This is a genomic window from Agrobacterium sp. 22-221-1 (genome assembly GCF_053522445.1).
In genome coordinates this window covers 605,535-655,898 of sequence record NZ_JBNWCL010000001.1, presented here as the reverse complement: position 1 = coordinate 655,898, position 50,364 = coordinate 605,535, and the positions used below count along the sequence as shown (strand labels likewise).

67 protein-coding genes, 1 tRNA gene and 2 pseudogenes (2 of these 70 running past the window's edge) are annotated in these 50,364 nt (G+C 57.8%); 57 read left to right on the top strand and 13 right to left on the bottom strand.

The genetic code is table 11. The annotated features are described in order from the left end of the window. The 14 genes and pseudogenes from ACQZ5N_RS03320 to ACQZ5N_RS03255 form a co-directional block, all read left to right on the top strand. Positions 1-311 carry the end of a hypothetical protein gene (locus ACQZ5N_RS03320; protein WP_448732062.1) on the top strand. The gene continues 358 nt to the left of window position 1, outside the view, so 311 of the gene's 669 nt are visible here — the last part of the coding sequence; the start codon falls outside the window, past its left edge; it ends in the stop codon at positions 309-311. After that, entirely contained in the window at positions 308-1,780 is a 1,473-nt protein-coding gene (locus ACQZ5N_RS03315; RefSeq protein WP_448732061.1) for a replicative DNA helicase, read from the top strand. Before ACQZ5N_RS03320 ends, ACQZ5N_RS03315 begins: the two co-directional genes overlap by 4 nt. A gap of 86 nt (positions 1,781-1,866) precedes the next feature. Next, positions 1,867-2,268 (top strand): LAGLIDADG family homing endonuclease, encoded by a 402-nt coding sequence (locus ACQZ5N_RS03310; protein ID WP_448732060.1) that lies wholly within the window; start codon positions 1,867-1,869, stop codon positions 2,266-2,268. After that, positions 2,240-2,755, top strand: a pseudogene (locus tag ACQZ5N_RS03305) (DNA cytosine methyltransferase); the annotation flags it as partial. The gene ACQZ5N_RS03310 and the pseudogene ACQZ5N_RS03305, both read left to right, overlap by 29 nt. 1 nt (position 2,756) lies before the next feature. Next, positions 2,757-3,635, top strand: coding sequence for a hypothetical protein (locus ACQZ5N_RS03300; protein WP_448732107.1), 879 nt, complete (start codon positions 2,757-2,759; stop codon positions 3,633-3,635). Between the two features lie 16 nt (positions 3,636-3,651). After that, a complete protein-coding gene (locus tag ACQZ5N_RS03295; protein ID WP_448732059.1) occupies positions 3,652-3,993 on the top strand; it encodes a hypothetical protein in 342 nt (113 codons plus the stop codon). After that, on the top strand, positions 3,990-4,478 hold the full coding sequence (locus ACQZ5N_RS03290) for a 5' nucleotidase, NT5C type (RefSeq protein WP_448732058.1): 489 nt from the start codon (positions 3,990-3,992) through the stop codon (positions 4,476-4,478). The genes ACQZ5N_RS03295 and ACQZ5N_RS03290 overlap by 4 nt, the downstream gene beginning before the upstream one ends. Next, entirely contained in the window at positions 4,475-4,732 is a 258-nt protein-coding gene (locus ACQZ5N_RS03285) for a hypothetical protein (RefSeq protein ID WP_448732057.1), read from the top strand. Before ACQZ5N_RS03290 ends, ACQZ5N_RS03285 begins: the two co-directional genes overlap by 4 nt. Then, positions 4,729-4,935 carry a hypothetical protein gene (locus ACQZ5N_RS03280; protein ID WP_448732056.1) on the top strand — a complete coding sequence of 69 codons (207 nt, stop codon included), beginning with the start codon at positions 4,729-4,731 and terminating at the stop codon, positions 4,933-4,935. The genes ACQZ5N_RS03285 and ACQZ5N_RS03280 overlap by 4 nt, the downstream gene beginning before the upstream one ends. After that, positions 4,932-5,504 carry a helix-turn-helix domain-containing protein gene (locus ACQZ5N_RS03275; protein WP_448732055.1) on the top strand — a complete coding sequence of 191 codons (573 nt, stop codon included), beginning with the start codon at positions 4,932-4,934 and terminating at the stop codon, positions 5,502-5,504. Before ACQZ5N_RS03280 ends, ACQZ5N_RS03275 begins: the two co-directional genes overlap by 4 nt. Continuing rightward, positions 5,501-5,935 (top strand): hypothetical protein, encoded by a 435-nt coding sequence (locus ACQZ5N_RS03270; protein ID WP_174005550.1) that lies wholly within the window; start codon positions 5,501-5,503, stop codon positions 5,933-5,935. The genes ACQZ5N_RS03275 and ACQZ5N_RS03270 overlap by 4 nt, the downstream gene beginning before the upstream one ends. Next, the gene (locus ACQZ5N_RS03265) at positions 5,932-6,696 is read left to right on the top strand and encodes a hypothetical protein (RefSeq protein WP_448732054.1); all 765 of its coding nucleotides are present in this window, start codon (positions 5,932-5,934) and stop codon (positions 6,694-6,696) included. Before ACQZ5N_RS03270 ends, ACQZ5N_RS03265 begins: the two co-directional genes overlap by 4 nt. A 504-nt stretch (positions 6,697-7,200) precedes the next feature. After that, positions 7,201-7,542, top strand: a complete 342-nt coding sequence (locus ACQZ5N_RS03260) for a DUF2493 domain-containing protein (protein ID WP_448732053.1) — start codon at positions 7,201-7,203, stop codon at positions 7,540-7,542. A gap of 30 nt (positions 7,543-7,572) precedes the next feature. Then, entirely contained in the window at positions 7,573-7,872 is a 300-nt protein-coding gene (locus ACQZ5N_RS03255; protein ID WP_448732052.1) for a hypothetical protein, read from the top strand. Between the two features lie 27 nt (positions 7,873-7,899). Here ACQZ5N_RS03255 and ACQZ5N_RS03250 read toward each other — a convergent pair whose 3' ends face one another. Next, on the bottom strand, positions 7,900-8,109 hold the full coding sequence (locus tag ACQZ5N_RS03250; protein WP_448732051.1) for a hypothetical protein: 210 nt from the start codon (positions 8,107-8,109) through the stop codon (positions 7,900-7,902). A gap of 95 nt (positions 8,110-8,204) precedes the next feature. Continuing rightward, positions 8,205-8,414 carry a hypothetical protein gene (locus tag ACQZ5N_RS03245; protein WP_448732050.1) on the bottom strand — a complete coding sequence of 70 codons (210 nt, stop codon included), beginning with the start codon at positions 8,412-8,414 and terminating at the stop codon, positions 8,205-8,207. A gap of 67 nt (positions 8,415-8,481) precedes the next feature. Here ACQZ5N_RS03245 and ACQZ5N_RS03240 point away from each other — a divergent pair, with 67 nt between their 5' ends. The 7 genes from ACQZ5N_RS03240 to ACQZ5N_RS03210 all read left to right on the top strand — a co-directional run bounded on the left by ACQZ5N_RS03240 (position 8,482) and on the right by ACQZ5N_RS03210 (position 13,146). Further along, positions 8,482-8,685: a hypothetical protein gene (locus ACQZ5N_RS03240; protein WP_448732049.1), complete on the top strand. Its 204-nt coding sequence runs from the start codon at positions 8,482-8,484 to the stop codon at positions 8,683-8,685. 26 nt (positions 8,686-8,711) lie between these two features. Further along, positions 8,712-8,963, top strand: a complete 252-nt coding sequence (locus ACQZ5N_RS03235; RefSeq protein WP_448732048.1) for a hypothetical protein — start codon at positions 8,712-8,714, stop codon at positions 8,961-8,963. A 95-nt stretch (positions 8,964-9,058) separates the two neighbouring features. Then, a complete protein-coding gene (locus ACQZ5N_RS03230) occupies positions 9,059-9,376 on the top strand; it encodes a hypothetical protein (RefSeq protein ID WP_223566923.1) in 318 nt (105 codons plus the stop codon). Next, positions 9,294-10,823 (top strand): phage terminase large subunit, encoded by a 1,530-nt coding sequence (terL, locus tag ACQZ5N_RS03225; protein WP_448732047.1) that lies wholly within the window; start codon positions 9,294-9,296, stop codon positions 10,821-10,823. Before ACQZ5N_RS03230 ends, terL begins: the two co-directional genes overlap by 83 nt. A 3-nt stretch (positions 10,824-10,826) precedes the next feature. After that, the gene (locus tag ACQZ5N_RS03220) at positions 10,827-10,979 is read left to right on the top strand and encodes a hypothetical protein (protein ID WP_448732046.1); all 153 of its coding nucleotides are present in this window, start codon (positions 10,827-10,829) and stop codon (positions 10,977-10,979) included. After that, positions 10,967-12,334, top strand: coding sequence for a DUF1073 domain-containing protein (locus ACQZ5N_RS03215; RefSeq protein ID WP_448732045.1), 1,368 nt, complete (start codon positions 10,967-10,969; stop codon positions 12,332-12,334). Before ACQZ5N_RS03220 ends, ACQZ5N_RS03215 begins: the two co-directional genes overlap by 13 nt. Next, positions 12,334-13,146 (top strand): phage head morphogenesis protein, encoded by an 813-nt coding sequence (locus ACQZ5N_RS03210; protein ID WP_448732044.1) that lies wholly within the window; start codon positions 12,334-12,336, stop codon positions 13,144-13,146. Before ACQZ5N_RS03215 ends, ACQZ5N_RS03210 begins: the two co-directional genes overlap by 1 nt. Here the strand turns inward: ACQZ5N_RS03210 and ACQZ5N_RS03205 are convergent. Then, the gene (locus tag ACQZ5N_RS03205) at positions 13,103-13,312 is read right to left on the bottom strand and encodes a hypothetical protein (RefSeq protein ID WP_448732043.1); all 210 of its coding nucleotides are present in this window, start codon (positions 13,310-13,312) and stop codon (positions 13,103-13,105) included. The genes ACQZ5N_RS03210 and ACQZ5N_RS03205 overlap by 44 nt on opposite strands. Positions 13,313-13,346: 34 nt before the next feature. Between ACQZ5N_RS03205 and ACQZ5N_RS03200 the strand changes: the two genes are divergently transcribed. From ACQZ5N_RS03200 to ACQZ5N_RS03145, 12 genes are read left to right on the top strand one after another with little or no spacing between them, the layout of a single operon-like run. After that, a complete protein-coding gene (locus ACQZ5N_RS03200; protein WP_448732042.1) occupies positions 13,347-14,492 on the top strand; it encodes a DUF2213 domain-containing protein in 1,146 nt (381 codons plus the stop codon). Further along, on the top strand, positions 14,492-14,929 hold the full coding sequence (locus tag ACQZ5N_RS03195; protein ID WP_153315470.1) for a DUF2190 family protein: 438 nt from the start codon (positions 14,492-14,494) through the stop codon (positions 14,927-14,929). Before ACQZ5N_RS03200 ends, ACQZ5N_RS03195 begins: the two co-directional genes overlap by 1 nt. A 14-nt stretch (positions 14,930-14,943) precedes the next feature. Beyond that, on the top strand, positions 14,944-15,894 hold the full coding sequence (locus ACQZ5N_RS03190; protein ID WP_448732041.1) for a DUF2184 domain-containing protein: 951 nt from the start codon (positions 14,944-14,946) through the stop codon (positions 15,892-15,894). Between the two features lie 12 nt (positions 15,895-15,906). After that, positions 15,907-16,191, top strand: a complete 285-nt coding sequence (locus tag ACQZ5N_RS03185) for a hypothetical protein (RefSeq protein ID WP_448732040.1) — start codon at positions 15,907-15,909, stop codon at positions 16,189-16,191. 52 nt (positions 16,192-16,243) lie between these two features. Beyond that, entirely contained in the window at positions 16,244-16,504 is a 261-nt protein-coding gene (locus ACQZ5N_RS03180; protein ID WP_448732039.1) for a spike base protein, RCAP_Rcc01079 family, read from the top strand. A gap of 29 nt (positions 16,505-16,533) precedes the next feature. Further along, the gene (locus ACQZ5N_RS03175) at positions 16,534-16,725 is read left to right on the top strand and encodes a hypothetical protein (protein ID WP_448732038.1); all 192 of its coding nucleotides are present in this window, start codon (positions 16,534-16,536) and stop codon (positions 16,723-16,725) included. Beyond that, entirely contained in the window at positions 16,725-17,114 is a 390-nt protein-coding gene (locus ACQZ5N_RS03170) for a DUF4054 domain-containing protein (RefSeq protein WP_448732104.1), read from the top strand. The genes ACQZ5N_RS03175 and ACQZ5N_RS03170 overlap by 1 nt, the downstream gene beginning before the upstream one ends. Beyond that, entirely contained in the window at positions 17,114-17,578 is a 465-nt protein-coding gene (locus ACQZ5N_RS03165; RefSeq protein WP_153315464.1) for a hypothetical protein, read from the top strand. The genes ACQZ5N_RS03170 and ACQZ5N_RS03165 overlap by 1 nt, the downstream gene beginning before the upstream one ends. After that, complete coding sequence (locus ACQZ5N_RS03160; RefSeq protein WP_448732037.1) at positions 17,575-17,907, top strand: hypothetical protein; 333 nt, start codon at positions 17,575-17,577, stop codon at positions 17,905-17,907. Before ACQZ5N_RS03165 ends, ACQZ5N_RS03160 begins: the two co-directional genes overlap by 4 nt. Further along, complete coding sequence (locus ACQZ5N_RS03155) at positions 17,904-18,386, top strand: phage neck terminator protein (protein ID WP_448732036.1); 483 nt, start codon at positions 17,904-17,906, stop codon at positions 18,384-18,386. The genes ACQZ5N_RS03160 and ACQZ5N_RS03155 overlap by 4 nt, the downstream gene beginning before the upstream one ends. A 26-nt stretch (positions 18,387-18,412) precedes the next feature. Continuing rightward, the gene (locus ACQZ5N_RS03150) at positions 18,413-19,555 is read left to right on the top strand and encodes a DUF3383 family protein (RefSeq protein WP_448732035.1); all 1,143 of its coding nucleotides are present in this window, start codon (positions 18,413-18,415) and stop codon (positions 19,553-19,555) included. 11 nt (positions 19,556-19,566) lie between these two features. After that, the gene (locus tag ACQZ5N_RS03145; RefSeq protein ID WP_448732034.1) at positions 19,567-20,001 is read left to right on the top strand and encodes a phage structural protein; all 435 of its coding nucleotides are present in this window, start codon (positions 19,567-19,569) and stop codon (positions 19,999-20,001) included. Between the two features lie 13 nt (positions 20,002-20,014). Here ACQZ5N_RS03145 and ACQZ5N_RS03140 read toward each other — a convergent pair whose 3' ends face one another. Both ACQZ5N_RS03140 and ACQZ5N_RS03135 read right to left on the bottom strand, forming a co-directional pair. Further along, positions 20,015-20,494 carry a thermonuclease family protein gene (locus ACQZ5N_RS03140; protein ID WP_448732033.1) on the bottom strand — a complete coding sequence of 160 codons (480 nt, stop codon included), beginning with the start codon at positions 20,492-20,494 and terminating at the stop codon, positions 20,015-20,017. Next, positions 20,491-20,874: a hypothetical protein gene (locus ACQZ5N_RS03135; protein WP_448732032.1), complete on the bottom strand. Its 384-nt coding sequence runs from the start codon at positions 20,872-20,874 to the stop codon at positions 20,491-20,493. The genes ACQZ5N_RS03140 and ACQZ5N_RS03135 overlap by 4 nt, the downstream gene beginning before the upstream one ends. On the opposite strand from ACQZ5N_RS03135, the gene ACQZ5N_RS03130 reads away from it, so the two are divergent. The 17 genes and pseudogenes from ACQZ5N_RS03130 (at position 20,839) to ACQZ5N_RS03050 (ending at position 36,078) form a co-directional block, all read left to right on the top strand. Next, positions 20,839-21,297 (top strand): phage tail assembly chaperone, encoded by a 459-nt coding sequence (locus ACQZ5N_RS03130; RefSeq protein ID WP_035198415.1) that lies wholly within the window; start codon positions 20,839-20,841, stop codon positions 21,295-21,297. The genes ACQZ5N_RS03135 and ACQZ5N_RS03130 overlap by 36 nt on opposite strands. 166 nt (positions 21,298-21,463) lie before the next feature. Beyond that, positions 21,464-23,101, top strand: coding sequence for a phage tail tape measure protein (locus ACQZ5N_RS03125; RefSeq protein WP_448732031.1), 1,638 nt, complete (start codon positions 21,464-21,466; stop codon positions 23,099-23,101). Beyond that, on the top strand, positions 23,101-23,673 hold the full coding sequence (locus tag ACQZ5N_RS03120; RefSeq protein WP_448732030.1) for a phage baseplate protein: 573 nt from the start codon (positions 23,101-23,103) through the stop codon (positions 23,671-23,673). Before ACQZ5N_RS03125 ends, ACQZ5N_RS03120 begins: the two co-directional genes overlap by 1 nt. Then, entirely contained in the window at positions 23,670-23,993 is a 324-nt protein-coding gene (locus ACQZ5N_RS03115; RefSeq protein WP_448732029.1) for a phage baseplate plug family protein, read from the top strand. Before ACQZ5N_RS03120 ends, ACQZ5N_RS03115 begins: the two co-directional genes overlap by 4 nt. A gap of 678 nt (positions 23,994-24,671) precedes the next feature. Further along, positions 24,672-25,532, top strand: a complete 861-nt coding sequence (locus tag ACQZ5N_RS03110) for a phage protein (RefSeq protein WP_448732028.1) — start codon at positions 24,672-24,674, stop codon at positions 25,530-25,532. Then, the gene (locus ACQZ5N_RS03105) at positions 25,532-26,185 is read left to right on the top strand and encodes a Gp138 family membrane-puncturing spike protein (RefSeq protein ID WP_153315452.1); all 654 of its coding nucleotides are present in this window, start codon (positions 25,532-25,534) and stop codon (positions 26,183-26,185) included. Before ACQZ5N_RS03110 ends, ACQZ5N_RS03105 begins: the two co-directional genes overlap by 1 nt. Continuing rightward, the gene (locus ACQZ5N_RS03100) at positions 26,182-26,547 is read left to right on the top strand and encodes a hypothetical protein (RefSeq protein ID WP_153315451.1); all 366 of its coding nucleotides are present in this window, start codon (positions 26,182-26,184) and stop codon (positions 26,545-26,547) included. Before ACQZ5N_RS03105 ends, ACQZ5N_RS03100 begins: the two co-directional genes overlap by 4 nt. Further along, the gene (locus ACQZ5N_RS03095; RefSeq protein ID WP_448732027.1) at positions 26,544-27,443 is read left to right on the top strand and encodes a hypothetical protein; all 900 of its coding nucleotides are present in this window, start codon (positions 26,544-26,546) and stop codon (positions 27,441-27,443) included. Before ACQZ5N_RS03100 ends, ACQZ5N_RS03095 begins: the two co-directional genes overlap by 4 nt. 1 nt (position 27,444) lies before the next feature. Further along, positions 27,445-28,275 carry a DUF2612 domain-containing protein gene (locus ACQZ5N_RS03090; RefSeq protein WP_448732026.1) on the top strand — a complete coding sequence of 277 codons (831 nt, stop codon included), beginning with the start codon at positions 27,445-27,447 and terminating at the stop codon, positions 28,273-28,275. Positions 28,276-28,287: 12 nt separating this feature from the next. Then, on the top strand, positions 28,288-29,199 hold the full coding sequence (locus ACQZ5N_RS03085; protein ID WP_448732025.1) for a hypothetical protein: 912 nt from the start codon (positions 28,288-28,290) through the stop codon (positions 29,197-29,199). Positions 29,200-29,209: 10 nt separating this feature from the next. Further along, positions 29,210-29,383 (top strand): hypothetical protein, encoded by a 174-nt coding sequence (locus ACQZ5N_RS03080; RefSeq protein WP_448732024.1) that lies wholly within the window; start codon positions 29,210-29,212, stop codon positions 29,381-29,383. A 94-nt stretch (positions 29,384-29,477) separates the two neighbouring features. Further along, positions 29,478-31,283 carry a hypothetical protein gene (locus tag ACQZ5N_RS03075; protein ID WP_448732023.1) on the top strand — a complete coding sequence of 602 codons (1,806 nt, stop codon included), beginning with the start codon at positions 29,478-29,480 and terminating at the stop codon, positions 31,281-31,283. A 51-nt stretch (positions 31,284-31,334) separates the two neighbouring features. Then, positions 31,335-32,471: an acyltransferase family protein gene (locus ACQZ5N_RS03070; protein WP_448732022.1), complete on the top strand. Its 1,137-nt coding sequence runs from the start codon at positions 31,335-31,337 to the stop codon at positions 32,469-32,471. Between the two features lie 87 nt (positions 32,472-32,558). After that, positions 32,559-33,296 (top strand): annotated as a pseudogene (locus tag ACQZ5N_RS03065) (N-acetylmuramidase domain-containing protein); the annotation flags it as partial. Between the two features lie 338 nt (positions 33,297-33,634). Further along, positions 33,635-33,898 (top strand): hypothetical protein, encoded by a 264-nt coding sequence (locus ACQZ5N_RS03060; protein WP_448732021.1) that lies wholly within the window; start codon positions 33,635-33,637, stop codon positions 33,896-33,898. Between the two features lie 174 nt (positions 33,899-34,072). Continuing rightward, positions 34,073-35,446, top strand: a complete 1,374-nt coding sequence (locus tag ACQZ5N_RS03055) for an SGNH/GDSL hydrolase family protein (protein ID WP_448732020.1) — start codon at positions 34,073-34,075, stop codon at positions 35,444-35,446. A 74-nt stretch (positions 35,447-35,520) separates the two neighbouring features. Continuing rightward, positions 35,521-36,078 carry a hypothetical protein gene (locus tag ACQZ5N_RS03050; protein ID WP_448732019.1) on the top strand — a complete coding sequence of 186 codons (558 nt, stop codon included), beginning with the start codon at positions 35,521-35,523 and terminating at the stop codon, positions 36,076-36,078. Between the two features lie 161 nt (positions 36,079-36,239). On the opposite strand, the gene ACQZ5N_RS03045 is transcribed toward ACQZ5N_RS03050, so the two are convergent. The 3 genes from ACQZ5N_RS03045 to ACQZ5N_RS03035 form a co-directional block, all read right to left on the bottom strand. Continuing rightward, positions 36,240-36,539 carry a hypothetical protein gene (locus tag ACQZ5N_RS03045; RefSeq protein WP_112637053.1) on the bottom strand — a complete coding sequence of 100 codons (300 nt, stop codon included), beginning with the start codon at positions 36,537-36,539 and terminating at the stop codon, positions 36,240-36,242. Positions 36,540-36,696: 157 nt separating this feature from the next. Beyond that, a tRNA-Lys gene (locus ACQZ5N_RS03040) sits at positions 36,697-36,772 on the bottom strand. 155 nt (positions 36,773-36,927) lie between these two features. Then, on the bottom strand, positions 36,928-37,182 hold the full coding sequence (locus ACQZ5N_RS03035; protein ID WP_003524764.1) for a GlsB/YeaQ/YmgE family stress response membrane protein: 255 nt from the start codon (positions 37,180-37,182) through the stop codon (positions 36,928-36,930). Positions 37,183-37,304: 122 nt separating this feature from the next. Here ACQZ5N_RS03035 and ACQZ5N_RS03030 point away from each other — a divergent pair, with 122 nt between their 5' ends. The 3 genes from ACQZ5N_RS03030 to ACQZ5N_RS03020 all read left to right on the top strand — a co-directional run bounded on the left by ACQZ5N_RS03030 (position 37,305) and on the right by ACQZ5N_RS03020 (position 43,753). Then, entirely contained in the window at positions 37,305-39,941 is a 2,637-nt protein-coding gene (locus ACQZ5N_RS03030) for a mechanosensitive ion channel domain-containing protein (protein ID WP_448732018.1), read from the top strand. Between the two features lie 301 nt (positions 39,942-40,242). Next, the gene (locus tag ACQZ5N_RS03025; protein WP_174056839.1) at positions 40,243-42,756 is read left to right on the top strand and encodes a GcvT family protein; all 2,514 of its coding nucleotides are present in this window, start codon (positions 40,243-40,245) and stop codon (positions 42,754-42,756) included. A 163-nt stretch (positions 42,757-42,919) separates the two neighbouring features. Then, complete coding sequence (locus ACQZ5N_RS03020; protein ID WP_003524770.1) at positions 42,920-43,753, top strand: response regulator; 834 nt, start codon at positions 42,920-42,922, stop codon at positions 43,751-43,753. Positions 43,754-43,768: 15 nt separating this feature from the next. On the opposite strand, the gene ACQZ5N_RS03015 is transcribed toward ACQZ5N_RS03020, so the two are convergent. Then, complete coding sequence (locus ACQZ5N_RS03015) at positions 43,769-45,325, bottom strand: phospholipase D family protein (RefSeq protein ID WP_448732017.1); 1,557 nt, start codon at positions 45,323-45,325, stop codon at positions 43,769-43,771. A gap of 159 nt (positions 45,326-45,484) precedes the next feature. Here ACQZ5N_RS03015 and ACQZ5N_RS03010 point away from each other — a divergent pair, with 159 nt between their 5' ends. Genes ACQZ5N_RS03010 through ACQZ5N_RS03000 form a run of 3 tightly spaced genes read left to right on the top strand, consistent with a single transcriptional unit; the run spans position 45,485 to position 46,802 of the window. Further along, complete coding sequence (locus ACQZ5N_RS03010) at positions 45,485-45,799, top strand: ArsR/SmtB family transcription factor (protein WP_003524773.1); 315 nt, start codon at positions 45,485-45,487, stop codon at positions 45,797-45,799. Continuing rightward, a complete protein-coding gene (locus tag ACQZ5N_RS03005; RefSeq protein ID WP_003524775.1) occupies positions 45,796-46,152 on the top strand; it encodes an SRPBCC family protein in 357 nt (118 codons plus the stop codon). The genes ACQZ5N_RS03010 and ACQZ5N_RS03005 overlap by 4 nt, the downstream gene beginning before the upstream one ends. 41 nt (positions 46,153-46,193) lie before the next feature. Continuing rightward, a complete protein-coding gene (locus ACQZ5N_RS03000) occupies positions 46,194-46,802 on the top strand; it encodes an ATP-dependent Clp protease proteolytic subunit (RefSeq protein ID WP_448732016.1) in 609 nt (202 codons plus the stop codon). A 10-nt stretch (positions 46,803-46,812) separates the two neighbouring features. On the opposite strand, the gene ACQZ5N_RS02995 is transcribed toward ACQZ5N_RS03000, so the two are convergent. Further along, on the bottom strand, positions 46,813-47,529 hold the full coding sequence (locus tag ACQZ5N_RS02995) for an NAD-dependent epimerase/dehydratase family protein (protein WP_448732015.1): 717 nt from the start codon (positions 47,527-47,529) through the stop codon (positions 46,813-46,815). Between ACQZ5N_RS02995 and ACQZ5N_RS02990 the strand changes: the two genes are divergently transcribed. Next, positions 47,521-47,793, top strand: coding sequence for a hypothetical protein (locus tag ACQZ5N_RS02990; protein WP_448732014.1), 273 nt, complete (start codon positions 47,521-47,523; stop codon positions 47,791-47,793). The genes ACQZ5N_RS02995 and ACQZ5N_RS02990 overlap by 9 nt on opposite strands. A gap of 46 nt (positions 47,794-47,839) precedes the next feature. On the opposite strand, the gene ACQZ5N_RS02985 is transcribed toward ACQZ5N_RS02990, so the two are convergent. The 3 genes from ACQZ5N_RS02985 to ACQZ5N_RS02975 form a co-directional block, all read right to left on the bottom strand. Continuing rightward, complete coding sequence (locus ACQZ5N_RS02985) at positions 47,840-48,094, bottom strand: hypothetical protein (RefSeq protein WP_448732013.1); 255 nt, start codon at positions 48,092-48,094, stop codon at positions 47,840-47,842. Between the two features lie 358 nt (positions 48,095-48,452). Beyond that, a complete protein-coding gene (locus tag ACQZ5N_RS02980) occupies positions 48,453-48,767 on the bottom strand; it encodes a hypothetical protein (RefSeq protein WP_448732012.1) in 315 nt (104 codons plus the stop codon). Between the two features lie 589 nt (positions 48,768-49,356). Further along, positions 49,357-50,364: the final stretch of a two-partner secretion domain-containing protein gene (locus tag ACQZ5N_RS02975; protein WP_448732011.1), read on the bottom strand. 7,602 nt of this gene lie beyond the right edge of the window; the window shows 1,008 of its 8,610 coding nt (coding positions 7,603-8,610); the start codon falls outside the window, past its right edge; the stop codon is at positions 49,357-49,359.

The window sequence follows — 50,364 nt, the reverse complement described above, 5'->3', positions numbered from 1 at the left end:
CACCGTTCGCTGAGTGCGGATGGGGCAACGGCAAGGCCCGATGGCTCTATCACGCTCTGGATACGCTCGGTGTCGAATACATGGGCTTGCTCATGAATTGGGGATTCCCAGGAGCCGGAGGCCTTGCGCCTTTCTGGGCGAAATACCCGCCAGCCCGCGTCTACCTCATGCGCTGGAAGATTGATTTCACGGGGCAAGGAGCGCCGCCGATGCTCAACGGCTGGTTCATCTGGGACAAGAAGCAAGAAGGCGAAACGGTCCTGCGAATGCTTGATCGTAAAGACGCAAGGCAGGGGGAGATGTTTCCATGAGCGGCCCCGTTGATCGCAAACAGTTTGACCGCATCACCGAGCAAGACGCATTCGAGGCGGAGCAGGTTTTTCTTGCCTGCATGTTCGCCAATAATGCCTTGATCGCTGAAAGCGGGATAGAGCCGGAAGACTTCTCCGAAGAGTATCACCAGATGCTTTTCAGGGAGGCGCAGGAACTGGCCAGCACCGGGCAGCCGGTCAACGCCATTTCCATCAAGCCGCACATCCCGAAGGTCATGAGGACCGAGAAGAAGGACGAAAACGGCTTCGGCATCGATATCATCACCGCCGAATACAACACCGGCCTGATGAGCATGGGCTTCGATGTCTCCACCTTGGGACGGCTGGAATCGTCCATCCACATCATCAAGGGCGCATCGCTTTCCCGGCTGCTGGCGCGTGAAGCTGATATAGCCGCAGAAATCGCCAAGGAAGGCCATACGCTCCTCACACTGGACGAGGAGATCGAGCAGCTTGAAAAGAGGCTCAAGGAGCGCCGTCAGCGTCTTTCCGCACTCAAGGCCAGCGCAGCCCCCGGATCGTCGTATCTGGCCAAATTTGAGGCCTCTGCACGCCGCGATGGCGTGGTGGGTGTCCCGATAGCGCTGAGAGAAATCCAGAGCGTGCTTTCTGAGCCAGCTTTCGAGGCAGGAAACCTCTACGGCCTCCTTTCTTCCTCTGGCGAGGGTAAGTCGTCTCTGACGATGCAGCTCATCTATCACGCCGTCGAGTGTGGCCACCCTGTCCTGTTTCTCTCCTATGACCAGTCTGCAGACCAGTGCATCAGCCAGATGATTGCCCAGGTGCACGGCATCTCGATGAAGAAGCAGCGCGAGCCAATGCGTCTGATGAAAGAAGAAGAGCGCGACACTTGCGTTAGGTTCGCGACGGACATCAACAATCGCCCGCTGGAGATCATCCGCTGTCAGCGTGAGGGCGTGGAAAAGCTCGTAGCCTATGCCCGCCGGTTCGTTAAGCGCTATGCCAACGGCAAGACGCCGTTCATCGTGATCGACCACATCGGCAAGGTGAAGCCACGCGACCCGAAGCTTTCACCTGATCGCATCTCCGGCGAGGTTACGGTCGAGCTAAAGGCTTTGGCCTATGAGACACAGTCGGCGGTCCTGATCCTGAACCAGCGCAACGGTCTGGGCTCCAAACGCGACAATCCCCGGCCGATCGCAGCCGACCTTTATGGCGGGGAGGGCGCACGCGCTGACTACGACGCCGTGATGACCCTGTACCGGCCGGAGAAATACAAGAAGGAGCGGGAGAGGGTGGCCGCCACCCCCAGCGACTGGAAGACGATCAACGCTGTCTTCGGATCCGACGTCGATGGTGTGGCCGAATTGGCCTCCATCAAAGTTCGCTTCGGTGATCCCACTATTCAGGAAATCGTGCACTTCGAGGCCGAGTTCACCCGGTACATCTCGCCCAAGCCGAAGCGCAATCAAGGGGAGATGTTCTGATGACCCACCCCATCCAATGGAACGGCTCAAGCACCAGCTTTGGACCTGAATATGCCAGAGCGCAGAATAGCAGGAGGCTGGTGTGAATGTGGCTTTACTCGGATCAATGGGCGGCAGGCTTCTTCGACGGGGAAGGATGCATACAAATCGAGCCTCGCAAAAGTGGCCACGGCACGAGCTACTACGTCAATATCCAGGTGACGCAAAACGATCGCCGCCCTCTGGACGAGTTGCAGAAACGATGGGGCGGAAACGTCACTGGTGCGTGCCGTCGCGCTACCGATCGTTGCTTCCGTTGGCGAATGAGTTCGACGGGCGCAGCCGTGTTCCTAACTGCAATGCTTCCTTATCTCCTAGTGAAGCGAGAGCGCGCGCTGCTGGCGTTGGAAATGCGCGATTTGATGGGGTCGAAAGGCATCCCGGCTACGGACGCACAGAGGGCCGCGAGGTCGTACATCTATGAACGCTTTAGAGAGACCTTCGTATGACATGGCTCTATGTCCCGAACATCTCAACCTCATCTCCATCTGCACAGGTGGATTCGGCCTTGATCTCGGCGTCGAGCTGGCAGTTCCAGGCGCTAGAACAGTCTGCATGGTCGAGAGGGAAGCCTTCGCGGTCGCGCAATTGGTATCAGCAATGGAAGCGGGCCATATGGCTGCAGCGCCTATTTGGAGCGATGCCAGAACCTTCAATGGCCGAGCATGGCGTGGAGCGGTTGACGGCCTCATTGGGGGCATCCCGTGCCAGCCTCACAGTCTCGCCGGACGCAAGCAAGGGCAGAACGACGAACGCGACCTCTGGTCTGACGCTCGCCGCATCATCGTCCAGTCGGGCGCGTGGTTCGTCCTCATCGAAAACGTCTCCGGCATGCTCTCGGCGGGGGCTGACGAAATCGCTGGCGCAGAGCGGGTTTGCCGAGACCTTCATAAGCTTGGCTTCTCGGTGGAGGGAGGATTGTTCACGGCGTCAGAAGTTGGCGCGCCGCACCAAAGAGAGCGTGTCTTCATCCTCGCAGTGGCGGACTCCGACCGACGACAGCAGCCGCGGCGGGCCGCAGAACCCAGAGAAGAGGTTGGCAGGTGGGCACAGGCTCAACCTTCAGGATCAGGTTCAAGGGATTTCGGAGCTTTGGTACACGCCGAACGTACCGAACGGCGGCCGCACTCTATCCGCGGACACGAGCCCGACCGGAAAGACCGCGGATGGAGTGAAGCGTCAGGTGGGATTGGAGAACCAGGCGAACTGGTGGGCTACTCCGCAGGCTCGGGATCACTTCCCTCCTCACACCCCAGAATACATCGCATCCAAGAAGGCCGAGGGGCATGGGATGGGCAATCTGAACGATCAGGCCGACCAATGGATGACGCCTCGATCGAACGAAGTGGGCCAGTACCAATACAGCCGCGGCGACAAGGAAAAGCCAGTGCCGACGTTGACGGGACAGGCGCTCGACATGGAAGCGTATCAAACCTCGAACACATGGCCGACGCCTACAGCAATGAACCGGCCGCGTTCAGACGAAACGCTAGAGAAGTGCAGGACACGCCGGAAGGAGAAGGCCGGACAGAATACCGTTCCGCTCTATCTGGGAGACTTGGCCTCCCGGATTTCCCTCCCGGGCCAGGAGATGCCGAAGGATGGCGAGACGTCCTCGTCCGAGCGCCGGAGCTTGAACCCGCTTTTCGTAGAGTGGCTGATGGGGTGGCCTCCCGGATGGACATTGCTCGCGTGGACCGACTTCGGATGCTCGGCAATGGAGTTGTCCCACTGGAAGCAGGGTATGCGCTCCGCACTCTTATCACTCGGCTTGCCGCAAGAGGCTCCGCCGGCGCAGCTCGCCTTGTTCGGATGATGGAAGGAACGGAAGCATGAACGAAAGCGCAGCAAAAGCCGTCCCGACCGGCAATGAATACGAGGCCCATTACCGGCCCGTGTGGGCGGCGTCATTCCGCATCGTGAAGAACCGCGGACAGATTGCAAAGTTCTCGACGGAGCTTGCCGCCGAGGTCGCTGCATGGCGTGTCCTGTACTCTGTAGAGCAGCGAGTGATGAGACGCGACGGCGCTCTGGTGTTTGCAGCCAAAGCATCAGCCGATGCGCATTTCAATCTCGCACCCACCGTCAAAGCCAAGGGCAGCAATAAGCGAACCATTGTCGAGAAGGCACGACGCAAGGGCAAAGAGATCAGCGTGGAAAGGATTCCGGCATGAAGCGACCAAACGTATACCTCGACCTTGATGGCGTCATGGCTGACTTCGACGCTCATTTCCCGGCCCTGTTCGGTGTCGATCACCGCACGATGCTTGATGACGACATGTGGGAGACAATCAATGCCCACCCCTCATACTTCCGAGACATGCCGCAGTGCCCCGGCGCCAAAGAATTCTTCGACCGGATATCTTGGCTGAACCCGATCATCCTGACGGCTTGCCCCAAGTCCAACTATGCCCACGTAGCGCGCCAGAAGCGCGAATGGGTGAGGGAACACCTGTCCAGCACCTGCCACATCCTCCCGGTCATGGGCGGCCGCAACAAGCCTCTGTTCATGCACTCGCGCGGTGACATCCTGATCGATGACTTCGAGCGCAACATCAAGGCATGGTGCGAGGAGGGCGGGTTCGGCATCCACCACACTGATTTCGAAACGTCTCGCGATCTGCTGGAGCGGGAAATGGTGAGGAGTTCGGCAGCATGAACCGGATAGTCATCAATATGGACCCGCAAGGCCTGTTCACGGTCTACAGCGACGAGCCGGTAGAGTTCTTCGTGGTTTGCGACCACACGCCCAATGATCGCGTCTACCAGATGGAGGTCGAGACAGGCGTGGAGAAGGTGCAGCAGCAGCTTGGCGCCGATCCGGTAGGCCACAAGCACGACAGCCACGATCTGGGCAGCGGGCACGGTCCGCGCAAGCCGCCGTCGAAGCGGAAGCTGGAGGTGGTGAAATGATGGCTGCTTTCATCGCGTTTTTTATCATCATGGCCGTGTGCGTGGTTCTCAGCTTTTGGGCGCGGGTAGAAATCGACCGGTCGAAGGAGTTTGACCGTCTAGCCAGCTCGTTCATCAATCTCCATTTCAAGGCAATTGGCTTCAAAGGGAAAGCCACCGTTGTCAGAGGACGTGCCTCAATTGATAGCGAGGACGCAGCATGAACCACCATGTCACGTTAACCCCATCGCAAAGAGCATGGCACGAAGCTGCAAAGGCCAGAGAGGCGGATAGAGTGCGGAAGGCAATGCGGTTGAAATCCGTTGCGCCAGCGCCGAAGGCTATAGAGATGCCAAAGCCACGATTGGTTCAGGTCGCGCCAGAAGGCCAAATCATCCCGCTGCATTTCACCACCTTCAAATCCCTCTGCATCGCATGGGTTGGCGAATACTGCCCATATGCCGGAGGATCGGTGGAGATAGCGCGCGATAGGAGCATGACAGAGATTGCCATGGCATTGCTGAAACGCTTCCCCGGTGTCTCTATGGCCGAAGTTAAAGGCGTGTCCCGCGCTCGCCGGATAGTGTTCCCGAGGCAGGTGATTATCCACGCGATAAAGACGGAGAGGCCGAACCTTTCATTCCCGCAGGTCGGTAACTGGATGGGGCATCGCGACCACACGACGGCGCTTCATTCCTGCAACAAAATCCAAGCGATGATCGACAACGGCACATTCGACGACGAGATGGAGAACTGGCAGGCGCTTCACGGCGGAAAGGCGAGGGCGGAATGATCGATCCACGCGTCTTCACCATCTGCGAGGAATACGGTCTGCGCATTGTGGACGGCCGGTCATATCCTGGCATTCGGGAGACGCGGGCGGTCCATACCCTTCACAGGGTTTTAGAGGCAAAAGGGGAGGATCATTTCCGCCTCGTGTTGTCCACAGTGGCAGAAACGAATAATAATCAGGGATACATCGACAAGCACCTCATATTCGCCGTCAGTGACCTTGTGGAGCAGTTTCACGCTTTGATCGAGGCAAGGACATCAGAGTGGCTGGAATGCTTTGACGAGGCTCCTGTGGGCGAATTGCAGGTAGTAGCAAAGACGGTTCACCATCAGCGTTATGCCCTTGTCGGCATGCTGGCGGAACGAGTGGTGCGTAGGTTCGGCCCGAACGCAGGACAGGGCGATCTCTTTGACGAAAGGCGAGTGGCATGAACAGAGAGCAAATCGCGAACCTATTTATCCGTGCGGCTTTCGTGGATACGAAGTTGCCGATTAACGCTAGGCCGAAGCGGCTTAAGGGTGCGTCCCTACCGTTCTTCCATACCGAGGCTGACGTAAACGGCCGGCGTGTGACGGGCATCAGCCATGGCAAGGAACGGGAAAACCTGCTGCCTGGTGATGATCCTTTGGCAGAATGGCGCACAGCGTTCATTCAAGGTCTCGAAGATCGCATCAGCAGAAACGATGTGCGTCTGTGGGAGGTGGCAAACGACCTGATGACGCTTGTTGCCGACGAAGGAAACCGGCGCGCGCTTTGGGCATGGGCAAAGTCGAAGGTTGGAACGCTCGAGGCTTATCGCCATGTGGTTCGGCAGAGCAAGAAGTTCGGCCAGATGAAGGTGTACAAGAAGACCGATAAAGACGTATCGTTTGCCGCATGGTGTCGGTCGGAAGGCATTCACGAGATGACAGGATCACGCCGCAAAAACAGAGCGATTGACGTTTTGGAACAGTACCTTGTTCGGGGGAGTTCATCCAATGTCGAAACTGGCGGTTTTGGGGTGTTGCCTGTTGGGCCTGTTTTCGAGCATATTTCAGTCAACATCGAAACAGACGCGCCGGTCAATAAAGGCAAGACTTTTGAGCGAGACGCAGACACCGTTTTCGCGAAAGACAGCGTAGTCTTCGACTGGCGAGAATATCGGAATGAGGAAAGACGACGCCGTGCGGCTCGAAAGCGCGAGGCGGCATAAAGATCGCTACGGCGATAGACGGTAGCCCTCGGGCCGGTCAACCACCTTGCCGCGCTGGTGCACACAGCGGCATAACCGTGGCGATGGGATAGTCGCTGGAGCCGTCAGAAATTAGCCCAATAGGGCAACGGAATACCGAGTGTGCGTGTCGTAGCGGCGTTGGAGACGTCCATCACGTGTGGGATTGCCACTCGGTTCGGAATCGGGAGCAGCATGGCGTGGGCCGTGGAATGCCGAAAGGCGTCCTCTCCCGATACTCATCAGGAAGTAGTGGCTGGCACCATGCCGGCGGATTATGTGGTGTGCGGTTGGTTTCCTCCACGGCCAGTATCCAAACTCCGCCTTCCTGACCAATTCATATCGTCAGTGAGAGCCGAGAAGGCGAAGCGACGATAGCAGCGCAGGAAAGTTACGGATCGGAGAGCCTGCGCCTCGTTGATGATCCAGCCATTCACCAGCCCCGCCCGTAACAAGGTGGGGCTGCAGTCGTTTCAGGAGATGAGTATGCGCGTGCTTGTCTGCGGCGGAAGAGATTACAGCGACCTGACGCAACTGTTTTGGGCGCTCGATAACATCCAGCCCTCCGTCATCATTAACGGCGGTGCTTTGGGCGCTGATGCTCTCGCCCGCCGGTATGCAGAGAAACGCGGTATTGAGGTCGAGACATATCAGGCAGACTGGCAAGCTTACGGGAAAGCGGCCGGTCCAATTCGAAACCGCAAGATGCTGAATGAGGGCAAACCTGATCTTGTCGTTGCTTTCCCCGGAGGCCGTGGGACGGCTGATATGGTCCGCCGCGCACAGGTGGCAGGCATCACCGTCAAGCACGTTGCGGCCGACGCCTAACCCCATTCGCCCGCCCACATGGAGAGAGCGATGACCGAAGCCTCACTTCATGATCTCTTGCCGATGGCTGATGCGGAAATCGTCAAGGCCGCAGCGCCATTCCACGCGGCTGTTCAGGGGATAGATTGGCAACCGTCGGTTTGGAGTGACGAGGACGAGGTCGCTTTCGAGTGGATACGAGATGGGAAGCACGCAGTCGTCAGCTTCTACGGTGATGGCTCATACGGCTATGCAATGCTTGTGGGTTGCCGTTTTGTCCCTGGCGCAATTGATATGCCGCCTCCCGGCGGCGTCCCGCATGATCTTGCTGCGTATCTGGCCACCCCATGACCACCACCGAGCAAGAGCGGGAGAGGGTTAGCGCGGTCCGTAAACCTGCGCATTCTCGATCATCTTCATGACGTCCTCGTAGGTGTCAGAGACCCCATACTGGAGCGCCCCTGTTCCAGACGGTACCGCCGTTTGAATAAGGGTATCTCGATCCGATGGCTGCACGGAAACAATGTGCGCTACATTGATGGAAATCTTTTTGCTGGTGCTGGTTCGCTTGACGTGAATGAAAGCCACGATGGTTCTCCTTGGTTGATGCGGGGATTGAGCCACAGCGGCACAGATTTGCAAAGGGAGAGGGCAAGCCCATCCACAGGGGCCGGGATGCTAGCTCAGTCGCCCAAGCAAGTGTCGCAAAGCGGATACTTCGGATCGGAAACCAAATAGGACTTCACAGGCGTTGCGCAGCTTAGGCAGACGGTGTCGCACTCGCTCAGGTACTCCTGATGCAGCGCATCCTGATATGCTTCGTCGCGCTTTTTCATCGCATCGCCGCGCCGGTTCAGTTCGGCGGCTATCTCGTCTTTGCTAAACCCGCTCATCCAATCCCCCAAGGTTACCCATGCCCAATTTAATGAAAGCACAGCGGCCGGGCGGCGCGCAATAGACATGACAGCCGACGATGCCCGCGAGCAAGCCTGCACCCGGTTCCTGGAACCAACCAACGCGGCATACATCGGCAAGATAAACGACAACGGCGATATCAGGTCAGCTCTGTTTGACGACGAGGGCGAGCCGCTGGCGATCGGTAGCGAAATGACGCTCCGCCAGGTCGCGATGACAAATGGCTTCGTGGTTGTATCCAGACATTGACCGTATTCGCCCACAGGAGCCTACTGATGCGTTGGATCATCAATCTTGGTCTACTGGCTGCTGTGGTGCTCTTCGCGCTGTGGCGCCCGTCTGACGCAAAGCAGGTCGCATATCTTCCGAGGCTAGACAGGCCGTCTGAAACCGTCGCGATGATCAAGCCGAACCGGCCATGCATCGTGGATCGAGCGCCAGTCGTCATTCAGTGGCAGGTGGTCGACCAGAACGGCAAGCGCAAGACTGCAGGGTATCTGGTTATCCAGCGGGGGTGCGTGAGATGAGGGCGGACCTCAACTTTGAATATTAATCAAACCGGAAATCAAACATGCGCGGTGGCAAACGAGAAGGCTCTGGCAGGCCCAAGGGAGCCCGTACAGTGCGAACGACTAAGGTTGCTGAACGGGAGCACAAGAACGGCATAACTCCTCTGGAGGTCATGCTGAAGGCGATGCGCGCGCATGTCGATAAGAACGATTTGGACGCGGCAGCCTCGATCGCAAAGGACGCGGCGCCTTACATGCACGCCAAGCTTGCCAGTGTACAGCATACCGGTCGGGGCGGCGGACCCATCCAGACAGTCGATCTCACCAACGCATCGGAAGAACAGCTGAATGCACTCGAAGCAGTCTTTGGCCCGCTTGCCGGATCCGGCGACGATGATGAGGGCGATACGAGCGGAGAGGGCGAGACGTAACGCCGAAGCCGAGCGTGAGCGGATTGCAAAGGATGCCGAGCGTATCCGGGCACGATGCCGGACGCTGGAAGGCTTCATAGAAGAGTTCTGGCCTGTCCTCGAGCCGAAGAAGCAGCTGAAGTTCGGATGGGCCTTGCGGGCCATGTGCAAGCATCTGGAGGCCGTCACTGCCGGTGACATCCAGTTTCTGATGATGACCGTGCCGCCGGGCATGATGAAGTCGTTGGTGCTGGTATTCTGGACCGCATGGGAATGGGGACCGCTTGAGCGACCTGATATCCAGGTTCTCGCCACCTCATACAGCCAGCCAAACGTGCTGCGCGACAACATGAAGCTTCGCCGGCTGGTGGAGAGCGATAAGTTCCAGATGCTCTGGCCTCTGAAGCTTCGCGACGATCAGAACGCCAAGGGCAAGTTCGAAAACATGGGGAGCGGATTCAGCGAGGCCCGACCATTCAGTTCCATGACCGGTGGTCGCGGCGACCGGGTAAAGATCGATGACCCGCATTCGACCGAAACGGCAGAAAGCGATACCGAGAGGCAGACGGCAGTCCGTATCTTCCGAGAGGGCATATCGGACCGCCTGAACGATGTGACGACTTCGGCCATTGTCATCATCATGCAGCGATTGCATGAGCAGGACGTGGCCGGTGTGGCGCTACAGCTAGATATCGGCTTCGTACATCTCAACCTGCCGATGGAGTTTGAGCCGGAGCGGAAGTGCCAGACATACGTCAAGGGCGAACTGTTCTTCGAAGACCCGCGCACCGAAGACGGCGAACTGCTGTTCCCCGAGAGGTTCCCGGCCGAGGAGATCGAACGGCTCAAGCGGGCAAAGGGTTCATACGCATACTCGGGACAGTACCAGCAGCGGCCAGCGCCGCGCTCTGGGGGTATGTTCCAGCGTGGTGACTTCGAGATCGTGGATGCGGTGCCGGCCGGTGCCAAGCGGTGCAGGGCATGGGACTTTGCAGCCACGCAACCGAAACCCGGTAAGCAGCCAGATTGGACTGTTGGGCTGCGCATGGCCTACCACGGCGGCATCTTCTACGTGGAAGACGTCCGGCGCGATCGGTGGTCGCCTGCTGATGTTGAGAGGAACCTGAAAAGCACAGCCACTCAAGACGGTTTGCTGGTTCGTATCAGGATGCCAGAAGACCCCGGCGCCGCCGGAAAGTCGGATGCAGCAACGAAGCTGAAATTGCTTGCTGGCTACAATGTCACGGCGATCAGGCCCACGGGCGAGAAGTCGGTACGCGCAAAGCCAGCATCAGCGCAGGCCGAAGCGGGCAACGTCAAGCTTGTCCGAGGTGTGTGGAATGAGACCTTCCTCGATGAGGTTTGCTCGTTCCCGAACGCCCAGCACGATGACCAGGTGGATGCCTTCGCGGATGCTCTGAATGAGTTGGCGCTGGGCTCGACCTATACCCTCGCAAACGTCGGATAACCTATGGCATGCAGTTCATGTGAAAAGCGCCTGCAGATGCTTGCCGAAGCTAAGAAGCGTGATGGCCTGAAGGGTGTCGTCAAGGAACTGCCAAACATCATCCGGGACACAGTGAAGAACCCGCCAAACATCAGGAAGCACAAATGGGTGAAGTGATCAAGATGAGGGCGAATGACAGCCTGCGGTCTGTCGTCACCGGCCTTGGCGACCCGATGCGCGACAAGATGGCGATGACGACCTACGGCTTCCAGATGCTGGATGAGCTGCAGATCGCCAATATCTACCGGTCCAACTGGATGGGCCGCAAAGCCGTAGATATCCCGGCGCTGGACGCTGTTCGCAAGGGCAGGGACTGGCAGGCAGAGCAAGACCAGATCGAGCTTATAGAGGCTGAGCAGAACCGTCTCGGGTTCTGGAAGAAGCTGCTTGATGTGCTGATCAAGGCCCGCCTATGGGGTGGCGCTGCGCTGTATATCGGTACAGGCGACACGAACCTTGCCTTGCCACTAGACCCCACGCGCATCGGCAAGGGCGGGATCAAGTATCTTACGGTGATGAGCCGCCGCGATCTGGCGGCCGGTGAAATTGACCAGGACGTGATGTCCGAGTTCTATGGCAAGCCTTCCTATTACGAGGTTACGGGGAACAGCGCCAATTCCATGGTGCGCATCCATCCTTCGCGCTTTGCGATCTTCATCGGTGCAGATCAGGCTGATTCGTTCCTGAACGGCGGCATCAATCAGGGCTGGGGCGATAGCGTTCTCGAATCTGTGTATTCGGCCATGAAGAACGCCGATGCGACGGCTGCAAACATTGCCTCTCTGGTGTTTGAGGCCAATGTCGACGTGTTCCGCATCCCGGAATTCATGAGCAGCCTGTCTGACCCGGAATATTCGAAGCGGTTGATGGATCGCTTCATGCTGGCCGCGACGGCCAAGGGCATCAACCGCGCTCTGCTGCTGGACAAGGAAGAAGAATACGAACGGAAGACGATATCCTTCGCCACGCTCCCCGATGTCATGCAGTCGTTCTTGCAGCAATTCTGCGGCGCTGCCGATATCCCGATGACGCGGTTCCTTGGCACGGCTCCATCCGGTCTTGGTTCGAACGGCGATCACAGCATGGCCAACTACCATGACCGGGTCGCATCGAGCCAGACGCTGGAGATCACGCCGGCGCTTTACCGCCTCGATGAGTGCCTGATCCGCTCTGCGCTCGGCAGCCGCCCGCCTGAGATATTCTACACATGGGCGCCGCTCGAGCAGATGAGCGAAAAGGAACTGGCAGAGATCGGCAAGATTAATGCCGAGACCGCCGAAATCCTTGGACGCACGGGTATTTTCACATCGACTGAGCTCCGGGCGGTCGTCGGCAATCAGTTGGTCGAGAGCGGATTCTATCCTGGGCTTGATCAGGCAATGGACGATACTGGCAAGGACTTCGACCCCGATCTCGGAGGTGACGACACCGAAGAAGAGGTGGTCCCGCCACGAGAAGAACCGGCTGACTGATGCGCAAATACCGCATCACCTCAATAGCCAAAAAGCCGAAAGGCACCATCGTTGAACTGCCGGTGATCGAACCCAGGCTATCGGCAGAGAAGGAATACTACTCAGCGCTGCGGTCCATGCTCTCTCAGATGGCCACGGAGACGCGCGAAAGCGTTATCCCGCTGTATCAGGCGGAACGGGAACGAGAACGCGCCCAGCGTGCCTTTGTGGCCGATGCTGACCGGTCTTGGTTCACTCGGCTGCAATCTCTGTCAGTCGCATTGCAGCGGGTGGCGTCGGAAACGGCAAACCGCATCCTCGATCTTGAGGCAAAGCGGCACACTGAAACGTTCATGGCCACGGCAAAGCGGTCTCTGGGCATCGACCTGCGGGCGGTAGTCACTCAGGAAGACTTGGCCGAGTACCTGCAAACGAAGGCGGCCGAGAACGCAGCATTGATCCAGAACCTGTCGGAAGACATGGTGAAGCGGATCGAAACGACCGTCTATCAGAACAGTATCGCGGGCAACTCTGTGACAACGCTGCGCAAGCAGTTGACGGAGCAGTTCGGTATTGCTGACCGGCGGGCAAAGCTTATCGCCACGGACCAGACCAACAAGCTTAACAGCGATCTGAACCGGATACGTCAGCAGCAGGCGGGCGTGACGTCCTATCGCTGGATGACCAGCCATGACGAGCGGGTCAGGGAGCTGCACAGGCGGCTTGACGGCAAGACTTACAAGTGGGGGCAGGCGACAGGGGCAGAGGGCGGTCTGCCGCCGGGACAGCCTATTCGTTGTCGCTGTGTGGCGCGGGGGATTGTCGAATTCTAAGCAGCTCCTCCAGTTGCTCTGTGCCGACCCTGTTCTCTTCCACATAGACCACTTCGGTGGTCGTGACAGCCTCGCTGAGACGGCGAACCTCAAGCGTCAACTCCGCAATCTTGGAGTTTTGCTCAAGCATCAACTGGCGCAGGGCTTTGTACTGTTCGTCCGTCATGCGGCGATCTAACCGAAATAAAAGGTCAAAGGCAATGCAATTCACTGATCGACTTGCGCTCGACGGGGCTATCCGTCGGACGGAGGATGGCTATGGCGTGCTTTCGGCCAAGGTGGCCCGTGCAGGCAACGTTCAGCTTTATCTCGGCTCCGAGGTAGGCATGAACGATAAAGCCATTGTGCGGGTCTACAGGCCTGAAAGCGAGGTTTTCAAGAAGGATGCCATCGCCAGTTACGCAGGCGTGCCTGTTACCCTCGATCACCCGAAGAATGGCGTGAATGCCAGCACATGGAAAGACCTTGCCGTGGGCGAGGTGGGCGATGACGTGTTGCGGGACGGCGAGTTTGTTCGCGTCCCGATGATGCTGCGCGATGCCAAGGCACTGAAGGCAGTCGAGGACGGCAAGCGCGAGCTTTCCATGGGCTACAGCGCCGAGATCAGGTTCGCGGATGGTGTCACGCCATCGGGCGAACAGTTCGACGCCATCATGTCCGATTTCAAAATGAACCACGTTGCGATTGTCGACAAGGCACGCGGCGGGGAAGAGCTTCGCATTGGTGACAGTGCGATCAAGTGGGGCGCCGCCCCGATTATCACCACTGACAAGGAGACAGTCGACATGACTGAAGCACTTCGAACTGTGGTCGTGGACGGACTGTCGGTTCAGACGACCGACCAGGGCGCCCAGGCTATCGCAAAGCTGCAGAAGGATCTGGAATCCTCCGCAACCAAGCTCGTTGACGCCAATACCGCCCACACGGCGGCGCTGGCAACCAAGGATCAGGAGATCGGCACACTCAAGGCCGAAAACCAGAAGCTCAAGGACGGCCAGATCAAGCCGGAAGACCTCGACCGTCTGGTCGCTGATCGCGCCACGCTTGTTCAGATCGTCACGGCGATCGATAACAAGATCGAGATCAAGGGCTCCGACGCCGATCTTCGCCGCGCTGCCGTCAAGTCCAAGCTCGGTGACGAGATGGTCAAGGATGCTTCCGACGACATGATCACCGGCATGTTCCGGGCGATCGCCAAGGACGTCAAGGCCGCCGATCCCTTCGCGCAGGTCCTCAAGGACGGCGTCAAGCAGACGGATGCCAACAACACAAGCACGGCCCACAAGGCCATGACCGACCATCTGACGTCGGCATGGATGGGCTCTAACCAGAAGGGGGCCGCATAATGCCTGCGATCCAGACCAACTATACGGCCACTCATGCCCGCTGGGTTGAGGGCATGATCCCCAACATGGAGCCGAACGACATCGTCACCCGCATCGCGGAAGACGTTGAAGGCATCGGCTTCGGCAAGGTCTGCGTGCAGGGCACGGCAGACAACCAGGTTGTGGACTCGGAAGCGACCGTCAAGTTTGCCGGCATCGCCGTTCTCGACACCACGCGCCCGACCGGCAAATACGAGCAGTATGACAACGTCGCCGTCATCAAGAAGGGCGTCATCGTCGTTCAGGCTTCTGAAGCCGTGGCCGTCGGTGATCCCGTCTACTACACCCCGGCGACCGGCGTTCTTTCCAAGACGTCGACTTCCAACACCCTCATCGCAGGCGCGCAGTGGGATACCAGCACCTCTGGTGCCGGCCTCGCCGTTCTGCGCCTCGGCTAACAGGAGCAAGCACGATGAACATGCATATGAACGATGCGCAGCAGGTCGCGATGAGCTTCCTGATCCGTCAGGCTTCTCTTATCGAGCCGACGGTTTACCAGATGCGGTATCAGGAAATTCAGTACCAGAGCCTGATGCCGGTCGACACATCCGCGCCCGAGTGGATCCAGTCGGTGACTTACTTCTCCATGGATGGGGTTGGCAAAGCCGAATGGTTCCACGGCAACGCGCAGGATGTGCCGAAGGTCGCCCTGACCCGCGAGAAGTTCGAAACCAGCGTCAGCATGGCCGCGATCGGCTATGGCTACGATCTGGAAGAACTCGGCACGGCTCAGCTTCTCGGCATGAACCTCACAGCGGACAAGGCAACTCTTGCCCGTCGTATCGCTGAAGAGAAGATCGACCAGGTTGCCATGGTGGGCGATACCGGCAAAGGCTTCACCGGTCTGGTTAACGCATCGACCCCGACCGCGACCACTGCGCCTGCAGACGGTACTGGTTCCGCAACGACATTCGCCAGCAAGACGCCGGATCAGGTTCTGCGGGATATCAACGGTCAGCTAACCGGCATCTTCACCGGCACGCTCGGCGCCGAAATCGCCGATACGCTCCTGCTGCCATACACGGTGCTGCTCGATCTCTCCACCCGTCGCATCGACGCCGTCAACCAGACCACGATCCTCGAATGGATCGAGCGCAACAACATCTACACCCGCACCACGGGGCAGGCGCTCACCATTCGCGGTGTGTTCGGCTACCTCGATACGGCTGGCGCCGGCAGCACGAAGCGCATGGTCGCGTATCGCCGCTCCCCGGAAGTCCTGAAGATGCACCTGCCGATGCCCTTCCGCTTCCTGCCAGTCTGGCAGACAGGCCCGATCCGCTTCGACGTCCCCGGCATCTTCCGTGTCGGCGGCGTGGACATCCGCCGTCCGAAGGCAGTTCGCTACCTCGACGGCATTTAAGGAGAGCCCGCAATGAAGGTTACCAACGTATCCAAGGGTCCCCGCGGCCTGAACGCTGTCGCCGGCGCCGTACTGGTTGAGCCGGGCGAAACCGTCGAGGTCGAAATCTCCGAGGTTGAACTGAAGGTGTCCAAGGGCACCGGCTGGTTCGAGTTCGACGGCGAGGCAGTCGACGCTGGCGAGAAGCTGGACCGAGAAGAACTGAAAAAGCAGGCTGATGAGCTGGGCTTGGATTACGCCAAGAACATCTCCGATGCGAAGCTTCAGGCTCTGATCTACGCCAAGCTGGCCGAGTAATCACCACCCCCGGCGGGCAACTGCCGGGGAAACCTTTCCAACGGAGATCGACATGGCAACGAACCCCTTCAATCGAGGCTTGAACGTCGCCTCCGATCTTGTCCCTGTTACACCGAACGATACCACCGATCTGGCTGAACCCGGCCGCGCCATTCGCTGCCGCCCGGATGGAGCCGCTGGAACGCTTCGCTTCAGCACCAATACTAATGTTGTTCGCAACACCTATATCGACGCCGGCGAGACCATTCTGGTTGCCGTGACCCGCGTGCACGCCACCGGCACCACCGCGACGAACCTTGAGATTCTGGTCTGATCACCATCCTTCCAACGTGAGGCACCGCCATGACCACCATTAAATCGAACCACGACGCGCCGCTTCCGATCCCCGGTGGACCGACGATCAACCCGTTCGCGACTGTCTCTGTCGATAACTTCGACGTGCTCCAGCACAATGACGTCGTCAAGGCGTGGCTTGCCGCCGAGGTTATCGAGGTCGTCAAGGAAAAGGCCGCCAAGACCGAAAAGGCTGAGTGATGGCCTATACCCCTCCGACACCCGCCTCATTCAAGGCCCGATATCCGGAATTCGCACCGGTCAGTGACGCGCTGATCCAGCTCGTCTTGCAGGAAGCGTTCGATGAGGTGGGCGATACGTGGCTTGAGCGGGATCGGGCGCGCGCGCAGATGCTGCTGACTGCGCACAAGCTTACCCTTGAAGGCGAGCCGGGGCGCAGCGTATCAGGTCAAGGAAGCGCAGGGACGGGCACTGTTCGCCGCCGCAAGGTTGGTGACGTCGAGGTCGAGTTCGCCACTCCAGGCTCAGGTGTGGGCGGTTTCGCGGCCACAGGCTACACGGCGACCGTCTACGGTCAAGAATACCTCGCTCTCCTGAAGAAGAATTTCCCGTCGCCCATGGTGGTCTGATGCTTACGTCCCGTGTTGTCCGCAAGGTCTTCGTCAAGGTGCCTCGCACTTTGCCGGGGCCGCAGCGGGTTAAGGTTGGCTTTCCAGCAGGTGAAGCTGATGCCGACAACATCCAGAAGGCCATCTGGAATGAGTTCGGCACGCGGGGCGGGGCATCTGGTGGCGGATGGGGCGGTCCTATACCAGAGCGACCATTCATGCGGAATGCGATGCGCGCGAACCAGATCCGCTACGTTACCGCTATGCGCTCTTCGGCGTCGAAAATTGTTCGAGGTGAGACGACCTTGCACCAGACAATGCAGAAGCTTGGGATATTCGCGCAGGGGCATATTCAGCAGGAGATAACCTCTCTGTCCAGCCCGCCAAACAGTCCTGTGACGATTGAAATCAAGGGCTCCAGCAACCCGCTGATTGACAGCGGCGAGATGCGGGCGGCTGTGACCTTCAAGGCGGATAACTCATGATCGACGTTGCAATCGCGATAGACGGCGAATCTGTGCTGATGACACGAACGCGCACTGCCGCCGGCAACTACGATGACAACGGCGAATACGTTCCCGGCGGGCCGGTTACTGATCCAATCATGGCAGCCATCCAGCCTATCAAGGGCAACCAGTTGATGGATGTACCGGAAGGCATCAGGACGGAGGCTCGCTGGCTATGCTGGAGCCGGTCGTCACTGGTCGTAGACGACGTGATCACCCACAAGGGCATCACCTATCGGGTGTTGTTCGACTGGCCCCGTGACGAGGGTGCATTTTACCGCGCAGCGTTGGGCAGGACAACACCATGAACGACAGAGACGCACACAGCCAGGTCGTTCGGTGGGTGAAGTCTGTCACAGGCACCACGACGATCAAGGCTTACGAATCCGGTACAGCCCCGGCAACGCCCTACAACATGGTGAACATGCTTGGCACCCGGGACATCCGTGCTCATGAGCAGGTCACCGAATACGCGGATCAGGGAGCCGATGTGAAGGCCACGCCCGTCATCGAGGTCGAGTGGAGTTTTTCCGTCCACGCCTATGGCAGCAATCCTACAGACAATCTCCGCGGCATCAGGTCGGCTGCAAAGCTTTCTCAGGTGATGGAGCCTATGTTGCCCAGCCTGACCGTCCATGAAGTTTCGCAGATCCGCCACGTTCCGGACTGGATCAACAATCAGTGGCAACCGCGCGCCCAGCTCGACCTCTTCGTCAGAGGGCTGACGCGAGACGGCTTCCTGCTCGATGTGATCGAGCAGACAGAATTCAACTTCGAACGGGTTTGATCCCAACCACCTGAAAGGAAACTGGTATGGCTGTTTTGCCTTACTCGCGGGTCGTCAATGTGACGCTCTCGCGCCAAGATGCTTTCCCCAGCCGTCGTGGCTTCGGGACCATCCTCATTCTCCAGTCAGTCGCCAAGGCGGGCAAGGTAGACGCTACCACGCGCACCAAGCTTTACGCCACCCTTGAAGAGGTGGCGGCCGACTTCGCAACGACCGATGACGCCTACAAGGCTGCGGCGGAAGCGTTCTCGCAGAACCCGCGCCCGATCTCGATCAAGATTGCCTACTACGATGCTACCACGGCAACGAGCGCAGCCCTCCTGATCGCCCAGCTTGACCTGATTTATGCCTACGATTCCGACTTCTACCTGATCACGGTGGAATCGGCTCTGCGCGACCAGGCCAAGCTTGATGGCCTCGTGAGCTGGGTTCAGGCAAAGAACAAGATCGCCATCATCGATACCAATGCTGCAGGCCTTCTTTCTCCATCCGATACAGCGAACATCGCGGCCCGTTTCAAGGGCACTGTCGATCGCTCTGCTGTCTTCTATCACTCTGACGCTGCGGAATACCCCGCTATCGCGCTCGCAGCCTATATGTCGACGCGCAATTTTGATGATGCTGAAAGCGCCTACACGGCAAAGTTCAAGTATCTTTCGAGCGTGGCGCCGGTCAATGTCGGATCTGCCGCTGTAACATCGATTACGGGATTTACGCCCGGTATCGGGCAGTCGATCACTGCCGGCCACTGCGCCAACACCTACATCAACATCGGCGGGCGCAACTTCGTCGTGGAAGGCTCGACGCTCACGCCGAACGTCTTTCTGGATGAAATCCACGCAACGGACTGGATCATCGCGCGCACGGAAGAAGAAACGCTCGGCATCCTGCTCAACAATGCGCGCGTCAAGTTCGATGACAGCGGCATGCAGCAGATTGCATCGGCGGCCCGCATGGTCATGCAGCAGGCAAACCGCGCAGGCATCATCGCTCAGGATTTGAACCCGGAGACCGGTGAATATGAAGCGGCTGTCGAGATCACGGTCCCGTCAGTGTTCTCCGTGCCCGCCAGCCAGCGCAAGGCCCGTATCGCACCGGCAATCTCGGTTCGCTTCCGCTACGCCGGCGCGCTGCACTATGTCACGATCAACTATACCATGACGTTCTAAGGAGCTGACCAATGGCAAACACTTCCGCATACAGCATGGTCAACGTCACTGGTACGGTTGACGGCCAGCAGATCCAGGGGCTTTGGGATGGTGATGACGCAATCATTGTCACCCAGAGTTCTGACAAAGGCACCGGTCTTATCGGCGCCGATGGTTCGGGCATATTCTCGATCTCGGCAAACAAGGCAGCGTCCATCAGCATCAAGCTGCAGCATACCAGCGCCACGCACCGCCTCTTGATGCAGAAACTCAAGCGTCAGCAGGCTTTGGGCGGCACAGCTGCGGCGTTCCCTTTCGCCTTCATCGACAATGCCTCGGGTGAGGGCGGCTCCGCTGACAAGTGCTACATCCAGACTGCCCCGGCAGACAGTAAGGGCGTCAATGCGACGGTACGCGAGTGGGTTCTCTGGACAAGCGAATGGAACCCTGAAATTCCCAATGGGTGACAATCTCAGAGGGTTAGCGGCAACGCGACCCTCTGACCTCGCAAGGCATCTGAAATTCACCTGACCAGACGCCGCGCTGGTTGGCTTTTGCTTCGCGCTGCTCGTCGGCATATCGGCCCTTGGAATACTTGATCCAGTCGATGGCATGCCCATTCAGAACCATCCAAGCATTGACGTCGGCGCCATCTGCGCGCCGGCAGACTGCCACGATCCGGTCATAGCTCTTCCCTTTGGGAGTGCAGAAGGTCGGGCGAGACTGCGCAAGGAACTTGTCGAGTGCGTCTGCGCTCACCCGGCCGCACCGGTAGGCTTCACCAGACGAGGTGCGGCAAACCTGACGGGACTCGGGAGCATCGATGCCGTCGAACCGGATGCGCTGGCCAGCGATCTCGACCGTATCTCCGTCCACAACGGACGCGCGACCGGAGATTTCAGCGGCATGGGCAGGCGCGGCAACTGCCACGACGCAAGCCAGAAGAACTGCTGCATTCATTTGCGGACGTCTTCCCTGACAATTACGCCGCGGCAACCTGCGTCCTCCCCGCTGGTGACAAGGATGGTGTGAGACGCGAAGCCCATGTCTGTGATGACGGCCTTGGTGCCGACGGGAACCATGCAGGCCAAAAGCCGGAAGACCAGCGTCGGGTTCGATTTGTGGACCTCAGCCTGGATAAGCTTGAACGCCTCGCTCTGGGCGTCCGAGTCCTTCCAGACAAACACGTTTTCAGACCCTGTTCTGCCCAAGATTACCTCCTGAGCGGCGGCAGGGCTGGCAACCAGCATTGCAATTGAAGCGACTAGAGCAGCGCGCAAATAGAAATCCTCCGGGAGATTTGAATGGCCGATCGCAAGATAGATGGGATTGAATATCATGTCGATCCACTCCCAGCAGTTGAATCTATCGAACTTTATGCTGACATCCTTCGGCTGTTAGGACCTGCGGCCAACCGTCTGCCCGCGATCATCCTTTCTTTGCAAGCCGATAGTGAAGGTCAACAGATGATGGCCGACGTGGCGGCTCTCGCGGCGATCTCGGATATCCTGTCACGCGTTACCAGCCAGGAAATCTCCGCTCTAGCTGCTCGCATCGTCGCTATCGCTTCCATCAAGCGACCATCCGGAGACTATGAGTCTTGCGACCTCGATGGCGACTTCACAGACAAGAAGAAAAATATCATCCCGCTGATGAAGTTCGTCCTTGAGGAGCAGTTCCGCGATTTTTTTACCGGAAGACGCCCGAATGGAATCATCGGGCTGCTGATGGAGGTCTTACAGACCGCGAAGTCCGGAAAGTAGCGCCGAACGTCAATCTGTTCATCTACCGTCCGGCCTTATCGAACCCGCCACTGTGCAGCTTCCTTGAGTGCGAAAAGATCACGCTCAAGCAGTTGCTGGACATGCACGAAATACTCGACCTCAGATTAGCTGCGGCTGAGAAAGCCATCAGGCCAAGGACCCCGCGATGACCATTGCCGGAGAACTCGTCAACATCCTTGGCTTCAAGCTTGAGGGCGAAGAAAACCTCAAGAAATTCAACCAGGGGATGGATGACGCCGAAGGCAGTGCAAAGAAGACATCCGAGCGCGTTCGCGCACTGGGCATAGCTGCTGGAGTCGTGGCAACGGGAGCTATCGCTGTCGGAACAGCTGCGGTGAAGAACTTCGCCGCCTTTGAGCGCGAGATGGGCCGCATCGGCACCACGGCCGGGGCCACCGTGGCGGAAACCGTCAAGGCTTCCGATGACGTGCAGGCGCTTGCCAAGCGCTTCGCCTTGCCTTTGGAAGAAGCTGTAAGCGGCTTGGACACGCTCACGGCCTCAGGTATGGACCTTGACGAGGCTATGGCGTTTCTGCCGTCGGTTCTCGCTACGGCTCAAGCCTCCGGCGCGGCTGTCAACGACATCGCCAACACGGCGCAGAAAGCATCGTCGGCTCTGAAAATCGAAGCTGGAGATCTTCAGAAGGCGTTCGACATCATGGTGTCGGGCGGCAAGGCTGGCCAGTTTGAATTGAAGGACATGGCGGCATCTATCCCGACGCTGGCAAACTCCTTTGCGAACCTCGGCTATTCGGGGCAGGAAGGTCTGCAGAAGCTCATCGCGATCCTCCAGACCCTTCGCGAGGACACCGGATCGGCGGGGCAGGCAGCAACTCAGGCTCAGAACATATTCGCGAAAATGTTCAGCCAGGAGACAGAGAAGAATTTCAGCGACTTCGGCGTCAACATCCGCGACGAGGTCGATAAGGCCGTCAAGGCAGGCGAGGGCGCGATCGAGGCATACGTCCGTATCTCACGGCGAGTGATGGCTGATAATCCGACCGCCAAGCTTGTCGACCTGTTTGCCGATCAGGAATTCCAGCTCGGCATGCAGTCGTTGATGACGAGTGCCGATTCCTACGAAAAGTTCCTGAAAGCGGTGAACGGCGGCGAGGTGGACGGTACTGTGTTTCGCGATCTGGAGCGCTTCACCACCGACACGACAGCGTCCATCCAGCGATTGAGCAGTTCTTGGGACGGCTTCATGAAGTCGCTCGGTGGAGCGATAGCACCGACGGCGAGCGGTGCGCTGGACAAGTTGACCAACGAAATTAGCTACCAGGACGCGGTCTCGAAAGAGTTGGAGAAGCAGGGTTACAGCTTTCTCGGTCGACAGCTGTGGATGGGCTCGAAAGAACAGAAAGACGCGTTAGCTCGTGCTGGGGGTTACATCCCCAATAACGACCCCGTTGCGCAAGAGGCGGCCAAGAACGCACCGGCCGCTTATCAGGCTCTAGGCAGGCGCCCAACGCGGCCAATGAGCAGAACGCCAGATACCGCATACGGGTACAACGAACCCGCGCAGAAAGAACTGCCGGCAAACGTCTTTGCTGGTTTTGAAGCCCGCATGGACAAGCTGGCGGCAGCCGCAACCAACACGCCACCCGAGGTGAACAACACGGTCAATGACAGCCGAGATCAGTCCACTGTCGTCAACGTTGGCGGCGTGGTGGTCAACGGCGTTCCGAATGTCTCCGCGGCTGTGGGCGGCGCCGTGGGGCGTGCTGTGGGGCAAGCCGCCGTTGGTCGCGCCTCGCGCTTTGAGAAGGACGATGCGTTCTAATGCCAGCCATTGCCTTCTCTCGCCTCATTGGGCCGGTCCCGATTGATTGCGTCATCACAGAGAATCCGGTCTCTGAACTTCTGATGACGGAGATCCCGATCGAGACAGGCTCGAAGATCACCGACCATGCCGTGGTTATGCCGAAGCGGGTATCACTCGACATCGCAACGGCGAACGCTACGGCCTCCTATGGGGCATTGGTTGCGTTTCAGGAAAGCCGGGTTCCGTTCACGCTGGTGACGGGCCTCGCCATCTTCCGGAACATGCTGATAAAGCGGATCGACCCGGAGCGCGATGCATCGTTCTCGACCATCCTTCGCTGCCGGGTGGAACTGCAGGAAGCAATCCTTGTCGGGACAGCTTATGCGGCTGACCCAGATGGCGACAACTACGAGAGGGGCAAGGCGGGCGGCGAGAAGAGCAGTAAGGCTGCCGCACCATCTCCTGAACGGTCTCGCGACCCTGTCACTGCGGATCGGGCGACCGGTACTGTTCAGCGTGGCGATGCCGGGGTGGTAAGCGCACCGGCCAACCAGTCAATCCTGTCGAGCGTCTTTGGTGGGCCGCAATGAACATATTCACGATCACGGATCATGCCGATCAGCAATTCGGCACGATCATCAACGGCGCGCGCGTGACGCTGCGGCTGCGATACAACCCGACGAATGACCGGTGGAGCTTTGATCTTTCGCTTGACGATAGGCCAGTGCTTCACGGTCGGCGGGTGGTGACGGGCATTGATTTGCTGGCGCCGTTCGATTTCGGTCTGGGTGTGATGTTCGCTGCGGCGGTCAAGCCTGGTTCTGTTCCGGATCGCGATGCCCTGCCGGAGGGCAATGTGCGCTTCTATCACGCCACACAGGATGAAGTAGATGCTGCCTTGGTTAGCTAACTGGTCGGCATAGCTTTGACGGAAGTTACCATTGCTTTCTCTAAGGACCATCCTCTAGCAATGCGGGAGCGGAGGGTTCCGAAAGGCACGCCGGAGATGTCAGAGAGCTCTTTTTGGGAATACCTTTTGCCATTCCAGAGGAATGTGACTGCATTGCTTCGGTTCCGGATTTGAATTTTCTGGAGCGTCCATCTGCAGTTTGATAGTTCGTAATTCCCGTCATTGTCGATGCGGTCGAGCGAGTGACGTTTTGAAGGTCGGCGGCCCATATCAGATAGAAAATTGGAATAGCTGTCGCGCCATCGATCACAGACAATAATGCCCCGCCCGCCGTAGTGTTCAAAGTGCTTTGTGTTGGGCTGGTAGCATCTACGCTTCATCGCATCCCATGTCCGATACTCTGAAGAGTTGCTGTCGCCGTGAGTTACGACTGCTTCAGCGTGGAGACACCCGCAACTGCGTACCGATCCGCTTTTCAGGAACTTCGCGCGGACAACCTTCTGCCCGCCGCATGAACATGAACACAGCCAGTTAGCGCCACCATTGGGACGCTTTACGTAAGTCAAGGCAGTGAGTTTCCCGAAGGTGAGACCTTCAAGGTTTTCAGCTTTCGGTCCCATGCTCCATCTCCAAACGTAAGGCGTTAGGGAGGTTAACATTTTACAGTACCTAAGAAAAGTGTCCGCCGAGTTCTCGGGTGGCCTAACGTTGAACCCCGGCGGGATAGCGCTTCACGAAATCAAGATCGATTTCCAGATCACCAAGGGCATTAGTTCCAAGTCCAATACGGCTCGGATTTCCATCTGGAACTTGACCGAGAGCCATCGGAATTCGATGGGCAAGGAGTTCGACAAGATCACTCTGAAGGCTGGCTACATACCGCCGGGCGATTCCGGCAATGTCGGCGTGATATTCAAGGGCGATGTACGGGACGTGGAGCACCAGAGAGACGGTGCGGACATCGTTACCATCATTTCCTGCGGCGACGGACAGAAAGCTCTTCTGCGGTCAAATATCTCGAAGACATTCCCGAAGGGCACGCCGACGAAGGATGTCATCGAAGAGATTTACAAGCAGATGGAGAAGGAAGGCATCGACCGCGGCGAATGGAAATTCCCCGACAGTATGCCGAAGGAAACGAAGCGACCTTACTCGATGTGCGGGTCTTGCCGGCGTGAACTCGATACGCTCGGGCGCAGCAACAAGTTCTATTGGTCGCTTCAAAACGAGACGCTGGAGATCGTGCCGGGTGACAGCTACATCGGTGGCATCGTCCTTCTCACGCCTGAAACCGGCATGATCGGTACGCCGGCAATCACTGATAACGGGGTTCGCGTCTCGGCGCTTCTCAATCCGGAGATAAGGCCGAACCGCCGCATCCAGATCAAAAGCCAAACGCTCGAAATGAATGCAGCTGACGGCATGTATCGTGTCTCCGAAGTCACCTATTCCGGTGACAACCGCGATGGAGATTTCCAAGTCGACATAACGGCGGAGGCCATAAAGGGCGGCAAGGTCGACCAGGGGGTGAATGGCTGATGGCTGGATACCTCGGGAAGACCACGAACGACCCGCGCGACGTCACGGATCGACAGGCGGAGTCGGAGCGGGAAGCACAGTGGGGGCCGATACCGGGCGAGATTGTTTCCTATAACGGGCACACAGCCACGGTGAAGCCGCTCTACAAGCCGATCCATAACGGCAAGGCTGTAGACATGCCGGTCCTGCTGGAGGTTCCTGTGGACCTTCCTCGCACGGCCAATGCCGGGATAACCTTTCCCATCCCAGCAGGCACAAGAGTAATGCTCGCGCCGATGATGCGCAGCATGGACAACTACGACGTGGACGATGACGGCACCCCTTCTGATGCTCGATCGTTCAGCCTCTCCGATATGCGAGCAACAATCGTCGGCGGCGACAGTCTCAAGTCACCGCTTGAGAACGTCGACCTGGAGAACACACACATCCGGTTCTCGACCGACGGCAGCTTCGGCATCAAGGGCAGTCCCGACGGGAAGGTTGGTATCTACGGGGCCGAGGGCAACATCTACGATCTACTGGCGCAAGTGGTTGAACTGCTGGGCGCTGAAACGACAACAGTCAGTAGCGGTTCATCCTCCGGTATTTGGCCTCTGACGCATCAGGCACAATTCGCGGCCATCGCCGCCAAGCTGAGAGCAATGGCGCTATGACAATCCCTCGCACCGGTCTGGCGATCGATCAGGCCAGCAATGACCTATATCTGGCCGCTGACGGCAATCTGGCGGTGGTGAGTGACACACTCGCGGTGGGCCAACATGTGCGCCAGCGGCTCTCCACGTTCGAAGGCGAATGGTTCCTCGACACCACGGCTGGCGTGCCATGGCTCGATGAGATTTTGGGGAAGTCCTATGACCCTGCTTTGGCAGAGAGCGTCGTCAAGGCTGAAATCTTGGATACCGACGGAGTGACGGAAATCACTTCGTTTTCGGTCTCGTTCGACCGCGCGTCACGCGGGCTCGTTATCCGGTCGGTCAACGTCATTTCAGAATATCAGGAAGAGGTGCAGATATGACGGAATATGGCGTAGTCAGCACCGGCTTTTCACGCAAACCCCTGACGGTGATCCTTGCCGAACTTGAGGCGGCAAACATCATTTCTTTCGGCCCCGGCCTGATCCAGACGTCTCAGTCTCCCATGGGGCAGTTGAATGGTCTGCGCGCCGACGCAATCACTCAGGCGTGGGAGATAGGGGAGGAGGCCTACCAGTCTCGCGACCCGGAACAGGCGGAGGGCATCAATCTTGATATTCTGGCGCGCCTGCGGCTGATCTCGCGCGTGCTGGGCGAGACAGACGAGAGCCTTCGGCAGGCAATCACAAATTCAGGCGTTGCCAACACGCGCGATGCCGATTTCTACCGTGCGATCCTGAATGTCGACGGCGTCACGTGGGCCAAGATTTACAGCAACGACACCGGCAGCACGGACGCAAACGGTATTGCCGCTCATTCTGTCAGCGTTGCGGCTCTCGGCGGGTCTGATGAGGAAGTGGCCACGGTCGCGCGTCAATACATCGTGCCGGGCATCTCGAGCTATGGCAACACGGTGGTGTCGACGGAGATTGATGGCTTCTGCCGGTCGATCAGCATCATGCGCCCGATTGAGACGCCGATAAAGCTTGCCATCACAGTTTCGAAGCAGAACGGCGCCGACGGTTGCCCGCCTCCATCCAACGCCGCAATCGCTCAGACGCTCTTTGCTGGGCTCACCGGAACCAACCGGCCGGCGAACGGACAGGACATAACGCTGCACATGATCCGCACGATCATCTCCTGCGTTTATCCGAACGTGGAAGTGACGACAGGGCAGGGCGCGCTTGTGGCAAACGCTTTGGCAGCGCTGCCTTTGGCTATCAATTTCGATGAGATCGCGACGATCACGCTCGACAACATCACAGTCACGGCGGTTTGACATGGAGTGCCCTGACAAGAGCTCTTTCGTAGAGGAGCGGATAAACCGGATCCTCACGCAATATCGTGAAAGCCCAAACCTTCTTTCCATCATCCGGCAGGACTTGGAGCAAATCGCAGATGCGGTAATCGAGACCTGCGAGATACCGTCACGTTTCGACATTCTGGATGCGGTTGGAGATCAGTTGACCATCATCGGACGCCAGCTTGGTTGGCCCCGATGCCATTGCATTTGCGTCCCTGCGCCGGTCTTCGGGTTCTCGTGCGGGGTTGACAATCCAAACAGACCCATCGGCGGGTTTGCCTGCACGGCGATAGATGGCGACATTCTGACATTCGATGACGTTGACGACCTCGACTATATCCTGACCTTCGACGGTGATACGGGCGGAGAGTTCATCCTGACCGACAATCAGAGGGACGCAACGCCGGGCGCAGATTGGGTCAATTGTTCATCGGCTGGAACTGGCGACATCTGCCTGTCCGACGATGAGGTTTATCGGTCGTATCTCTTGGCCCGTCGCTACCAGATCCGGCAGCTGTGGGATATCGACAGCTTATCAGCGTCCGTTCAGCACATCTGGGGGGCGTCTGCGAGTGTCACCAGCTTGGGTGGCGCGCGCGTGGCGATCTCGCCCGGTCGCGCTCTAACGGCTCTTGAAATAATGCAGTTGCCTGTGGCCTTCAGGGTTCTCCCTCTGGCTCCCGGTATCTCGCCTTACATCAATTACCAGACCGGCAAGGTGTTCGGTTTCGGTGCTGGCTGGGGCGGCCTGTGTGACGGTTCCTCGTGGCTTTGCCCGGAACCGTTCGATCCATACCTCTGCAACTAAAGGAAAAGTCACATGGCTTTTTATACCGACGGTGTTGTTCCGTGGAACAGCCTCAATGATAACACGCGTGCACCCTTGTCGTCTGAGATGGAGGGTGGATATCCGTGCGGAGAGGCTGACCAGCAGTTGTTCAATTGGACCGCAGGTTGGCCGATCGGCAACATCTGGAACATGATCTTGATGAGTGGGATCACACCGGATGCAGACAAGCTTCTTGACCTGGCGAGAGCGATACAGGCTGGAAAAGTTAACTATGTGGACGGAGCCGGAACGGCAAACGCGCTCACCGTCACGCTTTCGCCGGCCCCGGCCTCTCTCTCCCCAGGCCTAGTGATCAGGGTTAAACCCGCGCTCACCAATACCTCGAAGGCACCCACTATCAATGTCAACGGACTAGGAGCCACGCCTATCGTCTATGCGGACGGGGCTGGTGTTGCCGACGGTGAGATGGTGGCTGGTCGGGTTGTTGAACTGGTATATGACGGCACGAATTTCGTGATATCGAACCCGTGGACCGCGATTCTTCGCCTCTCCCCGCGCGCGGCGCGGCAGACCAGAGCCTTTACACCAGGTACGGCAATTGCTGACGCCGGCTATGCCGTAGAAACGGTCGCTCAGACAATTACAGTCACCGGGACGACCTATCTTGATTGCGTTGCCTACGTTGCCTTTCGAAATACATCCGCATCCCTTGGCAACATAATCGGCTACATGAAGTTGCGGCAGGGCTCCACCACCATCTCGACGTCTGACTATCTTGGCTGTGTGAACAAGGATTCTTTACAGACGTCTATCACTCTCCGGGAGCGATTCTCCGGCCTCGATCCGTCCCTGACATACACGGTCCAGTTGGTTGTCATGAAAAACACTGCCGTTGGTCCGTATAACGTCACTGACCCGCGCATCCTCGCCTTGCATGAATAAGGGTATGTCCATGATTTTTTACACACTTGACCTGAATGGGGCCATTTCATACGGCCAAGGCTACCTTCTTCCTGATGGCGCAGAAGAGATCGCCGAAGACGAATACCATGCCGCCCTTGCAGCGGCTCGCTCAGCGCTTTTGGAGCCGCCGATCCCTGATGAGGGGGGGGTCATCCCCAAATAGCGGCGATGAACCGTCATAATGCCCCCCTAGAAACAGAGACCTGATCTAATCACCGGCCTAGCGCCGGTTTTTTTATGGCCGGATGGAGCCTTGAATGACTGTTCCTTTGGAGAGACAGAAGAACATAGCCGATGTGGCGCCACGGGTGCGTCAGCAGCTAGGCCTTGGTAGTGCGGCATTGGAGAATGCTGAAGATTTCGCCACGGCCGCCCAAGGGGTGAAGGCTGACGAGTCTTTCCCGCGTGACGAATATGCTATCTTCGATACGGTCGTAGACATGCTCGACATCGACGTTTTGCCCGGTATCAGCTTCGTCCGAGTTAATGGTTACTATGTGCCCGGTGACGACGGGGCCGCAAGCTATAGGAAGGTGAACTCCGAGCCAACGCATGCTGGTAAGTTCCAGTCTGCTGATGGCGCATGGTGGGAGTTGGCCGAAAGAAGGCGCACCCCCGAGATGTTTGGGGCAGCGGGCACAGGATTGGTGTCTGACGTTGCAGCGCTTCAAAACGCCCTGAACAGCTTCGGCATCCTTGGGGGGATACTCTACGCAGATAAAGACTACCTCATCGACGCCGACTTGACCGTGCCGAATAACGTAGAACTGCGTCTTCCCATTTCTGTCCTCGGTTTGGGGCAGGTCTCACAACAGCTTTTCAAGCGGTCTGGCCGGCTTCGGATATCGCCTGCGGCTACTGTTAATTTGTTGGCTGGGTCTCTTATCTCAGGCGGCGTTTCCATCCGATCAAGTATGGCCGGGCCGGAAGTAAACTCTGCCGCCTATGCGGGTACAGCATTGACCGCAAATGGCAATTATTGCCGAGTGGCTGGCATGCTCTTCGTGGGGTTCTCTAGGCCGTTTACGTCGACTGGATTCAACGGGGTTGTATTCGAGAACAATTACTTTGATTGCTTGAACGGGCCACGGGTTATCAACGATGCTGACAGACCAGCTTTCCGATGCAATAGAGGCCATCCATATGGCACGATCGAAGCTACCGGCCGAATTGAAACCTTCGACACGACCAATTGGGCGTATAGACCAGGTATCGGCTACGAGTTCGATGGTTGCGCTTGGCCAGTCGATGACAACAACTGGGCATACGGCTACAATATATCGGCTCGCTTCGGGAATTGTTCAAACCCCACAAGCGAGGGGTCTTCATACGAAGGCCACTTCGCAAACACCGCGCCCTACATCTTGTCGTCTGCTGGCATCCTAGTTGAGGGCACGACGACTGGCGGAAAGTTCTCCAACATCAATTCCGTGCACTTTGTGAACCCTATCATTCAACAAAATGGAGATGCAGACGCTTTCAATATTTTCGAAGTCCTTCACATCAGGGACTTCTCAGCGAACGGCATAGCATTTGTCACGGGTGGCGGTAAGATCGACGCGTTCCATATAAGGGGCGGCAGCGCCAACGGCGTGGTTCTGCCTGCAACGCCTGTCGGCACGAGCGCTAACGGCATTAGGGCGGTATCGACGAGCGCCCCGATATTTGTCGGAGACGGGCAGATCGACGGTGTTGGGGTTGGCATAAGATCGGCGGGTAGCAACCTGTTCATCAAAGGTCGTCCAAGCATCATCAACAGCGCAGTGCTGTTCAACATGGAAGCACCGCGGCACACAATCGCGTCGGCATCGAGCATCACCATACCTCCCCACGTTGAGGATGTCTTTATCACAGGGACAACAGCGATCACCAATATCGCTCCATCCTATCATGGCCATAAGGTCAGGATGACGTTTGAAAGCACGGCCTCAATTACCAAGGGCGGCACGTTCAGGATGCCATCCAATCTGGCAGGCGCTGCTGGCCAGACAATTGAGTTTTACTGTGAAGGGCCGGCGGGAACAGAGCGATGGAGGGAAATAGCGCGATCTCTAAATTCGTAGGTTGTTTGTCGAATCTATCTTTGATATCTCCCGCGACTTGGGGGATATCAAATGAAGAAGCAATTCATCGTGAGCCTCGAAGTGTGCAGAGGGATTGCTGCGGTTCTTGTCGCGGGGTTTCATGTCGGCCACGTTATGGTCGCCAACTCCGACGGCGGCGTCGGTCGCCTTATTGACCACGAAAGCAAAGACATTGGGGAAATCGCATACCACCTGCTTACAAATGGTGGATATGGCGTCGTCGTAAATGCACCAGTGCTCTTTTTCTTTGTCTTGAGCGGCTTTGTGCTCATGGCCGCTTTAACAGAGAAAAGCGTATCATTCCCAGAGTTTATGGCGCGACGTCTAACTAGAATATACCCCGCTGCGTTTGTCTCTATCGCCGCTTTCCTGCTCATATACACTACTACAGGGGTTTCCTTGTCGAGCCCCGCGGAGTTTTCAGCGGCATCCGTTCTCCAGAACGCTTTGCTCCTTAAAGCCTCGATCAACGGAGTTTTGTGGACTATTCAGGCTGAGCTTATCGGCTCTGTGGTAGCGTTCTGCTCGTATCTGGTATGGCGTTGGCGAGGGCTGCCAGCACTTCTTACTTTGCTCGCCGCCTTATCTTTCATGTCGTTCAGCATGCTGTGGGTTCGGCTGGGTCAGTTTGATGCAGCCCCTTCACGGCTGGCATTCTTGCACGCATTCGTCTTTGGCGCGGCAGCATGGGTGATTGGCCGCAGCCTGGGCGAAATCCATCGATCAAAGATTCTTGCAATATGCTCTATCGCCCTCTTCTTCGCGAGCGAGCCTCTATGCAGATGGGCATTGTTCCCTTTCCCTGGTATGTTTTCCGCATTGCTTCGTTGTTTGTGCGCATCGGTTTTCATAGCCTGCCTGGCCTTTGGCGACAGAGGCATCAATCATGCTTTTGATCGCGCACCTCTCCGGTTTCTTGGGCGGGTCTCGTATAGCTTCTATTTGCTCCACCCACTGAGTCTAATGGTCATATTCAGCAACAGCTGGATCCCCAACGATCTCGTTTCGCAAGGTGTTCCTCGGTGGGCTGTCGCATCGGGGCTACTAGTCGCGTCGACACTTGCTGTAATTCCCTTGGCTTACCTGAGCTACCGCTTTGTAGAGCTGCCAATGATCCGATGGGCGAGGGGCGCGCGTTTCGTCACACCCTCTACAGAAGCCCGATAATTGGGAAATGCCTCGGCGTTTCGCGCTGAATATAGCTCCACCGGTAGCGTAACCCGGCACCCATAACCCACAATCAGGAGAAGCCTCATGTTGAAGGCTGATGTCGCGCGCTCAATCGAGCGAGTTGCGAGCGTGCACGGTATTGATCCGGCGGCGCTGAAGGCTGTTGTCGAGGTCGAGAGCAACGGCGTTGTGTTTGCTGATATCGACGGCAAGGAAATGCCGATCATCCGGTTCGAGGGGCATTACTTCGACCGGCTGGTGACGGCGTCTCGTCGTGAGGAGGCTCGGCGGCTCGGTCTCGCTTCCCCGAACGTCGGTGGCGTGAAGAACCCAGCCTCGCAGAAAGCCCGCTGGCAGCTTCTTGGACGGGCGATGACGATCGACAAGCAGGCAGCACTGGAAAGCACGTCGTTCGGCGTTGGTCAGGTCATGGGGAGCCACTGGAAGGCCCTCGGCTATCCGTCTGTGATTGATCTATTCGAAGCTGCCCGCAGCGGCGTAGAGGGCCAGGTTGACCTGATGGTTCGGTTCATCAAGGCCAACAATCTTCTCGGCGCTCTCAATCGCAAGGATTGGGCGGGGTTCGCCCGCGGCTACAACGGTCCCGCCTACAAGAAGAACGCCTACGACACGAAGATGGCCGCCGCCTACGAGCGGTATTCCAAGAAGGAGCCGCCGGTATCTGGTGCTGCCGGCATGCTGCGTCTCGGCTCCAAGGGGGCAGGGGTTCGGGAAATTCAGGTGTTGCTCACGCGCGCTGGCTATCCGGTCACGGCGGATGGCGACTTCGGTCCCGCGACGGATCGCACGCTTCGCCGGTTTCAGGATGAAAATGGTTTGAACGCTGACGGCGTTGCCGGTCCGCAGACCATGCGCAAGCTGAAAGAGTTTCAGGTGTCGCCGGATGAGAAGCCGGGCAACCTCGGGATTGCTCAGGTGCCAGAGGTGAAGAACGCGGCGCGAAACTTCGGCCCGCTGGCTTTGGTGACTGCTGCGCGCGACCAGATTGCCGAACTCGCAACTTATGTCACCGGCATCAACTCGGATCTGGCAAACACCATCGCGAACGGGATGCTGGCAGTCTCTGGTGCTATCGGTCTCGGCCTTACGATCTGGGGCGTCTACGGCTGGTGGAAGAGCAAACAGACGGTGGAACAGGCATGATCACCGACAAGATCAGTTTCGCCGCAGGAGCCGCCGCTGGTGCGATTGTGGCCACTCTGCTGTTCACTACTATCAACGCCGTCTGGTGGCTTCCCAGCGCCAAGCAAGAGGCCCGCATCATCGAGCGTGCGGAACTCGACGCCGCAACCAACAAGGCAATCGGAGAACTCACCAATGAAGCTGACAAGGCTCGCGTCAATCGTCGCCTGTGCCGTGAGCGTGGCGGCGTGTACCTCAACGCAACAGGTCGCTGCCAGTAAGGAGCGACTGAACCAGTCGGCCCGCTCGATTATCGGCACGTCACTGGTCGGTGCGCTTGGTGCTTCTGCGAAGGATCAGGATGCGATCGATGAAACGGTTGCCGGTATTTGCGGCGCCAAGGTTTGGACCGTTGGCGAATGCGCTCGGCATGATGAATTGGCGGGGAAGCGGAAATGACCGGATTGAGCTTGATGACGGGCCTGTCTCTGGTTGGAGCAGGCAGGATGGGGAAGCGTGCCAACGGCTTCAGCCCTCTGAAAACGAAGCTTGAGGCCGGTCAGGACGTCGTCATTTTCGTCAACGGCGACAGCACAGCGTGGGCTGATTATAGCCCTTACTTTCTGTTCCCCAAGATGCTGGGCGATCAGTACGACGCAACCGTCGTTATGCGGCGCTGGGCAGAATATGACGGTGTCGCCGGAACATGGACAGGTCCGAAGGATTACGCAGCCCCAGTGACGCTGCGCACCGGCACTGCCCAGACGATAAGTGTCTACCTGGCGGCGATCCCGGAAAAGGTTGCCGGAACGATTTTCGACGGCACCCGCAAGGCCAATGCCATAGACGCAATTCCCACGCCGGATGTGTGCATTACCCATCACGGCCACAACATGTTCTCCTATCCCACAATTGCAGGATCTACGGGGATTGGCTTCTATTCCAACGGTATCGGCAAGTGGCTTGGACCGATCGGCATGCAGGAACTGCAATGGCCTGGTGTCCCGCAGATAATCACCGCGCAGAATCCTAAGAAAGACTTCAGCGACAACTACAAGAACTACTACGCTGCTAAATATGCCGCCCAAATCCATGGCGGGATAACGTTTGTCGACACCTATATGCCCTTCATCCTGCTCAACAACGCCTCAAACCTGTTCCGTGGTGGCGACAACACCCACCCGAGCGATGCAGAGGCAAACTATGCCGGCGCTCAGTTGCAGGCCGACACCTTGATGTCATCGTTCAATGCTGCTGCGCTGAAACCTTTTTCAACCCCGGTATGGCCGCTGCAATCCGGGGCAAACCTGATCGACAACGGCGACTTCTCCAACTGGTCTGGTGCGCTGCCAGTGGGCTGGACGACCAATGGCGCAGGGCTGACTGTAACCAAAGAGACCACCATCAAGTACGGAGCCGCTGCATATTCCTGCAAAATAGCCCCCAGCACTGGTGTCTCCGGTCAAACCTCATATTTGCAGAAATATCTGTCCGGCACTGAAATGGCCCGGATTGCCGGCAAAACCGTTTGCTTCGCCGCGCTGTGCTATTCCGTTCGGCCGCAGGTAAATGCGACCACGTATTTCTCGGTGAAGAACGCGTTCGGGAATGTCCGCGATTATGTCACGGGCGCCGTGATGGACTGCCAGGATGGGTGGATGTGGTATGTGTCGGCAGGCATACCGATCGTCAATGACCCGAATGAGGCATGGCGATACCTGCGCCTTATCCCGTCACAACAGGTTCCAAATCCGGCGACCAGCGATCCTCTTATTGTCCAGCGCGTTATGATCACTGAGGGGCTTCCACCCAAGGGCATCATCGCCTGACACATCACCCTCGACCTATGGCCGGGGCTTCTTCAACTCGCATGCAGGCTGGGATAATGGCAGGAAACCAAGAGATGAGCACCAACAACGGCTTCGATCCGATGGCCCAATATGCCCGATTATCCGAGCGGGTCGAGAACCAGGGCAAGGACATTGTCGATCTCCGGTCGAACATGAACACCGGGTTCCAGACGATCAACACCAGCATTTCCCAACTGTCGAACGAGCTTCGGAACTCAAGCAAGACACAGTGGCCGGTTATCTGGGCGGCGGCCGGCGTGTGCTTTACGGTTCTGGCAACCGGCGGCGCGTTCTTCTACAACAGTCTCAGCAAGGGGCAGGATCGGCTTGATCTGATCGTTGCGAAGAATGCCGAGACTTTCCAGTCAGCCATTACCGCTGTAGTCGACAAGATGGTGACGCAGAAGGAAATGGAGTGGCGCACCGCGCGTGGCGCTGAAGACCGTGCAAGAATGGAGACATCGATCAAGGATCTTCGCGAAGCAATGCAGAAGCAGATCGATGAACAGAAAGCCAACTCCGCGTCAGTGTATACGCCCCGCGACATCCTTCTGGATAATCGGGAGAGAATAGACCGGCTAGAACGCCAACGCCTTTCACCCGGCGGCTGACGCCTTGAACATATCCCTTTGCGGGTAATGCTCCCAACAATGCCACGTTGATTTCTCACCCTTCGACCGGCTGTAGCCAAAGCTTCCCCAAGCCTTACACCCCGGATGCTCACACCAGTGGTTCTCGTGAATGCCGTCGCCGGCCTTGTTGGTCTGGTCACTCATTGATGAATATCCAGTTCCCGCAGTTTCCAACCTCCCGGAGGTGGAGAAGCCTGCAGCTTGGTGGCGCGCTGTGTGAGCTTTGCTGAGGCGATAATCTTTGCCTCACGTTTCGACGTCGCTTGAACGTTGATGACCCACCGACCGGACTGAAACCGATATGTCTTCGGCTTAGCGCTTTCGACAAACTGACATCCCGCGACAAACGCAAGGCGCATCTTGGCTTTGTCCTGCTCGGTTGCTCCCCTCACAGTCTCCCACCACTTTTCAAAATTTTTATCGATCTCACTCTTGAGCATGTTCTTAATATGTTCACGCCTTGCGCGGAGTCAATATTAGGAACAGAACGGAACAAGAATTGGAAACCGTTTCCAATTTGCTGGAAACAGGCTCGCCTAAGCGAGAACCGCTCATTTCAATTTGCGCTGGAAATTCAATGCTTTGAGATGAGGTTTTTGGTGGGTGATGTAGGGCTCGAACCTACGACCCGCTGATTAAGAGTCAGCTGCTCTACCAACTGAGCTAATCACCCGACCGGCACCGTGTGGCGGTGTGAGGGGGCGTATAAAGGGGAAGTTTGGGCTTGTCCAGCGCGGAAATGAAATTTCTTCGATTTTTGTGACGAAAAAATTTCAGTCGCGCTGGAAAAGTCTGGAAATCCGGGGTTTTACGGATTTTTCCTTTTATTCATCCGCGCCTGAAAGCCCGGCCGATAAGGATGAGGATGCAGGCGCCGATGAAGCCGGCGATGAGATAACCGAGCCAACCCGTCAAAACGATTCCAAATACCGAAAGGATGGCGTTGGCGACGATCGCGCCGACGATTCCGAGAAGGATGTTCATGAAAACACCCATATTGCTTTTCATGAATTGTTCGGCGAGCCACCCGGCGACACCACCGATGATGATGGCTGCGATCCAGCCAATGCCAGCAGATTCCATGATTTCCTCCCATGTTGCTGCATCATCAAAGGTGATGATTCTCGTGGTGAAAAGCAAGGCAAACTCCTGAAAACCTCGCTTTATGCGGGTGGTTTTCCGCGCGGCAGGCGCTAAAAAGCCTGATGCGGCGCAAAGAGACGAAAGGCATGGATGTGCGGTTGATGTTCGGCGGATTGATGGACGGCAGAAGGGTGTTCGACGGCCTGGTGCGGGATCGGCGGCAAAGGAGCGCCATGGCGGCGATAATGGCCATGGTGCTTTTTCTGGCTGGCGGTCTTTTGTCGGCAATGCCGGCCGCGGCGCAGGGGGAAACAACATCGCCCGCCCCGGTGGCGATCCAGGCCTCGACCGTCGAACAGGCGAGGGCGGAGCTGGAGAAATGGAAGGCCGATGTCGCGGCGATCGCCAAACAGGTGGAAGCGGGCGGCAGCGACGATGTGCAGCTTGTGGACCTGAAGGGCCGCGCCGACACCATTGCCGCCGATGCCGCCGCCGCCAACACCAAGCTGCGCACCCGTCTCGACCAGATCAAGACCCGGCTGGATGCGCTGGGTGCGGCGCCTGCGGACGACCAGCCGCCGGAAGCGAGCATGGTGACGGAGGAGCGAAACCGGCTGACGGCGGAACGGGCCGAGGTGAATGCGATTGCCGGCGAGGTGGAGAGCACGGCCACCAATGCCGCGCAGATTTCCAATAACATCACTGCCGTTCGCCGGGCGCTTTTTGCCGCCACGCTGTTCAAGCGCACCGAAGTTTCGGCGCAGACGCTGGGCGACGCCTCCTCCGCCTTTCTGACCGAATTGACCAACCTCAGCAACGCTTTCAGCAGTTGGGCGAGCTTCGTCTGGAATTACAAGCGCCTGCCGATGTTCGGGGCGGTGACGCTGTCGATCATGGCCGCCCTGCTGTTTCTCGTGGGCGGTTACCGCTTTTTCGGCAGCCGCATGGACCGGCGGGCGTTTACGGGCGAGCCTTCCTATCTGAGACGGCTTTCGGTGGCCTTCTGGTCGACGATGGTGCAGTCGCTGTCGTTGTTCCTGTTTCTCGTCACCTCCGCCTTCTTCCTCGATAATTTCAACGTGCTGCGGTCAGATATCGCGCCGATCCTGTTCGGGGCGATGGCGATCACCGGTTTCGTTTATTTCGTCTCGCGGCTGAGCTATGCGATCTTTGCGCCGACGCAGCCGGAATGGCGCCTTCTGAAGGTGTCCAACAAGGGCGCGCACACGCTGTCCTCGGCCGTGCTGCTGATGGCGCTCGTCAACGGGCTCGATTACCTGCTCGGCACGATCAGCGAGACGCTTTATTCGCCGCTGATCGTCACGGTTGCCAAAAGCTTCCTCGCCTCGATCATCATCGGCCTTATCCTGCTGACCGTATCGTTCCTGCGGCCTGTGATCGGCGAGGGGCAGGATTACGAGACCGGCAACCAGCGCCTGCCGCGCTGGCTCGTCATTCTGCTGCGGGTGGGCGGCCTCGTTCTCATCGGCGCCTGCCTGACGGGTTATGTCGGGCTTGCACGCTTCCTTGCCACGCAGATCGTCGCCACCGGCGCGGTGCTGGCGACGATGTATATCGGCATTCTCTCGGGCAAGGCGATTTCGCGACAGGGCGCCTTTGCGGAATCGCTTGCCGGCCGTTATCTCGCGCGGCGTTTCGGTCTCGGCGTGGTGGCGCTCGATCAGGCCGGTCTTGCCGCGGGGCTTGGCATCTATGCCGTCGCGCTTGCCTTCGGCGTGCCGCTCATCCTGTTTTCCTGGGGCTTCCAGCCGGGCGATATCGAAAGCTGGGCCTATCGCCTGTTGACCGGCATCACCGTCGGCAATGCCTCCATTTCGCTGATCGGCCTCTTCGGCGGCGTCCTCGTTTTCGCCATCGGTTACATCATCACCCGCTGGTTCCAGAAGTGGCTGGACAATAACGTCATGGCGCGCGGCCAGGTGGATGCCGGGGTGCGCAACTCGGTCAAGACCGGTATCGGTTATCTCGGTATCGCGGTCGCGGCCATCTTCGGCGTGTCTTCGGCCGGTCTCAACCTCTCCAGCCTGGCGCTGGTGGCTTCGGCCCTTTCGGTCGGTATCGGTTTCGGCTTGCAGAACATCGTCTCCAACTTCGTCTCCGGCCTCATCCTGCTGGTCGAACGCCCCTTCAAGGTGGGAGACTGGGTGGTGACAGGCACGACGGAAGGCACCGTCAAGCGGCTTTCCGTGCGCGCCACCGAAATCGAAACCTTCCGCGGCCAGTCGATCATCGTGCCGAATTCGGAATTCATCAATTCCTCGGTCGGCAACTGGACACACCGCAACCGCATCATGCGTGCGGAAATTCCCGTTTCCGTCTCTTACGATTCCGATCCGCAGAAGGTGATGGATATTCTGCTGGAACTCGTGCGCGCCCAGCCGCCGGTGCTGCGCAATCCCGAGCCGCATGTGGAATTCCTGCGCTTCGGCGATTTTTCGCTGGATTTCGAACTGCGCTTCCACCTTGCCGATCTCTCCAATGGTCTTGGCGTGAAAAACGCGCTCCGTATCGCAATCCTCCAGCGCTTCCGGGAGGAGGGGATCGACATCCCGTTCCCGCAGCGCAACCTCAACATCCACGTGGAAGGTGACGCCAATCCGCAGATGCTGGCGGCGCTGCTTTCGGAGGAGGGCGACAAGGCGGTGGTGGCCCACACAGGGGCGGCATCGCCGGAGAAAGAGGCCTCGAAGAGCGAGAAGCCGACTGAGCCGAAGGATAAACCCGGCGCGAAAGCGTAGATCGCTGTTGCTTGTGGACGTCGAGTTCCGGGCAGCGGGACGAGGGGGGGCTAGGGTAGACGTATTTAGACAGCTTGCCCCCTCATCCGACCCTTCGGGCCACCTTCTCCCCGGCGGGGAGAAGAAACGAGCGGCAAGGCTGTGCTGCATTCATCCGGCGTGCTCCGCAATTTCTTCCCTGTCGCAGCACCCTATGGCCATGTCGCAATCAGGCGGCTGAACAACCCGCAAGCGCTTCATATTCCTCCCATCCAATGTCGGCGGAATAAGGCAAGGCCGGCGCTTTTCAGGGGTTCTGTAAATGAAGACACATGCACGGGCGGTGGTGATCGGTGGCGGCGTCGTTGGCGTTTCGACGCTTTATCATCTTGCCAAGAAGGGCTGGAGCGACAGCGTTCTCATCGAGCGCAAGGAGCTGACCTCGGGTTCCACCTGGCATGCGGCCGGGCTTCTGCCGCTGTTCAACATGAGCTATTCCGTTGGCCAGATTCACAAATATTCCGTGAAGTTCTATGAGGAGCTTCAGGAAGAGACCGGCATGAATGTCGGCTTCTCCAAGGTCTCGAATATCCGTCTCGCCCGCACCAAGGATCGCTGGGACGAATATATGTATTATGCCGGCATTGCTGAGACCATCGGCGTGCGCGTCAACATGTTGACGCCGGAGCAGGTGAAGGAAATCTGGCCGCTCTGCGAGACGGACGGCCTGCTCGGCGCCATCCAGCATCCGGATGACGGTTATATCCAGCCTGCCGATCTGACGCAGGCGCTTGCCAAGGGCGCGCGTGACCGCGGGGCGACCATCTATCGCAACACCACCGTCACCGCTATCGAGCAGCTGGAAGACGGTCACTGGAAGGTGACGACCGACAAGGGCGAGATCGTCGCCGAGCATATCATCTCCTGCACGGGCTCCTTTGCCCGCAAGACCGGCGAAATGGTCGGCATCAACATTCCGGTCATCCCGGTCGAGCATCAATATATCGTCACCGAGCCGCACCCGGCCATCCAGGAGCGCCGTCGCCAGGGCCTGCCGGAAATGGGCGTGCTGCGCGAATCCGACTCCGCCTGGTATATGCGCGAGGAAGCGGGCGGCCTGATCCTCGGTCCTTATGAAGTCGGCGCGCCGGTCTGTTATGTCGACGGTCCCTCCGATGACAGCGAATATGAGCTGTTCCAGGAAGAACTTGACCGCCTGATGCCGCATATCGAAACCGCCATGGTGCGCGTTCCGGCCTTCGGCGAAGTGGGCATCAAGAAGGTCTATAATGGCGCTATCGCCTATACGCCTGACGGCAACCCGATTGTCGGCCCGGCACCGGGCCTGAAGAATTTCTGGCTGAACGAAGGCCATTCCTTCGGCATCACCGCTGCCGGCGGTGCCGGCTGGCAGCTGGCCGAATGGATCGTCGATGGCGAGCCGACGCTCGACCTGATGGGTGTCGATCCGCGCCGCTTCGGCCCTTACGCTACGGAAGGCTACCTCATCGCCAAGAACGAGGAAGCCTATGCCAACGTCTTCACCATGCATTACCCGGACGAAGAGCGCTCCGCCGCCCGTCCGCTGAAGACGACGCCGGTTTATGACCGCCTGAAGAAGCTCGGCGGCGTGTTCGGCTCCGTCTATGGCTGGGAGCGTGCCAACTGGTATGCGCCGGAAGGTTATGCGCTGCGCGAGGAAGATCTCGGCGTCGGTGCGGATGTCATCACCAGCCACAATCACGCGCCGGCCTTGGATGACGGCCGTATTGTCGAGAAATGGTCGTTCCGCCGCTCGAACTATTTCGAACATGTCGGCAACGAGGTGAAGAATGTCCACCAGAATGTCGGCGTGCTCGACATGTCGGCCTTCGCGAAGATGGAGGTTTCCGGCCCCGGTGCGCGGGCATGGCTCGACAGCATTCTCGCCAATGCGGTGCCGAAGAAGCGTGGCCGTATCGCGCTCACCCATCTTCTGACGCCGAATGGCGGCGTTAAGGCGGAATTCACGGTCTATGAATGGGCGCCGGGCCGCTTCTACATGGTTTCGGCCGGCGGTCTTGAAGCGCATGACCATGACGTGCTGCGCCGCCTTGCGCCCACCGACGGTTCCGTGGTGCTGCAGCCGATCACGCAGAAATACGGCGTGCTGGTTCTTGCCGGTCCGAAGTCGCGCGATCTCCTGAAGAAGCTGACCCGCACCAGCCTTGAGAACAAGGATTTCCCCTGGCTCACCGGCAGGCAGATTTCCGTCGGCGTGGCGACGGCGCATGCGCTGCGCGTCAACTTCGTGGGCGAACTTGGCTGGGAACTGCACCACCCGATCGAGATGCAGAACTACATCTTCGACCGGCTGATGGAAGCGGGCGCCGAATTCGGCATCAAGCCCTTCGGTATCCGCGCCATGGTGTCGATGTCGCTCGAAAAATCCTATCGCAACATGGGTCGCGAGCTTTCGGTGGAATATAATGCCTATGAATCGGGTCTCGACCGCTTCCTGCGCCCGGAAAAAAGCTTCATCGGCCGCGATGCGCTGGTGGCCTACAAGGAAGCCGGCGTGAAGTGGGTGTTCTCGACGCTCACCGTGTCAGGCAATACGGATGTCGATGCGCGCGGTTCGGAAGCGATCTTCGATGAAAGCGGCGCGCTTGCGGGCCGCGCGACGAGCGGCGGTTTCGGCTGGCGTCTCGGCAAATCCGTCGCGCTCGCCATGCTCAAACCGGAATATGCGGCGGTGGGCACCAAGCTCAAGATCCGCATTCTCGGTACGTCCTACGATGCCGAAGTGGTGGAAGAAAGCCCGTTCGACACGGACAATGCGCTTCTGCGCGCCTGAGACAAAATATCCCCTCCCAAAGTCGGAATACGGCCCCCTCGTGGGCCGTATTTCCGTTTAGGTAAGCATGTGTTCAACTGCTTTTCCGGCAAAAGTGTTATTAATGATTCTGAAAAATGAGCCTGCTATCTTTCCCTGACATACGATGGGGGATCGGGGCAGAATGAATTTTCTAGGCATTACGGGCATGCAATATTCTGGCGTGCCTTTTACCAACAGCCGCATCTTGCTGGCGGAAGATACCAATGTGTTCACCCAGATGGTGAGCATGCGCCTGAAGGAACTGCTGGGCGTTACCGTGGAAGTGTGCCGCAATTTCGAGGAATTGCAGGCCTGTTACGAACATTCTCCCGAACCGGTGACGCTGGCGATTTCCAACATCAACCTGCCGGGGGCGGAAAAGGGAGAGGCGCTGGAATATCTGATCGATCTTTCGATCCCGACCATCGTTTTCACCAGCACTTTTCATGAGGCGACGCGCGAAACGCTGATCGCCAAGGATGTGGTCGATTATATTCTGAAGGACAATATTTTCGCCGTGGATATGCTGACGGAATCCGTCTGCCGCTTTCTCACCAACCATCGCCATCACGTGCTGATCGTCGATGACAGCCCGACGGCGCGGGCGCTGCTTTCGAGCCGTCTCAAGCGTTATAATTTCCGCGTCAGCCTGGCCGACAGCGGTGCGAAGGCGCTCGATATCCTGAAGGCCAATCCCGATATCGGCCTCGTGGTGACCGATTACAACATGCCCGATATTGACGGCTTCGAACTGACGCGGCGCATCCGCACCGTGCGCGGGTCGCATGAGCTGCGCATTATCGGGGTGTCTTCCTCCACCAACCGGCTGCTTTCGGCGCGGTTCCTGAAGGCGGGCGGCAATGATTTCATGCTGCGGCCCTTCATCGACGAGGAGTTTTATTGCCGGGTCAACCAGAACCTCGATACGCTGGTGCAGATACAGCTGGCGAAAGCGGGGGTAAGGCCGGCGGCCTGACCCAGGCTTTCCCCGTTAAAGCTGTGATTCCAGCGGCAGGAAGCGCATGATACCGGCGACGATGCGGCGGCTGATGGTGGCGTCGGGTTCGCGCCGGTATGTCCTTGTCCGCCCCTGTTCTTCCGTCATCCAGACGATGTGCCTGCCTTTGTCGATTTCCAGCTCGAAACTCATGGTGCGACGGATTTCGCCCGCGAATATCTCGTCCATGCGGGCAACCAGCGGAGCGGAGTTGAACACGACGCCCATTTCCGTATTGAGCGAGGCGGAACGCGGATCGAAATTGAGCGAACCGATATAGCCGGTCCTGCCATCGCGGGTGAAGGCCTTGGTATGCAGGCTCGCCTGTCCCGAGCCGCGCAGGGTGAAGTTCGACTGATCCGCCTGCGCGCGCAGCTCGTGCAGGCGCACCCCGCCGGAGAGAAGCGGTTTTCGATAGCGGGCATAACCGGCGTGCACGGCGGCCACATCCGTCGCGGCCAGCGAATTGGTGAGGATGGCGACCGACACGTCGTTTTCTGCGAGCTGTAGAAATATCCCCACGCCCTGTTTGCCGGGAATGAAATAGGGGGAGGTGATGTGCAGGCTGTCGCTTGCCGCCTGCATCAGCGGCAGCAGGCTTTCCATCAGGAAGTTATGACCCTTGCGGCGTTTGCCCGCCGCTTTTTCCGGCGGGTCGGCGAGGATATCCGCCGCCTCGACCCAGTGCAGACGGTCCGACATCAGGAAATGGTCGCGGCCATACTGGCTTTCGACGCGCTCCAGATAGGGTTTTGCCGCTTCGCTTTTCGGCAGGGCATCGAGTTCGCGGCGCAATCTGGCGAGTTTGCTCGGCCTGCGCGCCAATAGCGAACGCACGGGGACGGAAACGGCGCTGTTCCAGTAATCGTCGAAGATTTCCGTGGCGTCGGCGACGATCCTGCCGAAACCGAGAATATCGAAATCGTGGAAATTCGCCCGCTCGGCGGCGTCGAAATAGGCGTCGCCAATGTTGCGCCCGCCGACGATCACGGCCCGGCCATCGGCAATCCAGGCCTTGTTGTGCATGCGCCGGTTGACGCTTCGGAAGCGCAGCACCAGTTCGATGCTTCGATGCAGCATGTTTTCCCGCGCCCTGGTGGGGTTGAACAGTCGCAACTCGATATTCGGATGGCTGTCGATGGCGTGGAAGATGCGGTCGGAGATGGAGACGCCGAGATCGTCGAGCAGCAGGCGCACGCGCACGCCGCGATCGGCGGCGGCGATGACTTCGCGCATCATCAGCCGTCCGGTCAGGTCGGCATTCCACATGTAATACATCAGATCGAGGCTGCGCCCGGCGGCACGCGCCGCCGCCACGCGCACCGCAAAGGCATCGAGGTTGGAATGCAGCAGGCAGAGCGCATTTTTCTCGTTCCAGCCGTTTCTTATCGATTGCCAGTGCCGGTCCAGCGTCGTTGCGTCTTCGGCAAGGGGCAGGGCGGTGGAAGGACGCTTTGGAATGGCCTTTTCCCGCTGTTTGCCGATGACGACAAACAGGCTCGGCCCGATGACCATAAGAAGAATGACGATGAAGACCGTAAATGCAGTCACTTGTTTTGATCGCTCCCGGCCCGAAGAGTATCAGGCGGGATGAAAACGCGCGAGCGGATAAAGCGTTCACGGCACCTCGTGCCATCGGCGTGAAAAAGGCGCATTTTCCACGCGCCGAAAAGGCTTGTGAATAACATAAGTGTGTGCTTATGTGTTGTCATGACAGAGAACGATATTTTCCGGGCGCTTGCCGATCCGACGCGCCGCGCCATTTTCGAAAAGCTGGCGGATGGCGCCATGAACGCTTCCGCCTTGCGTGAGGGGATCGAGATCAGCCAGCCGGCCATGTCGCAGCATCTTTCAGTGTTGCGTGGGGCAGGGCTGGTGGTCGAGAAGCGGCAGGGCCGTTTCGTCAATTATGAAGTGGATCCGGACGGGCTGACGCGCATTGCGGCCTGGCTCGGCAAATATCGCGCCTACTGGCCGCAGCGCATTGAGGCTCTCAAACTCCTGCTGAAGGATATGGACCAATGAACAGGCAGACACCGGAAGCGCCGAAAAACGGCATCGAGCTTGAATATGATCTGGACGAGCCGCCGCAAAAGGTCTGGCGCGCCATCAGCATTCCGGCGTTTCGTGAAAACTGGCTGCCGAAGGAGGCTTTGGCGGAGCCCGATGCAATCGATATCAAGCCCGGCGAAGAGGTACGCTACCGGCTGCGCGAGGATAATCCGCCATTTCTGGAAAGCACCGTCACCTTCAGGATCGCGGCGAATGCCCATGGCGGCACCAGCCTGCGCATCATTCATGACCTGCCCGTCAATACCGGCCGGATGATAAAAGCCGCCGCAAACCACAACGGTTCGCCGATCAAGCTCGCCGCCTGATCCGGAACGTTCCCCGACATTTCAACGACAGGAGTTCGCCGATGCGCGAAGCGATGCAACTCGTCCCTATGGTAGTCGAACAATCGTCAAGGGGAGAAAGGTCTTTCGATATCTATTCCCGCCTGCTGCGGGAAAGGATCATCTTCCTCAACGGTGAGGTGAACGATGCGGTTTCGGCGCTGGTCTGCGCGCAATTGCTGTTTCTCGAGGCGGAAAACCCGAAGAAACCGATCCATCTCTATATCAATTCGCCGGGCGGTGTGGTGACCAGCGGTCTCGCCATGTATGACACCATGCATTATATCCGCGCACCGGTTCATACGCTCTGCATGGGAACGGCCCGCTCCATGGGATCGTTTCTGCTGATGGCGGGTGAACCGGGCGAGCGGAGCGCCCTTCCCAATGCCAGCATCCACATTCATCAACCGCTGGGCGGTTTCCAGGGACAGGCGTCGGACATGCTGATCCATGCCGAAGAGATGCGGCAGACCAAGCACCGTATGACACGGCTTTATTCCGAACATTGCAAACACAGCTATGAAAAATTCGAAGCGGCCATGGACCGGGATTTCTTCATGACGGCGGAGCAAGCTCTGGAATGGGGCCTGATCGATCGCATTCTGGGCGTTCGTGAGAATGTCGCGGCATAAGGCCGGACGCTTATTCGGATTTCCTGCTGATATTGGCGCCCACAGGCAGGACCTCCAGACTGCGCCGGTCCAATTGTGCAAGTACCTCGCCGAAACCGAAGCGGGATGTCCAGCCCAGACCCTCTGTGGCGCGGGCGGGCGAATAGATCCGGTCAATCGTTTCAGGCAGCGCCCATCCCTTTTGCGCGAATGCGTCGGCGAGGGCCGGGGTCCGCTGCCGGAGAACGGAAGCGGCATCCTTGGCGAGGCTGTCGCAGTCATCGGCGGAAAACGGGGTGATCGCCGATATGATATAGCGCTGGAAATCGTCTCCCGCATTGGTCAGCGCCAGCACATGGGCATCGGCGACATCGCGGATATCGACACCGCGATGCAGCCTGTAGGCCGCCATCACGTCGGCGGGCTCCGGGAAACTTCTGGACATGCGAAGCACGCGCACGGCGAGATGTGGGTCCGCCATTTCCTCTAGTATCTGCTCGGCTTCGAGTTTGGTGCGGTGATAGATGCTTTTCGGCCTGGGCGGCGTCTCTTCATCGATGAAGGTGCATGACGCTGCACACACCGCGTGTCCGTAAAGCGCCGTGGTGCTGGTGAAGACCAGCCGCGGCACGCCCGCCGCCATCGCCGCTTCCGCCACCATACGGGTTCCCTCGACATTGATGCGCTGGAGTTCCGTGTCCGGGACAATGCCGACATGCGGAGCGTGGAGCGCTGCCGTATGGATCACCGCATGCTCGCAAGCTTGGGGCTGGAATCACTTCAATACTGTGATGTCTCGAGTTCCAGGGAATTGGATGAACTGCGGCGTGATGATCCTGTTCTACGGAGGCGGGTCGAACGGTTGCTTGAGGTCGAGCTATTGCAGGCGACGACAATCATCCAAGCCCGGAGGCCGGAAGTGGAAGATATTGCACGAGCCATCGCAAATCGCGGCATGGTCTGGGGACGTGAGGTGATGGATATCGTTTCTAAGCCAAAGGGGATGGGGTAGGGTGATTCACGCTGGCATGTAAAATTGCCGGGGAACTGAGCCGGTGTCACTTCTCAGTGCCAATCACTTCAGGGCGCCATGAACCTGAGAAATAGCCCGGGTCAGGACACAGCAAGCGCCATATTTGACCACTCTCTCTACAGCGAAACTTACGCTCGGTCGGTTCAAAAAAAATAGTCTTATCTTCTACGATTTCTTCGCAATCTCCTCTTTTTACTTGCTCTTCGAGCCAGGCTAAAAATCGCCGATATTCGCTTAAGCTTCTGAAGGAGGAAATTTCTTCCCAGTCACAGTTTTTCATTGTTTTATCCAGTCGGGATTCAATGGGTTGATCGATCGATCGAAATAGATTTGATTACCGCCGCCGCCGAGCGCCCTCTGTAGGGCCGCAACTCCCTCAAACAATTTCGTGCCTGGAGGCACCTCCATTTCGACTATTCACGTCGCTTTATTACCCCAATTTTGATCGAGTGCACTATCGATAACAGATTGCAAGGGCCCCCTAGGCTTTGCCGTAGTTCAGTAACCGCCTGCGGGGTTTCCATCGTCACTGATCACGCGATAGAGGGTCGTGGGCTTGATCGTCACCACTTCGTCATAGGTTCTTGCTTCTAAACGTCTGCGCGATGTCATTTGGAAGCGGCCCTTTGTTTAAGAGATTATATTTTGCTACTAACATCCTTGCTTATCGAATACTCGGTCGCCTCTTTCGACAACCACTTGCCAGCGGTTGTTTCGTAGAGTCGCAAAGCTCCACTTGCGATGACCTTCCCGGTGAGTTTGGCGCCCGATGCAACGAATGCGGGGCTTGGTGTCAGAAGAAAAACTTCATCTGCAGTTTTGATTGCTCCCGGGGTGTCACTGTAGAAGATTTTCCGGCGGAAGTCGCTGAAGCTTGTCTCGAGGAAACCTGTAACATCTGCTGCACCAAGTTCCCCGTAGATGCCACCCGCGTTGGATGGTGTTGAATTCACCTTTCAATACCCGGAAGTAGACGTTAGTGCCTCGGCGAGTTTCGTCCTTAAAAGTCGGAATTCTCATAAGTATCTGAATATTATTATTTTTTAATTATTGTTGCAGAATTGGATAGCTTGGCGCACCGCAGCCGTAGACAATCGCTGGGCGGTTTTCCGGGCTACGGTCAATTCTGGCGATCGAATTTTCTCGACTACGTGACAGTCGACCACCATATCTCTTCGAACGAATAGTATTTCTTCTTAAGAGCAGACAAGCGAACAGTAGATTGATCACCAAAGGACCTAGCAATGACATCAGTATCACAAAAGAAAATATCTCTTCCAAAGCCGTCGACTTGAACGAACTCCACGGATTCGGGGAGGGACAGGCCTTCTCCATCCAAGCATGTAATAGCTATTGGATACTTTACGCAGAGGTATAAAATTACGTCAGATCTTCTGATGAATCGCGCCCAATTTTCAATACCATTGTCATAGTCGACATCTGCACCAAAATAATTACTAATATAATTAGCCACCTCGGGGAACTGGTGCGTCCAAGAAGCGCTTTTTTTCGAGGCCTTATTTAATATAGACGAAAAATCTATCATTGTTTTGGGGTCCCAGGTGTGCCGTGTATCATTCCGGAATTCGTCCTATAGATATTCAGTATGTTTGTTGGATTCCCAGTTCCCGCGTGTACCCCGATAGGATGATCGAACGCAATTACCGCTTTATTGCCAACCCAAAGCCCTGCTTCATCTGCGTAAGCTGCAGAATCGAGAACGAGCCTCGAGTCATTTATGCTGTTGAAGAACTGGCTCTTTCCTGAGCCGATATTACCCGTCGCGTGTATGTTGTTCTGTCCGATATATGAATATTTTCCATTAGTTAGGTATCCGTGTCGTAGGTCACTCTTGATGAGTGGCGCGGTAAAGCCGGGGATTGTCAAATTTCCAGCAAGTTGAGTATTGGGGATTCCTTGAATAGCCTCTTTCGACAACCATTTTCCAACGGTTGTTTCATAGAGACGCAAAGCTCCGCTTGTGATGACTTCGCCCGTCAGTTTGACGCCGGACGCGAGGAAGGCGGGGCTTGGTGTCAAAAGGAATACGTCGTCTGCGGTTTCGATTGCTCCCGGGTTATTGCTGTAGAAGACTTTCCGGCGAACGTCGCTGAAGCTTATCTCCAGAAATCCCGTTACATCGGCTGCACCAAACTCCCCATAAATCCCTCCAGCGTTGGACGGATTGGAGGCTACGACATGTTCCAAGACGTTAACGAGCGCAATTTCACCGACCGTGTCATAGCAGAGCTCATAGATGAACATGGCGGTGGAGATTTTCGCCTTGGTCTTTTCGATCTCGAGCGACAGTGCAGCGGGATTGATCGTGAGGTCGCCGGAAAGCGCCTTGTCGAGCAGCCCTTGTAATTGAGGCACCAACGTTTCGAGTTCGGACTTCGCGTTGGAAACTGCGATCTCGGCCTGGCGCATGCCCTCGGCATTCTGTGTCTGGAATTTCACCTCGCAACCGAAGCCATTGGTTTCGCAGCCTTCCCGTCTTATCAGCGGTTCGCCTGTCGAAAAATCAAGCCTTATACCGTTTGCAATTGC

What these genes read in the sequence shown, in the direction of transcription:
- ACQZ5N_RS03315 (WP_448732061.1), top strand. Translation starts at nt 308, where the DNA reads ATGAGCGGCCCCGTTGATCGCAAACAGTTTGACCGCATCACCGAGCAA.
- ACQZ5N_RS03310 (WP_448732060.1), top strand. Translation starts at nt 1,867, where the DNA reads ATGTGGCTTTACTCGGATCAATGGGCGGCAGGCTTCTTCGACGGGGAA.
- ACQZ5N_RS03295 (WP_448732059.1), top strand. Translation starts at nt 3,652, where the DNA reads ATGAACGAAAGCGCAGCAAAAGCCGTCCCGACCGGCAATGAATACGAG.
- ACQZ5N_RS03290 (WP_448732058.1), top strand. Translation starts at nt 3,990, where the DNA reads ATGAAGCGACCAAACGTATACCTCGACCTTGATGGCGTCATGGCTGAC.
- ACQZ5N_RS03285 (WP_448732057.1), top strand. Translation starts at nt 4,475, where the DNA reads ATGAACCGGATAGTCATCAATATGGACCCGCAAGGCCTGTTCACGGTC.
- ACQZ5N_RS03280 (WP_448732056.1), top strand. Translation starts at nt 4,729, where the DNA reads ATGATGGCTGCTTTCATCGCGTTTTTTATCATCATGGCCGTGTGCGTG.
- ACQZ5N_RS03275 (WP_448732055.1), top strand. Translation starts at nt 4,932, where the DNA reads ATGAACCACCATGTCACGTTAACCCCATCGCAAAGAGCATGGCACGAA.
- ACQZ5N_RS03270 (WP_174005550.1), top strand. Translation starts at nt 5,501, where the DNA reads ATGATCGATCCACGCGTCTTCACCATCTGCGAGGAATACGGTCTGCGC.
- ACQZ5N_RS03265 (WP_448732054.1), top strand. Translation starts at nt 5,932, where the DNA reads ATGAACAGAGAGCAAATCGCGAACCTATTTATCCGTGCGGCTTTCGTG.
- ACQZ5N_RS03260 (WP_448732053.1), top strand. Translation starts at nt 7,201, where the DNA reads ATGCGCGTGCTTGTCTGCGGCGGAAGAGATTACAGCGACCTGACGCAA.
- ACQZ5N_RS03255 (WP_448732052.1), top strand. Translation starts at nt 7,573, where the DNA reads ATGACCGAAGCCTCACTTCATGATCTCTTGCCGATGGCTGATGCGGAA.
- ACQZ5N_RS03245 (WP_448732050.1), bottom strand. Translation starts at nt 8,414, where the DNA reads ATGAGCGGGTTTAGCAAAGACGAGATAGCCGCCGAACTGAACCGGCGC.
- ACQZ5N_RS03240 (WP_448732049.1), top strand. Translation starts at nt 8,482, where the DNA reads ATGACAGCCGACGATGCCCGCGAGCAAGCCTGCACCCGGTTCCTGGAA.
- ACQZ5N_RS03235 (WP_448732048.1), top strand. Translation starts at nt 8,712, where the DNA reads ATGCGTTGGATCATCAATCTTGGTCTACTGGCTGCTGTGGTGCTCTTC.
- terL (WP_448732047.1), top strand. Translation starts at nt 9,294, where the DNA reads ATGCACTCGAAGCAGTCTTTGGCCCGCTTGCCGGATCCGGCGACGATG.
- ACQZ5N_RS03220 (WP_448732046.1), top strand. Translation starts at nt 10,827, where the DNA reads ATGGCATGCAGTTCATGTGAAAAGCGCCTGCAGATGCTTGCCGAAGCT.
- ACQZ5N_RS03215 (WP_448732045.1), top strand. Translation starts at nt 10,967, where the DNA reads ATGGGTGAAGTGATCAAGATGAGGGCGAATGACAGCCTGCGGTCTGTC.
- ACQZ5N_RS03210 (WP_448732044.1), top strand. Translation starts at nt 12,334, where the DNA reads ATGCGCAAATACCGCATCACCTCAATAGCCAAAAAGCCGAAAGGCACC.
- ACQZ5N_RS03205 (WP_448732043.1), bottom strand. Translation starts at nt 13,312, where the DNA reads ATGACGGACGAACAGTACAAAGCCCTGCGCCAGTTGATGCTTGAGCAA.
- ACQZ5N_RS03200 (WP_448732042.1), top strand. Translation starts at nt 13,347, where the DNA reads ATGCAATTCACTGATCGACTTGCGCTCGACGGGGCTATCCGTCGGACG.
- ACQZ5N_RS03195 (WP_153315470.1), top strand. Translation starts at nt 14,492, where the DNA reads ATGCCTGCGATCCAGACCAACTATACGGCCACTCATGCCCGCTGGGTT.
- ACQZ5N_RS03190 (WP_448732041.1), top strand. Translation starts at nt 14,944, where the DNA reads ATGAACATGCATATGAACGATGCGCAGCAGGTCGCGATGAGCTTCCTG.
- ACQZ5N_RS03185 (WP_448732040.1), top strand. Translation starts at nt 15,907, where the DNA reads ATGAAGGTTACCAACGTATCCAAGGGTCCCCGCGGCCTGAACGCTGTC.
- ACQZ5N_RS03180 (WP_448732039.1), top strand. Translation starts at nt 16,244, where the DNA reads ATGGCAACGAACCCCTTCAATCGAGGCTTGAACGTCGCCTCCGATCTT.
- ACQZ5N_RS03175 (WP_448732038.1), top strand. Translation starts at nt 16,534, where the DNA reads ATGACCACCATTAAATCGAACCACGACGCGCCGCTTCCGATCCCCGGT.
- ACQZ5N_RS03170 (WP_448732104.1), top strand. Translation starts at nt 16,725, where the DNA reads ATGGCCTATACCCCTCCGACACCCGCCTCATTCAAGGCCCGATATCCG.
- ACQZ5N_RS03165 (WP_153315464.1), top strand. Translation starts at nt 17,114, where the DNA reads ATGCTTACGTCCCGTGTTGTCCGCAAGGTCTTCGTCAAGGTGCCTCGC.
- ACQZ5N_RS03160 (WP_448732037.1), top strand. Translation starts at nt 17,575, where the DNA reads ATGATCGACGTTGCAATCGCGATAGACGGCGAATCTGTGCTGATGACA.
- ACQZ5N_RS03155 (WP_448732036.1), top strand. Translation starts at nt 17,904, where the DNA reads ATGAACGACAGAGACGCACACAGCCAGGTCGTTCGGTGGGTGAAGTCT.
- ACQZ5N_RS03150 (WP_448732035.1), top strand. Translation starts at nt 18,413, where the DNA reads ATGGCTGTTTTGCCTTACTCGCGGGTCGTCAATGTGACGCTCTCGCGC.
- ACQZ5N_RS03145 (WP_448732034.1), top strand. Translation starts at nt 19,567, where the DNA reads ATGGCAAACACTTCCGCATACAGCATGGTCAACGTCACTGGTACGGTT.
- ACQZ5N_RS03140 (WP_448732033.1), bottom strand. Translation starts at nt 20,494, where the DNA reads ATGAATGCAGCAGTTCTTCTGGCTTGCGTCGTGGCAGTTGCCGCGCCT.
- ACQZ5N_RS03130 (WP_035198415.1), top strand. Translation starts at nt 20,839, where the DNA reads ATGGCCGATCGCAAGATAGATGGGATTGAATATCATGTCGATCCACTC.
- ACQZ5N_RS03135 (WP_448732032.1), bottom strand. Translation starts at nt 20,874, where the DNA reads ATGATATTCAATCCCATCTATCTTGCGATCGGCCATTCAAATCTCCCG.
- ACQZ5N_RS03125 (WP_448732031.1), top strand. Translation starts at nt 21,464, where the DNA reads ATGACCATTGCCGGAGAACTCGTCAACATCCTTGGCTTCAAGCTTGAG.
- ACQZ5N_RS03120 (WP_448732030.1), top strand. Translation starts at nt 23,101, where the DNA reads ATGCCAGCCATTGCCTTCTCTCGCCTCATTGGGCCGGTCCCGATTGAT.
- ACQZ5N_RS03115 (WP_448732029.1), top strand. Translation starts at nt 23,670, where the DNA reads ATGAACATATTCACGATCACGGATCATGCCGATCAGCAATTCGGCACG.
- ACQZ5N_RS03105 (WP_153315452.1), top strand. Translation starts at nt 25,532, where the DNA reads ATGGCTGGATACCTCGGGAAGACCACGAACGACCCGCGCGACGTCACG.
- ACQZ5N_RS03100 (WP_153315451.1), top strand. Translation starts at nt 26,182, where the DNA reads ATGACAATCCCTCGCACCGGTCTGGCGATCGATCAGGCCAGCAATGAC.
- ACQZ5N_RS03095 (WP_448732027.1), top strand. Translation starts at nt 26,544, where the DNA reads ATGACGGAATATGGCGTAGTCAGCACCGGCTTTTCACGCAAACCCCTG.
- ACQZ5N_RS03090 (WP_448732026.1), top strand. Translation starts at nt 27,445, where the DNA reads ATGGAGTGCCCTGACAAGAGCTCTTTCGTAGAGGAGCGGATAAACCGG.
- ACQZ5N_RS03085 (WP_448732025.1), top strand. Translation starts at nt 28,288, where the DNA reads ATGGCTTTTTATACCGACGGTGTTGTTCCGTGGAACAGCCTCAATGAT.
- ACQZ5N_RS03080 (WP_448732024.1), top strand. Translation starts at nt 29,210, where the DNA reads ATGATTTTTTACACACTTGACCTGAATGGGGCCATTTCATACGGCCAA.
- ACQZ5N_RS03075 (WP_448732023.1), top strand. Translation starts at nt 29,478, where the DNA reads ATGACTGTTCCTTTGGAGAGACAGAAGAACATAGCCGATGTGGCGCCA.
- ACQZ5N_RS03070 (WP_448732022.1), top strand. Translation starts at nt 31,335, where the DNA reads ATGAAGAAGCAATTCATCGTGAGCCTCGAAGTGTGCAGAGGGATTGCT.
- ACQZ5N_RS03060 (WP_448732021.1), top strand. Translation starts at nt 33,635, where the DNA reads ATGATCACCGACAAGATCAGTTTCGCCGCAGGAGCCGCCGCTGGTGCG.
- ACQZ5N_RS03055 (WP_448732020.1), top strand. Translation starts at nt 34,073, where the DNA reads ATGACCGGATTGAGCTTGATGACGGGCCTGTCTCTGGTTGGAGCAGGC.
- ACQZ5N_RS03050 (WP_448732019.1), top strand. Translation starts at nt 35,521, where the DNA reads ATGAGCACCAACAACGGCTTCGATCCGATGGCCCAATATGCCCGATTA.
- ACQZ5N_RS03045 (WP_112637053.1), bottom strand. Translation starts at nt 36,539, where the DNA reads ATGCTCAAGAGTGAGATCGATAAAAATTTTGAAAAGTGGTGGGAGACT.
- ACQZ5N_RS03035 (WP_003524764.1), bottom strand. Translation starts at nt 37,182, where the DNA reads ATGGAATCTGCTGGCATTGGCTGGATCGCAGCCATCATCATCGGTGGT.
- ACQZ5N_RS03030 (WP_448732018.1), top strand. Translation starts at nt 37,305, where the DNA reads ATGCGGCGCAAAGAGACGAAAGGCATGGATGTGCGGTTGATGTTCGGC.
- ACQZ5N_RS03025 (WP_174056839.1), top strand. Translation starts at nt 40,243, where the DNA reads ATGAAGACACATGCACGGGCGGTGGTGATCGGTGGCGGCGTCGTTGGC.
- ACQZ5N_RS03020 (WP_003524770.1), top strand. Translation starts at nt 42,920, where the DNA reads ATGAATTTTCTAGGCATTACGGGCATGCAATATTCTGGCGTGCCTTTT.
- ACQZ5N_RS03010 (WP_003524773.1), top strand. Translation starts at nt 45,485, where the DNA reads ATGACAGAGAACGATATTTTCCGGGCGCTTGCCGATCCGACGCGCCGC.
- ACQZ5N_RS03005 (WP_003524775.1), top strand. Translation starts at nt 45,796, where the DNA reads ATGAACAGGCAGACACCGGAAGCGCCGAAAAACGGCATCGAGCTTGAA.
- ACQZ5N_RS03000 (WP_448732016.1), top strand. Translation starts at nt 46,194, where the DNA reads ATGCGCGAAGCGATGCAACTCGTCCCTATGGTAGTCGAACAATCGTCA.
- ACQZ5N_RS02990 (WP_448732014.1), top strand. Translation starts at nt 47,521, where the DNA reads ATGGATCACCGCATGCTCGCAAGCTTGGGGCTGGAATCACTTCAATAC.
- ACQZ5N_RS02985 (WP_448732013.1), bottom strand. Translation starts at nt 48,094, where the DNA reads ATGAAAAACTGTGACTGGGAAGAAATTTCCTCCTTCAGAAGCTTAAGC.